This window comes from Pseudomonas sp. HN8-3 (genome assembly GCF_020790195.1).
GTDB classification, from domain to species: Bacteria; Pseudomonadota; Gammaproteobacteria; order Pseudomonadales; family Pseudomonadaceae; genus Aquipseudomonas; species Aquipseudomonas synxantha_A.
In genome coordinates, this window is the sequence record NZ_CP086206.1 from 2,741,817 (window position 1) to 2,799,487 (window position 57,671).

Here is a 57,671-nt window from a genome sequence, read left to right on the forward strand (position 1 = left end):
ACGGCGCGCGCCGGCAAGTCCATGGCCAGCAGTCGGTCTACCGAGTCCATGACGTAATCGCCGTAGGTTTTCAGGCGATTGTCCAGCAGGTTATCGTCAATACGTTGCAGCGCAGCCAGGCGATACGCCTGATGAGGCACGCGCTGGGACAATGACAGATTCTCCAGTAGCGACAGTCGTTTGATCGGATGCGCCAGGCGCTGGGTGAGCGCCTCGCGCAGGGCCGAGACCGACGCAAAAACCTCATGACCACGCCGAGGCGTCCATAGGATCGCCTGGCCCGAATTCTTGGGGTCAAGGCCGCCACGTTCGGTCAGTACAAACAGATTGGCCAGCGGCAGCAGCGCGTCGGACGTACCCTTGTGCAATGCCAGCGCATAAGCATCCGGCAGAAACCCGTTGATCCCATGTCGGGTCAGGCGCGCCAGGCTGTCAGTTCGCAGGACCGCATCAAGAATGGCGTTGCTGCGGTGCGTCAGCGTTTTACCCAGCAGTCGCAGTTCAGCCTCGCTGCGCAAGCCCAACAGCATCGAGTGCGCGTGTTTATCGCGGATATTGTTCAGGAACAGGCGCGGGAGTTCACGCATCTCGTGGCCGGCAAACACCTTCAAGACCCGTTCGATCATGTTGTTGAAGGTTTTGAGGGGCATGTTATTGAGCTTCAGGGCGACACCCTGGTTGCGTTCTGCGTAAAACCCAGTTCTGGAAGACACTGGGAGCGGCTTGCTCTTCTGGCCGAGGCGCTCGATGAAATGTTCAACCATGCTCAGCGAAGACACAGGCGCGCGCTCCTCACGCTGCTCGGCGCGGGACGCGTAAGTGTTGACATAAATCTCGTCGGCCTTGAGGTCCAGTCGTTGGGTTTGCAGTTCTGTGTTCAGGGCCAGGGTGGCCATGCTGCGCAGTGTCGGGTGCTTAAGGCGCTCGATCTGCAATCCTTCTTGGGCAGCGCGCAGGCGTTGCAGGTGCAGCTTGGCGCGCTCGGCTTGCACCGTGGAGGGGCGGCCATTGCCGCTGCTGACGGGATGTATCGTCCAGCGCCCATCGGTGTCCAGGTCGGCCAGGCGACTGTCGAGCATGGTGCGGATGTCCAGGGCGTAATCGAGCAATGCTTCCAGGTCCACCTGGCCGGCGCTGCTGCGATAGAGGCTCAGGGCATGGTTCATATTACTGGTCTGCTTGGCGGCGATGTCTTCGATCATGTCGGTGAACACGTGCCCGGTGACGGGGTGTGCGGCAACGTTGATCTGGTCCAGGCCGATAAAGGTGTTGCGCTCGTCCAGAGAGAGGAAATTGAGCAGTTCATCTTCGTGCCCGGCGGCGGTGAGCATGGTCAATAGCGTGTCTTTGAGATCGTCCAGATCCTTAAGTACCTGCAAGCCACGGGATTGGGTATAAAGGTAGGCATGGCTGTCATGCAGCATCAGGGTACTGGCCAGTTCCACGTAGTGCTGGTAGGGCGCGTAGATGCGCACTTTTTCCACGCTCAGTTTGGCGGCGTAGGTGCTGCGAGCGCCCTGGTCGCTGAGGAGCAGGGCCTGGAGCATATGGCTTTCGTCAGCACTGAGGATGCCGTTCTGGCGCTTGAGCAGCACATCGAGGCGGAACTTGTCAGCCAGGATTTGCGCGAACAGGTCAAGGCGTGAGGTGCCGCTGTCGATGTCTTCGTTCCAGTAGGTCTGTAGCAGGCTCTCGAGCAATTTGGACAGCGTACCGGAGGTTTGTTCGATGAGCGTGTCCCAATACTCGCGATCTTGTTGCAACTGGGGCTGGGTGAAGTGGCTGGTGACGTGCTTGGGGTTGATGAATTCGCGAGTTTGCCCCAAGGGCCAGGCATGTTTGACATAGAACTGCAATAACGCATCACGTAACGACAGGGAGTCGATCCAGCGTCGATCGGCATCCGTCGGGCTTTGGAGAAAGCAGTTCACTTGCGTTTGCCGCTGATCCAGGCCGGGGAAATGAGGGTGCGCCATGATGCCGAGCAATGTGTCGAGCATGGCGGACAAGGTCGGGGTCTTCTGCAAGTGCTCAAGCATTGCTTGCACGTTGGCCTGTTGGCAGGCCTGCAGGGTTTGTTCCTGGTCTTGCATGACCGCACCCAGGACCGGCGAAGTGGTCAGTGTCAGAGCGCTATCCGCCGGCAGACTGTTGCGCTGTGCAATCGACAGAAAACTCAGCAACTCCACGCGCTGTACCGAATCAGCCAACGCCTGACTGACCTCGGCAAGCAGCGAGGCATGGCTGTCAAACACCTGGATACCGCCATAAGGCGTGTACAGCAGAGCCTTGGCACCGTCGGGCGTGGAACTCATCACAAACGCGCCGGCCAGTGGGATCGCAACCTGCCCCGACACATTGATCATTAGCTTTTCTACACGCATGGGCGGGCTTTGCAGGCGGGTATCCTGACGGCTGGCGTCGCTGGCGTAATACACGCCGTGCAGCCATTCCAGATCCTTGACGGTGAACCCCAGGGCGCGTTCGCGCTCGCTCAATGTCGAGCGATTGACGGGTAGCAGGAACTCGTCGAAAAAATAGGGCGGGGTGACACGGGTCATCGCCTGTCTCCAGCGTGAATAGGAAGACACAGGGTAGGCAGGCACCTATGACTGGCGGGGGTAACTATTGAGTCTCGTCGTAAGTTGACAGTGAGCGCTGCAGGTGGTGTTTAATCGACGGCCTGGATGTCCATTCGTTGCCCCTTCCAATCATAAAAATGGAGCTTCAAATGTCTGCGCAGTCTCCGACAGTTGTCACGGCCTTCATCAGCTTCACTGAGTTGGTGGGGGTGCTCCAACAGATTTTCGTCAGGCACGGCACCTCGCCAGAAGTGGCGGCGATCCTTGCGCACAATTGCGCCAGCGCTGAACGTGATGGCGCTCATAGCCACGGTATTTTTCGTATCCCGGGTTACCTCTCGACCCTGGCCAGCGGTTGGGTAAATGGCGCCGCCGTGCCGATCGTGACCGACGTTGCGTCAGGCTTCGTACGGGTCGACGCCGCCAATGGGTTCGCCCAACCCGCTCTGGCGGCCGCGCGTGCGTTGCTGGTGAGCAAGGCCCGCAGCGCCGGCATTGCGTTACTGGCTATCCACAATTCCCATCACTTTGCTGCCTTGTGGCCGGACGTCGAACCTTTCGCCGAAGAAGGGCTGGTTGCACTCAGTGTGGTCAACAGCATGACCTGCGTGGTGCCCCATGGCGCTGATCGCCCGTTGTTCGGCACCAACCCCATCGCGTTTGCTGCGCCGCGGGCCGATGGCGCGCCGATTGTGTTCGACCTGGCCACCAGCGCCATCGCCCATGGCGACGTGCAGATCGCCGCGCGCAAAGGCGAACGGCTCCCACCAGGCATGGGCGTCGATAGCCTGGGCCAGCCGACCCAGGACCCGAAAGCCATTCTGGAGGGGGGCGCGCTGTTGCCATTTGGTGGGCATAAGGGGTCGGCGTTGTCGATGATGGTCGAGTTGCTGGCGGCGGCACTGACAGGCGGCAATTTTTCGTTCGAATTCAATTGGGCCGATCATCCGGGAGCGCGTACGCCCTGGACCGGCCAATTACTGATAGTAATCGATCCGCGCAAAACCGCCGGGCAAAGCTTTGCCGAGCGCAGCCAGGAACTGGTGCGGCAGATGCATGCGGCGGGGTTACGGCGATTACCGGGGGATCGGCGCCATCGCACACGGGCGGAGTCGCAGGAAGCAGGCATAGAGCTTGACGCGCAGGACCTTCGGCAACTGCGAGAACTGGCGGCGGGGTGAAACAGGCTGCGCCATGGGCGCAGCCCGTGCTGATCAGTTACGGCGACCCAGCAGCAGACCCACCACCAGGCCAAAGCCTGCGGAAATGGCCACGGTCTGCCATGGATGACCGCCGATGTAGGTCTCGGTGGCGTCCACGACTGGCTTGCTGCGCTCACGGACGCTGGACACCGAATCCAGGGCTTGCTTGAGTTTGATGGCAACCTGCTCGCGCAGGGTTTCACCTTCCTCGCCTACCAGGGATGCGCTGCTTTTGAGCAGTTTGTCCGATTCTTCGATCAGCGCGGTCAGTTCGCTGAAGGCTTGATCCTTGATTTGTTCTTCGACGGCTTGGGCGGCGGTTTTGCGGGCCATGTGTGACTCCTTGCAAGTGAATGTGACAGTGAACAATGGAGTATCGGGCAGCGGCAAAAGTTGCAGTTATTTTGCGAGCCGTCCATTTGCGGCACAATGGTGATCAGGCCCTTTGGGCCTACAGTGTAAGATGTCAGTCATTTGTGCAGCAGGTAATTCAACATGAGCTTCAATCTCGCCAACAAGACCCTCGCCGAACGCGCCGAGCTGGAAGACGAAAAGTCGCGCCTCTACGACCTTTGGCAAACCAACCTGGGCAAAGCCAAGGGCGAAGCGGCCCGTTTGTTCGGCGAGCGCGCCAAGCGCAAGGGAAAATGGGCCGAGTGGGTGCGCGCCGAACTTGACGGCATGTCGCCGCCGGAGTTTTCCAACATGGTGCGCAGTGAAGTCAACAAGCTGATGGCAGCGGCGAAATAAAGCACGCCACGATCGCCTCGCGAACCTTGAGCAACAGCGGATCAAGCTGGGCCTGGGTACGCCAGCCCAACTCCACCGGGTAGTGCGGCAGCGCCAGCGGGCAGGGCAGCACACGCAAGCCGGTCATCTGCGCAATCGCTTGGGCCGCATGACCGGGGATCGTCGCCACCGCCGCGCTGCCTTTGAGCAGGTACGGCAGCGCCGCAAAGTGGCTGGTGGACGCACATACCTGGCGGCTCAAGCCCTGCGCCGCCAACCCTTCATCGGTAATACCGATAAACCCGCCTGACGACACCAGCACATGGTCGCGTGCGATGAATTCTGCAAGCTCGATACCTTGCTGATCGGGCGCCAGGCTACCTGGGTCAACCAGGCAACGGTAGTCACCTTCGCCCAGCACTTGCCGACTCAGCCTGCGCTCGGCAAACCCGCCGGCGGTAATGGCCAGGTCCAGGTTGCGGTCGAGCAGGGCAGCCGCAACGATCTGGCTGTGGGTCTGGCGAAAGATCACCCGCAGTTTCGGCAGGCGCTCTGCAATGGCGTCCATCAGCTGCCGGCCGTAGGCGATTTCGAAATCGTCTGACAGACCTAACACCACCGATCGCCCCTGATAATGCGGGTTATCCGGGTGGATCATCGCCAGGCTTTGTCGGCAGCGGTCCAATGCCTCGCTGATCACCGGTTTCAACTGATTGGCCCGCAGGGTGGGCGCCAGGCCGCGACCGGTGCGTACGAAAAGTGGGTCGCCATATAGTTCGCGTAAACGCCGCAAACCGGCGCTGATTGCCGATTGCGTAACGCCCAGGCGCAAGGCAGCACGGCTGGCGCTGGACTCGTCGTGCAGGGCTTCGAAGGTTTTCAGCAGGTTCAGGTCAACCTGGGCGATATTCATTTGGCTCATATCATTTAGCACTGAGGTGGGCTTTATTCATGATCGAGTCTGGCCGGAGAATGGGCAACCCTTGTTACCGGAGTGAGCACAATGCCCGTATCGATCGTCGCAGCCCTGCAAATCGGCTCCTTGCCTGGCGGCAAAGCGCAAACCCTGGCGCAGATCCTGGCCTATGAAGATGAAATACAGCGCAGTGGCGCGCAGTTGGTGGTGATGCCTGAGGCGTTGCTGGGGGGATATCCCAAGGGCGAAAGCTTCGGCACGCAATTGGGCTATCGCCTGCCCGAAGGCCGTGAAGCCTTTGCGCGGTACTTTGCCAATGCCATCGACGTGCCGGGCGTGGAGACCAAGGCGCTGGCCGGGTTATCGGCGCGTACCGGTGCGAGCCTGGTGCTCGGCGTGATCGAGCGCAGTGGCAGCACGCTGTATTGCACCGTGCTGTATTTCGAACCGTCGAGCGGTTTGGTCGCCAAGCACCGCAAACTCATGCCGACCGGCACTGAGCGGCTGATCTGGGGCAAGGGCGACGGCTCAACCTTGCCGGTGATTGACGCGGCTGTCGGGCGTATCGGCGGGGCGGTGTGCTGGGAGAACATGATGCCGCTGTTGCGCACGGCGATGTATGCCAAGGGCGTGCAGGTGTGGTGTGCGCCCACAGTGGACGAGCGCGAGATGTGGCAGGTGAGCATGCGCCATATTGCCCATGAAGGCCGTTGCTTTGTGGTCAGCGCCTGCCAGGTGCAGGCATCACCGCAGGCCTTGGGTGTGGAGGTTGCCAACTGGCCGGCGGAGCGCCCGTTGATTGCCGGTGGCAGCGTGATCGTCGGTCCCATGGGCGATATTTTGGCGGGGCCGTTGCTGGGGGAGGCGGGTTTGTTGACGGCGCAGATCGATACAGATGATCTGGTGCGGGCACGCTACGACTACGACGTAGTGGGGCATTACGCTCGGCCGGATATTTTTGAATTGGTGGTGGACGAGCGCGCCAAGTCAGGCGTGCGCTACATCACTGATTGAACCGGGTCAACCCAAGGCTTTTGTAGGCGCGAGCTTGCATTTCGCAGATTTGGATCAGATCACTCGCGCATCACCAGGTGGCGGTATTGGGCAAATCCAGAGTGCCACGCTCTACAAAGCGCATGGTGCCGAACAATCCGCCCGCCAGTTTGCCGCGCAGCACATAGGGCAGGTTATTCAGGCTTTGGGTCTGGCTCAGGCCCAGGGTCTGGCGCAACACCGAGAACGCCGAAACACTCACGGGGACCATCAGCACCGTCTCGGAAAAACGTGGGATGCTGCCGGCCTGGTCACTTACCCCGGACGCCAACGGCCGGCCATTGACTTCCAGATCCAGCGCCACGCCGTTGTAGTCGATTGCCGTTTCATTGGGGTTCTGCACCCGCAGCTTCACGGCAAAGCGCACTTCCAGATCCTGGCTTTGCAGGGGCTCGATGCCCACCACGTTGATATTCACCGGGTCGCGATTGGGGAACAGCGCGCAGGCGCTCAAGCTCAGCAACAACAACGAAAGAACCATGAGCTTGCGCATATAAAAGTGCTCCTACTGTTTCGTGACGTCCGGGTCCTGCATGACCTTGAGGGTAGAGGACTCCGGATCGAATTCATCTTCTTCCAGCTCTATGAACTCTTCGGGCAGGAAAATGTTCAGCAGGATTGCACAGAACGCACCCACAGTGATCGGCGATTCGAAGATGTTGTGCAGCGCCTTGGGCAAATCGCGCAGCACTTCCGGCACTGCGGCGACGCCCAGGCCCATCCCCAGGGAAATCGCCACGATCAGCACATTGCGCCGGTGCAGGCCGGCTTCGGCGAGGATCTTGATCCCGGCCACGGCTACGGTGCCGAACATGATCAGGGTCGCGCCGCCAAGTACTGGTTTGGGCATCAGTTGCAGCACCGCGCCGATCATCGGGAACAACCCCAGCAGCACCAGCAGCCCGGCGATAAAGTACGCCACGTAGCGGCTGGCCACGCCGGTCAGCTGGATCACGCCGTTGTTCTGGGCGAACGTCACCATCGGCAGGCTGTTGAAGGTAGCGGCCATCGCCGAGTTGAGGCCATCGGCCAGCAGGCCGGATTTGATGCGCTTGATATACAGCGGGCCCTTGACCGGTTGCTGGGAGATCATCGAATTGGCTGTCAGGTCTCCAGCCGCTTCCAGAGGCGAAATCAGGAAGATCACCGCCACCGGGATAAATGCCACCCAGTCAAACGAGAAGCCGTACTTGAACGGCACCGGCACGCTGATCAACGGCACCTGGGGCAGGGCGGCCATGTCGACGCGGCCCAGCCACCACGCCACCACAAAGCCCAACGTCAGGCCGATCACGATCGAACCCAGGCGCAGGAACGGGTTGTTGAAACGGTTGAGCACCACGATGGTCAGCAGCACCAGCGCCGCCAGGCCCATATTGCTGGCGGCGCCCAGGTCGCCAGCGCCATAGCCGCCGGCCATGTCGGTGACCGCCACCTTGATCAGTGACAGGCCCATCAAGGTAATGATGGTGCCAGTCACAACCGGGGTGATCAGCTTGCGCAGTTTGCCGATGAACTGGCTCAGCACTACTTCGATAAACGCGGCGAAAAAGCAGATGCCAAAGATCGTCGACAGGATTTCATCGGTGCCGCCGCCCCGGGCCTTAACCATAAAGCCCGCACTGAGAATCACGCTGATAAACGAAAAGCTGGTGCCTTGCAGGCACAACAGGCCCGAACCCACTGGCCCGAACGTGCGTGCCTGCACAAAGGTGCCGAGCCCCGAGACGAACAACGCCATGCTCACCAGGTAGGGCACTTCGCTTTCGAGGCCCAACACGCCGCCGACAATCAGGGTCGGGGTGATGATGCCGACGAAGCTGGCCAAGACGTGCTGCAGGGCGGCAAATATCGCGGCGGTGAAGTGCGGGCGGTCTTCCAGGCCGTAGATCAGGTCGGATTTATAGCGCGGGCGAGGGGCTTGAGCGTCAGACAAAATGATGGCTCGGGTCGGAAAATGGAGGCGAAGAATGCCAGAAACCGTCAGTCGTCAGAAGTGTAAAAAAATATTAATAAAGACCCTGCGCAAAAAACTGTCCCGGCCGATAGTGAATATAGGCCCACATTACAACGACAACAGTGGTGACCAAGGTCTGGCCGGCGCGTTGACGCTGACAGATCGTTTCGCGACAGGGACGTTCGCAAACACTACTTCTGAGAGCAGCCCTATGTCCCTTCGTCACCTGAATATTGCGCCTCGAGCGTTTCTCGGTTTCGCCTTCATTGCAGTGTTAGTGGTCATCCTGGGGGTGTTTGCGGTCAACCGCATGACGCAGATTCGGCAGTCTTCCGTGGACATGAGCGCAACCCAGCTGCCCAGCGTGACGTCCCTGGGCAACATCACTGAAAACGTACTGCGCATGCGCATCCTGTCGTTCCGGGTGTTGGTCAACCGCGAACCGGCTGCCCTGCAGGAAGCCGAAACCCGCATCGGCGTGCTGACCGATAAGGTCAAGGCCGCCCAGGCCCATTACGCCCAGCTATCGATGGGCGAGCAAGAGGCGGTGATGTACAAGACCTTCAGCGTGACGCTGGATAATTACTTGAAGGCCCAGGCCGACATGCTGGTGTTGTCCAAGCAAGGCAAGGTCGATGAAATGCGCGCGCTGATCAACAGCCGCATCAAGGACGGCACCGACCAGATGGGCGAGCAGTTGAACAAGCTGATCGCCCTCAATGCCGCCGATGCTAAAACCGCCGACGCGGCGGCTGGGCAAAGTTATGAGGGCGCAATCACCGGTGTGGTGGCAGTGTCGGTGGTGGCCGCATTGCTCACGGTGCTGTTGGCTTGGCTGCTGACCCGCAGCATCGTTACGCCATTGCGCAAAGCCGTGGAAGTTGCCGAGACCATCGCCGCCGGCAACCTCAGCAAAACCTTCGCGGACGATGGCAAGGATGAACCTGCGCGCTTGCTCAGTGCCTTGTCGAGCATGCAGGCCAACCTGCGCCAGACCATCCAGCATATCGCCGGCTCGGCCACGCAGCTGGCTTCGGCGGCAGAAGAGCTGAGTGCGGTGACCGAGGAAGCCTCTCGTGGCCTGCAGCAACAGAACAATGAAATCGATCAAGCCGCCACGGCGGTCAACGAGATGACCGCAGCGGTAGAGGAAGTGGCGCGTAATGCTGTCTCCACCTCCGAGGCCTCCGGGCAGTCCAACCACGTGGCGCGCGAAGGCCGCGACCGGGTGATGGATACTGTCGGCGCGATCCAGACCATGACCCAGGATGTGCAAAACACCGCCGTGATGATCGAAGGCCTGGCGACTCAAGGACGGGATATCGGCAAGGTCCTCGACGTGATCCGTGCGATTGCCGAGCAGACCAACCTGTTGGCGCTTAACGCCGCGATTGAAGCCGCCCGTGCCGGCGAAGCCGGGCGCGGCTTTGCGGTGGTTGCCGACGAAGTGCGGGCCCTGGCCCATCGCACCGCGCAATCGACCCAGGAAATCGAGAAGATGGTCGCTGGCATCCAAAATGGCACCGGTGAAGCGGTGCAGTCCATGCAGCAAAGCAACCAACGCAGCCAGGCCACCCTGGAAATGGCCCGTGCTGCCGGCGTGGCCCTGGAGCAGATCACCCAGTCCATCAGCCTGATCAACGAACGCAACCTGGTGATTGCCAGCGCCTCGGAAGAACAGGCCCAGGTCTCCCGCGAAGTAGACCGCAACCTCGTCAACATCCGCGACCTGGCTACCCAGTCAGCGGCGGGCGCCAACCAGACCAGCGCGGCCAGCCATGAGCTGTCGAGGTTGGCGGTGGATTTGAATGGGATGGTGGCCAGGTTCGTTATCTAACCGCTCAGCGTGTTCTCATGTGGTTGTCTTCAAGGCCAGGCGCAGGAATGCGCCTTTGGAGTTAGGGCTTACTTGGCCGGAGGTGTTGGTGATGGTGTAATAGATCAGGTGAACACCGTCTGGAAAGGTACGTAGCACATCGCCAGTGATCGGGACAATTGCTGCGGTGGTTGTGCTGGTAATAACGTAAGGAACGATGGGTTCTTCGTCAGGCCCCCCGATCCGCATTCCTATCTTGCTTCCTACGACTTGCGTGGGATAAACGGGAACTGTCACCAGTAGTGTGTCGCCGTTGGCTTGCAGGTAGGCGGGGGTAACGCCATTGGCGACCTCCGCCGGTAACTCAGGTTTGACGGGAACCGGACCTGTGCTGTTTTCAGGCGTCATGACATTACTCTCCTTGAGTTAGTGCCCCTGCCTCAGTTGGGGCGCAAAGTCATTCCAGCGCTTTTCTGAGCACAGGGATACTGTCAAGGTTCACAGCTAGGCACCGCAGTTTTGGCGTGTTAAGAACGCTTCCACACATGTGGATTGACCAGATTCTGTGGCCGCTCGCCTGATAACGCCTGCAGCAGATTATCCACCGCACACTTGGCCATCGCCTCGCGCGTCTCATGAGTCGCCGAGCCGATATGCGGCGTCGCTACCACGTTGTTCAAGCGCAGCAACGGCGAGTCGTGGCTGAGCGGTTCCTTCTCGAACACATCCAACCCAGCCGCCCGGATGGTGCGTTGCTGCAACGCTTCGACCAGCGCAGCCTCGTCCACCACCTTGCCGCGGGAGATATTGATAAAGATCGTCTCCGGCCCCATCAGTGCGAACTCTTCGGCGCCGATCAGCTTCTCGGTTTCGGCGGTCAACGGCAGGGTCAGGCAGACAAAATCCGCCTCTTTGAGCAAGTCCTGGAGGCTTCGGTACTGCGCGCCAAAGCGCGCCTCCACCGCAGGCTTTGGCGAATGGCTGTGGTAGATCACCGGCATGCCGAAGCCAAAATGCCCACGCTGGGCCAAGGCTTCGCCGATGCGGCCCATGCCGATGATACCCAACGTCTTGCCATGCACATCGCTGCCAAAATGCGCCGGGCCGATGTTCTTGTTCCACTGGCCGGCACGCACCATGTCGGCCAACTCGACCACACGCCGGGCGGTCGCCAGGATCAGCGCAAAGCCGGTGTCGGCGGTGGTTTCGGTGAGCACATCCGGGGTGTTGCTGAGCAGAATGCCGCGTTGGGTCAGGTAGTCGATGTCGTAGTTGTCGACCCCGACCGAGACGCTGGCCACGGCTTCCAGCTTGGGTGCCAGGTCGAGCAACCGGGCATCCAGGCGCAGGCTTGCACCCAACAGACCATGGGCGCTGGGCAGCGCATCGCGCAGTTTGGCCAGGCCGGCCTCATCCAGTGCATCGATCAGCGTGACCTCGGCCTGCTCATGCAGGCGGGCCATCAGCGGCGCGGACAGTTTCTTGTACAACACAACGGACTTTTTCATGAGGTTTTTACCTTCAACTCCAGGGTTGGCACCGGCGAGCGGTCACTCGCGCCGGGCTTGAGGAAAATCGTCAGCACCACCGACAGCAGCAACGCGCCGCTCATCAACAGGTACGAAGCGCCAGGCGAGCCGGTGCTGCTGTTGAGGTAACCCACCAGGTACGAGCCACCGAACGAGCCCAGCGCGCCCATGCTGTTGATCAGCGCCATGGCGCCACCGGCGACGTTGGCTGGGAGGATTTCCGGGACGATGGCAAAGAACGGGCCGTAGGGTGCATACATGCATGCACCGGCGATCACCAGCAGGGTGTAGGACCACCAGAAATGTTCGGCACCCAACACGTAGGACGCGTAGAAGGCGATGGACGCAATCAGCAATGGTGGCCACACAAAGCGCTTACGCTTTTGCAGTTTGTCCGAGCCCCAGGACACCACCAGCATCCCGATCACCGCCGCCAGGTACGGCAGCGCCGAGAGCCAGCCGGCTTCGACCATGTCCATCTGCAAGCCGGCCTTGAGGATCGACGGCAGCCACAGCACAAAGCCATACACGCCGATGCTCCAGCAGAAGAATTGCAGGGCGAGGATGATCACCTTGGGCGAACGGAACGCCTCGGCGTAATTCTTCACCGCCTTGATACCCACCTGTTCGGCGGCGAGGGCGGTTTCCAGGTCTTTTTTGTGCTGTTCACTCAGCCACTTGGCGTCGGCGGGTTTTTCATCCGCCAGCTTCCACCAGATGAACGCCCACAGTACGGCCGGCAGGCCCTCGATGATAAACATCCAGCGCCAGCTGAAGTGCTGCACCAGGTAGCCCGAGACCACCGACATCCACAGCATGGTCACCGGGTTGCCGAGGATCAGGAAGGTATTGGCCCGCGAGCGTTCGGCACGGGTGAACCAATGGCACAGGTACACCAGCATGGCTGGCATCACCGCGGCTTCGACCACCCCGAGCATGAAGCGGATGGCGATCAGCATATAGGCGTTGGACACCACGCCGGTCAGAGTCGCCAGGCCGCCCCAGAGGATCAGGCTGACGAAGATCAGTTTTTTGACGCTGCGCTTTTGCGCATAGATTGCTCCCGGTACCTGGAAGAAAAAGTAGCCGAGGAAAAACAGCGCACCGAGCAGCGAAGACATGCCGGGCGTGATCATCAGGTCTTCGGCCATCCCGGAGGCGGCGGCAAAGCCGTAGTTGGCTCGGTCCAGGTAGGCCAGGCTGTAGGTGATAAACACGATAGGCATGATGTACCACCAACGACGGGTGGCGAGTTTCACGGTTTCCATGGGGTTGCTCCTGAGCTTGTTGTAGTTGTGGCAACAGGTAATGGGTTACGCAACGGATCGAGTGGGTAATTCGGCGCGGGTCGGCAAACCCTCCATATCGCCACGGCTCTGCACGGCGCGGCTGCCGATCCAGTTAGCGCGCTGGACGGCCTCGGGGAAGCTTGAGTTTTCCAGCAGGGCACTGATCATGCCCACGGCAAAACCATCGCCGGCGCCGACGGTGTCCACGACTTTTTCCACCTTGACTGCGGCGATAAAGCCCTGGTCCATGTGGGTGCGGTAATAGGCGCCTTCGGGGCCGAGTTTGATCGCCACGGCTTCGGCGCCCTGGTCGAGGTAGAACGCAGCGATATCCGCAGGATCCTCGAAACCGGTGAGCAGGCGGCCTTCACCCAGGCCCGGCAAAATCCAGTCGGCAAGAGCGGCCAAGGCGTTGATTTCGCGGATCATCTGCGCCTGGCTGGCCCAGAGCGAGGGACGCAGGTTCGGGTCGAATGACACGCTGCGCCCGGCGTTACGCATCTGCGTCATCAGTTCGAAGGAGAGTTCACGGGTGGCATCGGACAATGCCGGTGGAATCCCGGTAGCGTGCAGATGGCGGGCTTGCAACAACGCAGGGCTGATATCGGCGATGGACAAATGGCTGGCCGCCGAGCCTTTGCGAAAGTACTCGACCTGGGGATCAGCGCCGGCCTCTTCGCGCGACTTGAGCTGAAACCCGGTGGGATGCAACGGGTCGACGGCCACATGGCGGCAATCAATGCCTTCCTTGCCCAGCGTGTCGACCACAAAGCGCCCGAGGGAGTCGTCACCTACTCGGCTCAGCCATGCCACGTTGAACCCCAGGCGCGACAAGCCAATCGCGACATTGCTGTCGGCGCCGGCAATGCGTTTGTGAAACTGCGCGACCTGGCCCAGATCGCCGGTCTGCTCGGCGACAAACATCGCCATGGTTTCACCAAACGACAGGATATCGATCTCAGACATGCGCATTCTCCACGCGGGGTTGGCCAAGGCAGGCGAGGGTGGCGACCTGTTGTGCAGTGACCTCGACCAGGTCATCGCCCTGCAACGGAAATTCCACCGCCCGCGTAATACCTTGAGTCATGTGTTTGAGCAGTTGTTCCCACAGATGCAGGTCGGTGGCGCCGGGTGGCAAGGCCACCAGCTTGCCGTCCGGGCGACGGGCCACGGCCTTGCAGTGCAGGTAATCCACATGCCGGCCCAGCAGGCGTGCAGCGGTCAGCGCGGACTGGTCTTGCCACTGCCAGTTGCCGATATCGAAGGTCATTTTCACCGGCAAGCCCAGGCGTTCGACTTCGGTGAAAAACCGTTGCATGGGTTCAATGCGCCCACCGTGCAGGGTCTGGTCGTTTTCCACCAGCAGCTTGACCGGGTGGCGGTTGAGCAAGGCGTGCAGGCTTTCCAGGTCGTTTGTGTCGGTGAAGTAACCGAGCGAGACCTTCAGCCAGCCCGAGCCAAAGGCCTGGGCGCGGTCCAGGGTGGCGGCCAGCTCGGCATTGGGCTGCGCACGGCCGGCGACCCACAGCTCCAAGGGCGAGGAAAATACTGATTCCAGGCCTTGTTCTGCAGCGGCCAGGGCCAGCTCGGCCGGTTGCTCGGTGGTGAGCAGTTCTTCACGCCATTCAATGCGCTGGGCACCGGCGGCGCTGAGCAGCGCGACAAAACTCAATTGACCCTGCTGGCGAACCAGGTCGGCGCCGTAGCTGGAAAGGCTGATGGAGACGGGGTATTTATGCATTGTTGTTTACCTCTGAAACCGGTTTCATTTTCATGCGCAGAACAAAAAATGTGGGAGCGGGCTTGCCCGCGAAAGCGGTGTGTCAGTCAGCTTGGAAGTGGCTGACCTATCGCTTTCGCGGGCAAGCCCGCTCCCACAAGGGATTGGGTAGAGCCGCGGATAATAAGCTCCGGTAAAAAATCCAGGGTGCGCGTGGGGGCGGTATCGCCGCGCAGGCGCTTGAGCAAACAGTCAAAAGCGCTGGCGCCAATCGCTTGCGTCGGTTGGGCGAGGGCGGTAATCCCATTACCCACCAGCGGGTACCAGTCCAGGTCATCCAGGGCAATCAGGCCCACGTCGGTGAACAGCTCGCAACCCAATGCCTTGAGCGCACGTGTGCAGGCCAGCGCAGCAACACCGTTGGCGCAAAACAGCGCCTTGGGGCCGGGCTTGGCGAGAAAGGCTTGCAGACGTTTTTCCAGTTCGCCGTTCAGCTCAACCACGGCACCGGTCAACGCCGGGCGTTTGGCAATCTCGGTGGTGAAACTCTCCAGGCGCTCAAGACGCGAGCTGGTGCCGTCGGTGGCTTCGCTTACCAACAGCACGTCGCGATAACCCTGTTGCTCAAGATGCTCTACCGCAATACGCACCGCCGCCGGGTTGTCCAGGCCCACCAAGTCACTGTGCAACGGCTCGACCTTGCGGTCCACTAACACCAGGGGCATTTCCCGTTGCAGTTCCAGCAGTTGGTCGAGGTGATGGCCCAGGGTGTTCACGATCAACCCTTCGATGTTGTACGAGCGCAGCGCTGCCAGGTGCTGGCGCTCCTGCTCGTCATCGCGGTCGGTGTTGCACACCACCAGGCTGTAGCCGTGCTGGCGGCAGGCGGTTTCGACGCCGTGCATCACCGCGATGGAGTAGGGGTTGCGGATATCAGCCACCAGCATGCCGATCAGGCGCGTGCGCCCACGCTTGAGGCCACGGGCCATCTGGTTGGGGCGGTAGCCGAGTTCTGCGATGGCGTGTTCGATACGCAGGGCGATGGCATCGGAGAGCAGGGCGCGGTCATCGCCGATAAAGCGCGACACGCTGGCCTTGGACACGCACGCTCGCTCGGCGACGTCGAGCATGGTCACGCGGCTGCGCTGGGCGGCGGAAAATGGAGTCACGGCAAAGCCTTTCTTATTGGAATGAGTAACGGGATGAAACCGGTTTCAGAAAACACTAGCCCATCGTCTTCGTCAAGAGAATCTTGGTCGTGTGAAGCCACTGGTCAGCGGGGAGATCCGACGAGCGGTGGTCCTACCTGTGAGTTTTGACAGTATCGGCTGGGCCAGAGGAGGTGTTCAATGGCGCCAACAGAACCTCTGGTATTGGCACGCTGAGAGCAGGGGGCGGTTTAGAAAATGCTTGAATGACGGGAGGTTTAAATGACTACTTCCACTACTGGCCAGAGTGCCAATGGGCCTACGGGCTCAGGAGGCATCCTTGTGCTTGAGGCGCCAACAGTCGTCGACGTATTACCAGATGGATTATTACCCGCTCGATTCAATTTCACTGATCTACGCATCTTGCTTGAGACACCTTGGGCGGTTTTGCCCGGCCCCGGAAGGTTTCAGTACGTGATTTTCGAATGGCATGTCCGAGGTGCCAGGTCCGTTGATACCCCGCACTTTGAGCTGCGTGGCCCACTGACGGATGCCGACTTCCCTCTGCCCATGACGATTCCTCAGGCGTTCCTGCTGAGCAGTGCCATCGTTGACCTGCGCTACCGGATTCATAACACCCGGCCAGATAGCCCGAGTGTCGATACCTCGTCGCCCGTGACGATTAGAATCGACCGCGACGCTCCAGGCGTCGGCTCGTTACTGGCGCCTGCCATTTTCCCGATCGATCCGATCACCCAACCCTATCTGGATGCAAATCCCATGGTGCGCATGGAGATCCCCGAGGGCTATCTCGGACGTGAAGTCGGGGACAAGGTGCTGATGTACTTTTCGGATATGAATATGCTGCCAACCGGCCTACCCACTTGGGTTTCGCCACCGCTGACCAGTGATAGCGGCCGCATTTTTGTGGACGTGCCCAATGACGTGTTCCGCGCCTACCCTGGCGCGCTATGGCTTTTCTGTTTTTATCGTTTGGAGGATCGCGCCGGTAATGTGAACCCGACCTTTTCATTGTTGGCGCGGGTCGGGTTGGCAACCGATCTTCCACCCATCCAGTTCACTCGGCCTGAATTTCCTCAGGCTTTGCTTCACCCAAACCGGTATTTGACCTGCAGCACCCAACCGCCAATCTGGTACGGAGTCGAGGTGGCAATCCCGGCAGACCCGAACATCCAGCACGGGGATTTGATCACGCTCAGGTTTCAGGGGTATGGCCAGTATCCGGACGTCGACCCAGATCCGAATGTTGTGGAAACCCTTGAGCATTACTGGGATGCAGTGGCGGATGCATCCGGCTACAACTTCTGGATTCGTGACGTCGAGCGCGTAATCCGGCCATTGAAAATAAATGCCGGTGGAGAGGCTCATTACCTTGTGTCCAGGAATCGAACGCCCATTGGCCGTTCAGCTTCCAGGTTTGTGCAGTTCGATCGTTTGGTGCCTACATCGCCACCACCGCCCAACTCGGTTTACTGCTGGGAAGGCGGCAATGGTCCCGAGCCCTGAGCCAGGGTGCGGGTTTAGTAGAACATTTTGAACTGAATGTAGTTGGTCGAAGAATCATTCGGCTGAAGAGAGTGTGTCCCGGTTTCAGTCTCCTGGCCGTAACTCAAGTGACTGAACGAGCGTTTGCGGCCCGCCAGTGCGCGCGGTGCCTATTCTAAAGCAGCAAGGAGAGACTGAAATGAGTAGAAAACGTGGTTCGACTACGACGCCAGCGCCTTTGGTTCTCAATGCACCCACGATTGACGAGGCGTTGGATGATGCGACTGGCCTTATCTCGGCGGTCGTCGCCCGTGTTGGCATTAACGTTCAGTTACGGACCGGGACAGCATCAAGGGGCACGGACTGGATGGGCGTTGAAATCCGGGATATCACTGTGAGCCCGCCTACCTGGACCACCTTGGTGGCGCCTTATCAAATCAACCAGACGCCCGTTCCTCCGATAATCAGCAGGTTTATTCCCGCGCCGGTACCTGAGTATCGACATGGCTACTACGAGCTCAGGAATACTCAATACCGTAATCAGGCCGGCATACCAGGCCCCTCCCTTGACTCCTCCAACCCGGGTGCTTTTCGGGTTGATACCATTGCACCCTATGCCGTAGCGACTTCACGCGAGCAGCCGCTTGTTCCAGTCTTCGCAAATGTGCCGCCGGGCACGGTCATTAACGATGCCTTCCTGATCGATCAAGGCGGCGTGGAGATTCAGATCCCCCCGAATGACTTTGGTCCACAGACTGGGCGATTCGAAGCGGGGGATATGATTAACGTGTACTTCAGCCCGGTGATGGACCCGCGCCCCGAGTATCTGGTGAGTGGCTCAGGTGTGCCTATGTTGCCATCCCCTGATGTAAGCACTTTTTTCCTGGCCAGGAACCTGATTATCCTGAGCGGGCTATATTATATTTTCTACACCATCACTGACCGGGCAGGTAACGTCAGCCGTCCCTCGTTCAATGATTTTCGAACAGTCTCGTTGTTGGACGATCCGCAGCCTTTGGAGCCGTTCCTGCCCTTGGCGCCGGCACCACGTGCCGGCAGCACGGATGATCTTCTCGATATTCAGGATTATCGTCAGGGGATTGAAGCCCACGTTGAAGATTATCCTGACCACGCCACTGGCCTGGACAAGTTCGAGATGCAATGGGAAGCACAGCCCTTTGGGCCGCAAACCGCTGAGCTGGTTGAATTTCCGGTGGTCTTCAGCAACATGAATGATGCGATTAAAGACGCATATACCGCAACGCTGGGGCCGCAGACGGTGACCCTGCGCTACCGTATCGAACGAAATGGCGTGTTTTTCCCTTCTCCTGATAAAACGGTGCGGCTTGACCTGTCGGTGGAGGGGCCTGTTCTTCCAGGCACTCTTGAACCCGGCGATGTAAACCCAGCGCTGAACCTGGCGCAGGTGTTCGGCGGGGGGCCCACTCCGGAGCTGAACACCCTGCGCATTGGCGATGCGAATCAACCCGTCACCATTGTGATCCCGCTCTGGACCATTGCAGCGCTGCCCCATGCGAATAACGAGTTTGTCCTGTTGTGGGGGGCTACGAAAGAGCGAGTAGGGCCTTTCCCCCTCAGCACGACAGTGCCCGGAGATGACGCGACGTTCACCATTCCTTGGGAGGTCGTTGCCCGCCACGGCAATGAGTTGCAGCCCGTCAGCTATGTGGTCATTGGCCCCGGCACCACGAATGAAAACCCGTCGGGCGTTACCATGGTCGACGTGGTCGATGCAGTGAGGGTCGTACTGCCGCCTGCTGAGTTCTTACACCTTGACGCCAACGACGAGTGGAGTTGCCAATCGCTGCGAACCCGCGCGCCCGGAGCACCACCGACGCTTTACGCCGAGCTCTTCATTCCAGGCGATCCGAGGTTGGAGGTAGGTAATAGCGTGACGGTAACCGTTACGATCTTCAGTGAAGCCTTTGGCTTTCCACCGGGTCCATTCACGCAGACCTTTACCCACCCATCGTTGAGCCAAGGGGATAAGGACAATGGATTTGTCGTTGAAATCCCTTATCGTCCATTCCTGACCCAGTCCGTGCTTGGGCCTTGCGAGGTGACCTACTCAACGATCGTCAACACTGGGGCTACCGGTAACAGTGAATTGGCTGAGGTGTACACGGTATTTTCCAACCCTGAGACATACTGTGATGGGGTAACTATCGTAAGACCTTGAACTCAATGAAAAACGTTAAATACAAAAGGGAAGCACGGCTTCCCTTTTGTGTGTCTGACAGTTATGTATTGCTCCTTGTCGGAAAGACCTTCAGCTTCTTTGTTAAGTATGTTTTTCCAACACTCTAAAATATCAATCGCTACATCCATCTAAGATAAATCCTACAGCCATAGGTATGTTCGCTGCGTAACCTCTGCGCCGCACCGGTAAGGCTTCATTCCGAGGGAACGAGCCAAACCGTTTCGAAGGCTCCACCCAGAGGATGAACTCACATGCGACTGTTAACTGAATTCGAGCTCAAACCTTTGAGCAAGATGATGAAGGTTCCAACTATTACTTTTTTGATGTTTGCGGCTGTGCATTCCACCGCTCAGGCAGACCACCTGATTGGTGAGTCAAAAACCATTGAAAGCAACGAACTCAATAATGACTGGCAGCTGGATTTCAGATCTGAACTGACCGTCAATGGTGCTCGTGCCCAACATATCCTGGTCAACGATTCGGCACTGATTGTCAATGCGGGCAGCCGCATCAATGACATCCGAGCCACCCAAGGCTCTTTAGTGAGCCTGGACGGCGCCACCGTTGATTCAAGCCACGCAGTGTTTGGTGCGGTGCGTCTGGATGACAGCGATGCGCTTATTAACGGCAGCAACATCACCAGCCATACCACCATGGGTCTGCAAGCGTTCCAGAGTCACGACTCTGACAAGGGCGGGGTAGCCGAAGTATTCAATAGCACCATCCGTGGTCACATCGGTGGCGCAGTGGCGACTGGCAACAGCGAGCTGCACTTTAACGACCACACGTTGGTCGAAGGTACCGGCGTCGATAGTTTTGGCGTGTCGCTCGATGGTGCAACGGCAACTGCCAGCCAAAAAAGCAGGATTATCGGTGGCAAGAACGGCGTGGTGTTCACCAATGACCTCAACAGCGCGAATACGGGCAAGTTGGTATTGGATAACTCCAGCGTCGAAGGCCGCAGCGGTGCCGCCATTGCCGTCAATGGTTTTCCCGGCGAGGCCATGGCCGTTGAGATCGATATACGCAACGGCTCGACCTTGATCGGCGGTAACGGCTCATTGCTGGAGGTCAACGGCGGCGCCGTGGCGAGCATGAATGTCGATAACAGCGACCTACGTGGCAACGTTATCGTCGAGGACGGCAGCACGGCGCATTTGAGCTTGCAAAACCGTGCCGGGCTGACGGGCCAACTGCAGAATGTCACCAGTCTAGCTGTCGGTGATCAGTCTTATTGGGCGTTGACAGGCGACAGCCAAGTGGGCGCCTTGAGCCTCGCCGGCGGTACGGTGAAGTTCGGTGATACCGATGCGTTCTACCAGTTGGACGTAGACAGCCTTGAGGGTAATGGCACCTTCGTCATGGGGACCGATTTCGCCCGTGGCATTACGGACTTCTTGAACGTCGAGGGCGAGGCCAAAGGCGACCACAAGCTGTTGCTCGCAGCCAGCGGTGCGGAACCGACCAACCCGCAAGATATCCGCGTCGTTCACACCGGCGGCGGTGATGCACAGTTTTCCCTGGTAGGCGATGTAGTCGATGTCGGCGCTTATTCCTATGGCCTGAAAAAGGAAGGTACCGACTGGTTCCTCGACCCGAACAACCGTGTGATCAGCCCCGGTACCCGCTCGGTATTGGCGCTGTTCAACACCGCACCGACCGTGTGGTACGGCGAGGCGACATCCCTGCGTTCGCGTATGGGCGAGCTGCGTTTCGAGCCTGGACAGGCGGGCGTGTGGATACGCGGTTATGGCAACAAGTACGAAGTGTCCGACAGCACCGGGATTGGCTACAGCCAGAACCAGCGGGGCTTTACCCTCGGTGCAGACACACCCTTGGCCGACAGCCAGTGGCTGGTGGGCGTAATGGCCGGTCACAGCACCTCTGACCTGAACCTCAAGCGCGGTACCTCGGGGAACGTGAAGAGTTACTACCTGGGTGCGTATGCGACCTGGCTGGACGAGGAGAGCGGCCTGTATTTCGATGCGGTGGCCAAGGTTAACCGCTTCCAGAATGAGTCCAAGGTGGGCCTGAGTGACGGCACCTCATCCAAGGGCAAGTACAACAATACCGGTGGCGGCCTGTCGGCTGAGTTCGGTCGTAACATCAAGCTGGACGACGGGTTCTTTATCGAACCTTACGCGCAAATGTCTACGGTGGTGATCCAGGGTGCCAATTACAGCCTGGATAATGGCTTGGAAGCCAAGGGTGAGCGTACGCGGTCGATCATGGCCAAGGCCGGCGCGACCGTCGGGCGGGATATACAGCTCGACTCCGGCAGTGTCGTGCAGCCTTATCTGCGCGCAGCGATGGTGCATGAGTTTGCCAACAACAATAAGGTCTCGGTGAACAACAATGTGTTCAACAACGACCTCTCTGGTTCTCGCGCCGAATTCGGGGCGGGTATGGCGGTGAAGCTCTCGCAGAACCTGCAGCTGCATGCCGACCTTGAGCACAGCAGCGGCGGCCGGGTTGAACAGCCTTGGGGCGCTAACGTAGGGGTGCGTTACACCTGGTAAAGACGTAACACACAACAACGCCCGTATCGAAAGATGCGGGCGCTTTTTTTTGCGAATAACATCAACTGGTCAGGTCGAAGTCGACGTCCAGGACGTGCGCATGCCCGTTAACATCATGATCGGTTGTAGCATGCAGCGTACCTCTGATTTTAATGACGCCGGCCGCGAGTCCCCGAATGATCAAAGTACCCTCAATGGCGCTCACTGTATAATGATCCTGGGGTAACTTTACTGAATACCAGACCTTAACATTCGTGAACTCTTGTTTTGCGAGGTCGATCTCCTGGCCTACCCGAACGTTATCGGGTATCTGAATGAATATTTCTTTTATGGTCACTGAGTTATCGGCGTGTCGGCCATTGATTCTATAGACAGCTTGTTCGAAGTCGTGCACCACGGTGGTGGTTTGAAATTCGATGGGGGATAAATCGACCTTCGCCTCGAAGAGGCCAGTCGCAGTAATTCGTTTGGGACGTAATGCCTTTTGTTGCGCCAAGGTTAACGGTTGCGCTAGTACGGTCATGATCGCTTCTCCATCGCTGATGATTGTGCGAGTAACAGAGGTAGAGGGGGGCTCTGCCTTGTTCATGTAACAGCAGTGCATCGACGCCGTAAACTGTCAAAACTAACAGTATACAAATCTTGCTGCGTGTGGCTCTCTGGCGCCCGGCTTGCTTGGGCGTACGATGTATTAGATGCTTATTGACGGGCGTGTCTACTGTTAAGAATGACAGTCTGGAAATTTAACTCTGTTTAGATCCCCTACCGAAGAATCTCACATGATCGTACTTATCCAGGTTGAACTCATGAGCAACAACGCCATGCATTGATTGAAACGTCGCTGCGCATGGGGTGAAGCCAGCCATCGATTAGAGCCTGCCCCCAAGACTGCCCAGGCGCTGAGGCAAGGCAGCGATATCAAAAAAAATATCAGCGACAAAGACATTACCCGTTTTTGCTGCTCTGCACCGTTGCCGGCAAATACGCTGACCACAGCGAGTGCCATCATCCAGGTCTTGGGGTTTATCAGCTGCAAGCACGCTGAGCCGAACAGGCCGAGTCGCCTGTGCGCAGATTGCTCCCCTATGACATGTGGCGGTGCGCTGAAGATCTGCCAGGCCAGGTAACTTAGCCAGGCCATGCCGACCCACTGCATCGCCGTTTGCACTCTGGGCATCTGCGCCAGCGACTGGCCCACACCGGAACCCACCAGCAGCACAATCCCCGACGCCCCCACACCAGCCCCCAGAATAATGGGCAATGCAGCCTTGAAGCCGTAACGGGCGCTGTTGCTCAGCACCAGGATATTGGTCGGGCCGGGGGTGATGGAGGCGACAAAGGCGAACAGCATGAAAGGCACGAACGTGGACAGCATGACGGGGGACTCCGGCGAGCTCATTTAGAGCGCCCATCTTCACAAGCCCGGGCGTTACCGGTCTGGAAGATTTGTGCAGCGTTTGCGGTACGCGGCCGGTGTCAGCCCATAAGCCCGCATGAACCAGCGGCCCAAATGACTTTGATCGGCGAAACCCAGGGCCATCGCCACGTCTGCCGGTTGATCGCCCTTGGCCAATAGATACCGGGCACGGGCCAGGCGCAGTTGCACCAGATACGCGTGGGGCGGCAGGCCGAAGGCGCTCTTGAACGCGCGGCTCAGGCGAAAGCGGTCGACGCCGCAGGCCAGCCCGAGTTCATCCATGCCGACGTCCTGATGCAGATGGGCGTGCAGGTATTCCCGGGCCTTGTGCGCCACCTGCGGCAAACGTGGGTCATCGCGGTAGCGCATGCGCCAATAGAGCTGGCCGGTGAGGCGTTCCAGCAAGTAGTCCAGCGCGCTCTGCCGCACGATCCGCAGTTCGCCGTGGTGCAAACTCTCAAACGCCTGACTGGTGGCCAGGGCCAGGCGTGGATCGCTGGCCAAGGTGCGGGCGAAACTCAACTGATGATGGGCGGGTGCTTCCTCGAAGACACTGGCGATTTCCCGTTCCAGCCACTGCGGGTCAAGGTAGAGCATGCGGTAAGTGAAGCCGTCGACCGTCGGGGCATTGCCGTCGTGGAGTTCTCCAGGCTCCAGCAGGAATACCTGCCCCGGCACGCTGTCATGGCGCATGCGCCGGCAGTTGAATTGCTGCACGCCTTGTTCGGTGACGCCCACCAGGTAGCTGTCGTGCCAATGGGGGTCATACGCATGGCCTTCGAAATGCGCGCGCAGGGTCTCGATACCGGTGTCGGCGTCCTGGGACAAGTCGATCCAATTGTGCGCAGGCATACAACACCGAGGCGGAAAGTGAAGGGCTATTAGCGGCAACACCGGGGTGGGCGTCTAGAAGGTTTGTGCAGTCTAGCCAAACAACCCGGCGGCGATGTTGATCGAAAAGCCCAGAATAGCAGTGTTGAACAAAAAACCGATCAACGACTGCCCCAGCACCACCTTGCGCAGGCCACGGGTGGCGACGCCCACATCCGAGGTTTGTACCGCTACGCCGATGGTGAAGGAAAAGTACAGGAAGTCCCAATAGTTGGGCGTGAGCAAGCCTTCGGCAAAACGTAGGGCGGGCTCCTTGCCTGGCCAAGTGTAATAGAGCCTGGCGTAGTGCACGCTGAAAATCACCCCGATCAATAGCCACGAGCCGATCACCGTCAGCCCGGTAAAACCGTAGTGCAGCAGGCGCTCGGAAGCAGCCAGGTCCTTGCTGCCCACCAGTTCGAAGGTGATGGTCGCCAGGCTGGCGATGGCGGCAATGCACACCATGAACAGCACCAGGCCGGCGTTCTCGTCTTCGATTTCGGCGATGCGCTTGACGTCTTCGGCCTTGGCGCGAATGGTCAACCACAGCATCAGTATCAGGTAGGTCCAGACCCCGGCGTTCCAGCCGATCAGGATTTTGCTGGCAAGGGTGTCAGCCGGTACCAGAATGCCCACGGCAAGGCCCAGTACGGCGGCGGACGAGAGGCGAGGGTGGGTGCGGGCGAGGAAGGGCATGGTTGGTCACAGCTGGCGATAGTTGAGCAGACTGTACCTGATCCTGTGGGAGGGGGCTTGCTCCCGATTGCGGTGTATCAGTGCCAAATAGGCTGGCTGACACATTGCAATCGGGAGCAAGCCCCCTCCCACATTTTTTATCGCGTGCGGCGGGATTATTGCGCTTTGTGGCGCTTGCGCACCAGCTTCATCACCACCACAAAGAACACCGGCACAAACACCACCGCCAAGGTCGCCGTGATCATCCCGCCAATCACACCGGTACCAATTGCCTGCTGGCTGGCCGAACTGGCCCCGGTGGCAATTGCCAGCGGCACCACGCCGAGGATAAACGCCAGCGAGGTCATGATGATCGGTCGCAGTCGCAACCGCGCCGCCTTCAAGGTGGCGTCGATCAAATTCTCGCCTTGGTCATACAGGTCCTTGGCGAACTCGATGATCAGGATCGCGTTTTTCGCCGACAGGCCGATGATGGTGATCAGGCCGACCTTGAAGAACACGTCGTTGGGCATCCCGCGCAAGGACACCGCCAGCACCGCTCCCAGTACGCCCAGCGGCACCACCAGCAACACCGAGGTCGGGATCGACCAGCTTTCATACAGCGCGGCCAGGCACAGGAACACGATCAGCAATGACAGGCCCAACAGCAACGGTGCCTGGGAGCCGGACAAGCGCTCCTGCAACGACAAGCCCGTCCATTCCTGGCCCAGCCCGGCGGGCAACTGGCTGACCAGGCGCTGGATTTCGTTCATGGCCTCGCCCGTGCTGTGCCCCGGCGCCGCCTCACCGCTGATGGCGATGGCTGGGTAGCCGTTATAGCGGGTCAACTGCGTCGGGCCCTGGGTCCACTTGGCTTCGACAAAGGCCGACAGCGGCACCATCTTGCCCGCGTTGTTGCGCACGTTGATCTTCATCAGGTCGGCCACCTGGCTGCGCTGGTCGCCTTCGGCCTGCACCACCACCCGCTGCATACGGCCCTGATTGGGGAAGTCATTGACATACGCAGAACCGATCGCCGAGGAGAGCACATTGCCGACGTCGGCAAACGACACGCCCAGGGCGTTGGCCTGCTTGCGGTCGACTTCCAGCTGCACTTGCGGTGCTTCGGCCAGGGCGCTTTCACGCACGTTGGCAAGAATCGGGCTTTTTGCCGCAGCGTCCAGGAGTTCGGTACGCGCGGCCATCAACCCGGCATGGCCGACGCCGCCACGGTCCTGCAAGCGGAACTCGAACCCGCTGGAGGTGCCGAGGCCGTCCACCGGCGGTGGCAGAATCGCGTAGGCAATCGCATCCTTGAGGTCGCCAAAGGCCATGTTGGCGCGGTCGGCAATCGACGCTGCCGAATCATTACTGCCGCGCTCCGACCAGTCCTTGAGCGTGGTAAATGCCAGCGCCGCGTTCTGTCCGGAGCCGGAGAAACTGAAGCCCATGATCATGGTGGTGTCACCCACCCCCGGCTCCTCGGCGTTATGCGCCTCGATCTGCTCGGCCACCTGCACCGTACGGTTCTTGCTGGCACCTGGCGGCAGCTGGATATCGGTGATGGTGTAGCCCTGATCTTCCACCGGCAGGAACGAGGAGGGCAGGCGGCTGAACAACAGCCCCATGCCGACCAGCAATACCAGGTAGATCAGCAGGTAGCGGCCGCTGCGCTTGAGGGCATAGGCCACCCAACCTTCATAGCGATTGGTGAGTTGGTCAAAGCGCTTGTTGAACCAGCCGAAGAAACCACCCTTGGCATGGTGCTCGCCCTTGGCAATCGGCTTGAGCAAGGTGGCGCACAGGGCCGGCGTCAAGGTCAGGGCCAGGAACGCCGAGAACAGGATCGAGGTGGCCATCGACAGCGAGAACTGCTGGTAGATCACGCCCACCGAGCCCGGCATGAATGCCATCGGCAAGAACACCGCCACCAGCACCAGGGTAATACCGATGATGGCGCCGGTGATCTGGCCCATGGCTTTTTTCGTCGCGTCCTTGGGTGACAAGCCCTCGGTGGCCATGATGCGTTCGACGTTTTCCACCACCACGATGGCATCGTCCACCAGGATGCCGATGGCCAATACCATGCCGAACATGGTCAGCACGTTGATCGAGAAGCCCAGCAACAGCATGGTGGCAAAGGTGCCCATCAACGCAATTGGCACTACCAGCGTGGGGATCAGGGTGTAGCGCACGTTCTGCAGGAACAGGAACATCACCGCAAACACCAGCGCCATCGCCTCCAGCAAGGTGTAGACCACCTTGGTGATCGAGACCTTGACGAACGGCGAGGTGTCGTACGGAATCTTGTATTCCACGTTGGCTGGGAAGTAGCGCGACAGTTCATCCATCTTCGCCCGCACCAGGGTTGCGGTGCTCAGCGCGTTGGCGCCCGGCGACAGCTGCACGCTGACGGCGGTGGACGGCTTGCCGTTCAGACGGGTGGAGAACTGGTATTCCTGGCTGCCGACTTCCACCCGTGCCACGTCGCCGATGCGCACGGTGGAGCCGTCGGGGTTGGCCTTGAGCACGATGTCGGCGAATTCCGCCGGGGTCGACAATTGCCCCTTGACCAGGATCGCCGCGGTGATTTCCTGGGTGTTGGTGCCCGGCAAGTCACCAATGCTGCCTGCCGAGACCTGGGCGTTCTGCGCACTGATTGCAGCGTTGACGTCCGCCGGCGTGAGGTTGAAACCGATCAGCTTCTGGGGGTCGATCCAGATACGCATCGCCCGCTCGGCGCCATACAACTGGGCCTTGCCGACGCCGTCCAGGCGCTTGAGCTCGTTCATCACGTTGCGCGCCAGGTAGTCGCTGAGCGCAACGTCGTCGAGCTTGCCGTCGTTGGAGGTCAGGGTCACCAGCAGCAGGAAGCCGGCGGAGACCTTTTCCACCTGCAAGCCTTGCTGGGTCACGGCCTGGGGCAGGCGCGGCTCGACGACCTTGAGGCGGTTCTGCACATCCACCTGGGCCATTTCCGGGTCGGTGCCCGGCTGGAAGGTCGCGGTGATCGTCGCCGAGCCCAGGCTGCTCTGGGATTCGAAATACAGCAGGTGATCAGCGCCGTTGAGCTCCTGCTCAATCAGGCTGACCACGCTTTCGTCCAGGGTCTGGGCAGAGGCACCCGGGTACACCGCGTAGATTTCCACCTTCGGTGGCGCGACGTTGGGGTACTGGGCCACCGGCAACTGCGGGATGGCCAGGAAGCCGGCCAGCAGGATAAACAGGGCCACCACCCAGGCGAAAATCGGGCGGTCAATAAAGAACTGCGGCATGACGGGTTATTCCTTTACGAGCGGGCTGTCGTCCACTTCAACTTTTTCGCCGGGGCGTGCATGTTGCAGGCCCTCGACGATAATGCGATCGCCTGGCTTGAGGCCGCTGCTGACAATCCAGCGATCTTCGATCACCGCGCCCAATTCCACCGGCTGCTGGCTGACGGTCTGCTCGGCGTCCAGCAGCAACACCATCGGGATGCCGGCGCTGTCACGGGTGATGGCACGTTGCGGCACGCTGATGCCTTGCTTGTCCACGGCCTGCTCCAGGCGCACCCGTACAAAGCTGCCGGGCAACAGGTCCAGATCCGGGTTGGGGAACTCGCTGCGCAAAATGATCTGCCCGGTGCCCGGGTCAACGCTGATCTCGGCGAACAGCAGTTTGCCCGGCAACGGGTACAGGCTGCCGTCGTCCTGGATCAGGGTGGCCTTGGCCTGGTCCTGGCCGACCTGTTTCAGGCTGCCGGCACGAAAGGCGCGGCGCAGGTCGTTCAACTCGCGGGTGGACTGGGTGAGGTCGGCGTGGATCGGGTCCAGTTGCTGGATGATCGCCAGCGGCGTGGCTTCGTTCTGGCCGACCAGCGCGCCTTCGGTCACCAGGGCACGGCCGATGCGCCCGGAAATCGGCGCGGTCACGGTGGCATAGCCCAGGTTCAGCCTGGCGCGCTCGACGGCAGCCTTTTGCGCAGCAACCTCTGCGTTGGTCTGGCGCAGGGCGGCGCGGGCGTTGTCGTATTCCTGGCCGCTGATGGCGTTGCCTTCAACCAACTGGCTGTAGCGCTGCTCTTGCAGGCGGGCCTGGAACGCATTGGCTTCGGCCTTGCTCAGGTTGGCCTGGGCGCTGTCCAGGTCAGCCTTGAAGGGCGCCGGGTCGATGCGGAACAGCACGTCGCCCTGTTTCACATCGTGACCTTCCTTGAACACACGCTGCATGACCACACCGGCCACTCGGGCACGCACTTCGGCAATGCGCGGCGCGGCGATACGCCCGCTCAGTTCGCTGGTAATGGACAGGGGCTTGGCCTGCAGGGTTTCGATGCGCACTTTGGCCAGGGGCATTTCCGGCGCCTCGTCTGCAGACTGACCACACGCGCTCAGCGCCAGTGTGAGGGCCAACAGGCAAAACGGCGCAAATAGATTCTTCGACATGCTCTTATCCCAATATTGACTGGCGCATCCTAAAGTCACCTGCGCCGTGGTGCTGTGAAGCTGTGTAGGTCGTGTGTGAAGAAGTGTAAGGTACGGCGCGCGTGGCGTCGGGGGCGTATATCCTTGCACAACCTTGCTTACAATGAAGATCAAATGTGGGAGGGAGCAAGCCCCTTCCCACATGGGATTTGTGTACGACTTATCAGTGTATTTTCTGGAAACACCCTATGCCCAACATCCTTCTGGTCGAAGACGACGCCGCACTCTCCGAGCTGATCGCCAGCTACCTGGAACGCAATGGCTATCACGTCAGTGTGCTCAGCCGTGGCGACCACGTACGCGAACGTGCGCGTCTCAACCCGCCGGACCTGGTGATCCTCGACCTGATGTTGCCGGGCCTGGACGGCCTGCAAGTCTGCCGCCTGCTGCGCGCCGACTCGGCGGGCTTGCCGATCCTGATGCTGACCGCCCGCGACGACAGCCACGACCAAGTGCTGGGCCTGGAAATGGGTGCCGACGATTATGTGACCAAACCCTGCGAGCCGCGCGTGCTGCTGGCCCGGGTGCGCACGCTGCTGCGCCGTAGCAGCCTGTCCGAGCCCCAGGTGGCCAACGACCGGATCATCATGGGCAACCTGTGCATCGACCTGTCGGAACGCACCGTCACCTGGCGCGAGCAGGCGGTGGAGCTGTCCAGCGGCGAATACAACCTGCTGGTGGTACTGGCGCGCCACGCCGGTGAAGTGCTCAGCCGCGACCAGATCCTGCAACGCCTTCGCGGCATCGAGTTCAACGGTACCGATCGCTCGGTGGACGTGGCCATTTCCAAGTTGCGGCGCAAGTTCGACGACCACGCCGGCGAGGCGCGCAAGATCAAGACCGTGTGGGGCAAGGGTTATCTGTTCAGCCGCTCCGAGTGGGAATGCTGAACCATGTTCCGTGTGCTGCTACGCCTCTACCTGATCACTATCGTCACCTACAGTGCAGCCATCTTTCTGATTCCCAAGCTGGTGATCCAACTGTTCGAACACCGCTACATGGACTACAACATCGAACAGTCCCGTGGCCTGCAAAAGCTGATGGTCAAGCAATACCAGCGCGCACCGGTGGAGCACTGGTCCCAGGTGACCGACCAGTTGAGTCGCGATTTTGCGCCATTGAAGGTTGAACTGTTGCTGCGCCAGGACGCTCGCTATACGCCGCAGGAAGAACAACTGCTGGAGCAAGGCAAGTCGGTGATCCGCCTGGGCGAGTGGGGCTGGATGGAAGAAATCAGCTCGCCGATCAACCAGCAGTTCGCGGTCAAGCTGACCATTCCGCCGGACCCGCTGGACATGAACCTGCTGTACTGGTCGATGAACGTGCTGATCGGCGCGGCGCTGCTGGCGTGCCTGCTGGTGTGGCTGCGCCCGCACTGGCGTGACCTGGAGCGCCTCAAAAGCACCGCCGCGCTGTTGGGCAAGGGCCACCTTGGAGAGCGCACGCGCCTTCCGCCCAGCTCCAGCATCGGCAGCCTGGCGACGGTGTTCGACACCATGGCCGACGATATCGAGCACCTGCTGAACCAGCAGCGCGACTTGCTCAATGCGGTCTCCCACGAACTGCGCACACCGCTCACCCGCCTGGATTTCGGCCTGGCGCTGGCGCTCTCCGAAGACTTGCCCCAGGCCAGTCGCGAGCGTCTGCAAAGCCTGGTGGCGCATATTCGCGAGCTGGATGAACTGGTGCTGGAATTGCTGTCCTACAGCCGCCTGCAAAATCCTGCGCAATTGCCCGAACGGGTCGAGGTGGCGCTCGATGAGTTTATCGACAGCGTGCTGGGCAGCGTCGACGACGAGCTGGAAAACCCCGAGATTGTCATCGACGTGGCGCTCGACTGCACCGTGGAGCGCTTCAGCCTCGACCCGCGCCTTACCGCCCGCGCCTTGCAGAACCTGCTGCGCAACGCGACGCGCTATTGCGACAAACGCATTCAGGTGGGGGTCAAGGTGTGTCCCAACGGCTGCGAAATCTGGGTGGACGACGACGGCATCGGCATACCGATGGACCAGCGCGAGCGCATCTTCGAACCGTTCTACCGCCTGGACCGCAGCCGCGACCGTGCCACCGGCGGCTTCGGCCTGGGCCTGGCGATCAGCCGACGTGCCCTGGAGGCCCAGGGCGGCACCTTGACAGCCCTGGCCTCGCCTCTGGGCGGAGCGCGGTTTCGGGTGTGGTTGCCTACTCGAGCCGATTAGAAAATCCGCGGGGAAGGGCGCACACTGTGCGACCCGCTCTACCCGAGGAGAGATTGGCAATGACTGGTGTCCACACGTCCGCTCAACAGGGTTTCTCGACCCAGGCCGTCACTTACGCCCAAGGCCGACCGGACTATCCGCGCCAACTGACCGGTTGGCTGGCCGAGGCGCTGCATATCAATTCGCAATCGACGGTGATCGACCTCGGCGCCGGCACTGGCAAGTTCACCCGCTTGCTCAGCAGCCTGGCACCGACCCTGATTGCGGTCGAGCCAGTGGCACAGATGGGCGCGCAGTTGGCCAAACTATTGCCGGATGTACGCCTGCTCGACGGCACCGCCGAGTCCATCCCCTTGGCGTCCGCCAGCGCCGATGCCCTGGTGTGTGCCCAGGCATTCCACTGGTTCTCCACCCGCGCCGCACTGGCGGAAATTCATCGCGTGCTCAAGCCTGGCGGGCGACTGGGGTTGGTGTGGAATGTGCGCGATGAGTCGGTGGACTGGGTGGCGGCAATCACTGAAATCATCACGCCGTATGAGGGGGACACCCCGCGTTTTCATAGCGGGCGTTGGCGGGAAGCTTTCACCGGTGAGTATTTTGGCACCCCACAGATGACCTGCTTTGCCTATCAACATGTGGGCAGCCCGCAAGAAGTGATTATGGATCGTTTTCTCTCGGTGAGCTTTATCGCAGCGTTGCCGCCTGCGGAAAAAGCCAAGGTCACCGCTCAGTTACGCACCTTGATCGCTACCCATCCCAGCCTGCAAAACCGCGATACCGTGGCCTTCCCATATCAAACTCAAGCTTATCTGTGTGAACGTCTAAGCTAAAAGGCATAAAGTCAGATCACATTGGTATAAGTGGTTATAAGAAAAATCGCTATCCTGCGGCCAGAAATTTATAAGGCCGCGGGTAGCTGTAATGGATGTAGGTAATTTTGGTTTCGTGGTTGCCGGCCTGATCGTAGGTTTTATCGTGGGCATGACTGGCGTAGGCGGAGGCTCGTTGATGACCCCGATCCTGTTGTGGTTCGGCATCAATCCGGCGACTGCCGTGGGCACTGACTTGCTGTATGCCGCCATCACCAAATCCGGTGGCGTGCTGGTGCACGGCAAGAACAAGAACATCGACTGGACCATCACCGGCTGGCTCACCCTGGGCAGCGTGCCCGCGGTGTTGTTGACCTTATGGTTCCTTGCCAGCTTGCACACCGATCCCAGCGCGATGAACGCGGTGATCAAGCAGGCACTCGGTGTGGTATTGCTGCTGACGGCCCTGGCGATCCTGTTCAAGAAAAGCCTGTTGGCCTTTGCTCAGCGACATGCCGGTGATGACTACCACATGCGCCCGCGCAACCTGAACGCCCTGACCGTGGTGACCGGCGCGGTCCTTGGCACCATGGTAGCCCTGACGTCCATTGGCGCCGGGGCCCTCGGCACGGTGGCGCTGTTTATCCTCTACCCATTCCTGGCCACGCGGCGTCTGGTCGGCACCGAAATCGCCCATGCCGTGCCCCTGACCCTGGTGGCGGGCCTTGGCCACGCGAGCATGGGCAATATGGACTGGCATCTGCTGGGCTTCTTGCTGATGGGCTCGTTGCCGGGGATCTACTTCGGCAGCCATATGACCGGCAAGATCTCCGACAGCGTGTTACGCCCGTGCCTGGCGGTGATGTTGATGGCGGTGGGGTACAAGCTGGCGTTCTGAGCCGCATGTGCTCCACATGTGGGAGGGGGCTTGCCCCCGATTAGCATAGGTATCTACACATCTTTTGGTACGGCGCTACACCCTGTGGGAGGGGCGGTGCGACGATTCGACTTGCTCCCGATGGCTGCCTCAGGGCCGACCAGGATGTTGGATTAGACCGAGTACATATCCGTTATTTAGGTAACGGCTGATATTGGTTCCGCTTTTACAGCGGCTCACTTTTGAAAAGAGCGCAAAAGTAAGCAAAACGCTCTTGCCCCACCACTCGGCACCTCGCTTTGGCTCGGTGTGCCCGTAATCCGCCATGGATTTGGGGGGCCGCCGCCACGCGCCATCCATGGCGCGGGGCGGCTAAACCGGCATCCCTGCCGGTTTACCCCCCAAATCCCTGTCGAATTCCGGCCAGCGTGGTTTGACGGGGCGCCTAAGATCAAGATCAAGAGCGGCTCGCTTCGCATCGTGGTTACGGTCGGCAGCTACAAAGTTGTGTAGATACCTATGCCCCGATAGCGGTAGTTCAGCCAAGGAATTGGATACTGACCCACCGCTATCGGGAGCAAGCCCCCTCCCACAGTTTGACCCAGATCAACTTCAGGCCTTCGCCGGGCCGTTGCCGATTTGCCACACAAACGGTGGCTCTGTCCCGTTGATCACCCAGTCGCCCACGATCCGCGCCTTGTAGATCACCGGATTGTGCGAAGACACCGTCCGTGCGTTGCGCCAATGCCGGTCCAGCGCCTTGCCTTGGCGCACATCCGAGGCCCCTAAGGCGTTGAACAATTGGCTGGTGGCACGCTGGATCAAATCCGAAACCACCACTTGCGCCGTCGCCGACTCAATCTCAGCCGCCACATTGGCTTCGTGTTCGGCCACGTCATTGCCGCCAAAGCGCGCCAGATAAGCCTGTTGCGCCGGCACTGCGGCCTTCAACGCGCTGGCCTGGGCGGCGTATACCAACGCGGCGACTTCGCCCACCACCTGTTGCACCTGCGCATCCTGGCTGACGTGCGTTGCATTGCCATGGCTGTAGATGCGCTGGCGGTTGCGCACCTGGTGGCCCACGTCGATGAGCGCAGCGCGACCGATACCGGCCAGTGTCGCCAGCAACACCAGTTGGTAGAACGCAGTCTGGTATTTGAAGCGGGTGGCAAAGTCGATCAGGTTTTCAATTTCCACCACCGCGTCGGTAAACCGCGAGGTGCCGCTGCCGGTGGTGCGCTGGCCAAAGCCGTCCCAGTCATCGCGCTGCACTACGCCTGGCTGATGGGTGCGGGTGGCGGCGATCACGGCGCCGCCGGTGTCGCTGCGTTGAGCGTAAACATCGATCCAGTCCGAGAACAGGCTGCCGGTGCTGTAGAACTTTTCGCCGTTGAGTTTCCAGCGGTCGCCGTCAGGGCTGACCTGGGTCACCACCTCACCGATGGCCACCGTGCCGATTTCGGTCCAGGCGCAGCCGACGATATCGCCATCGACAAAACGCTTGAACCACAGATCACGGCTTGCGCCGGGTGGCGCATTCAGGCGGTCTTCGGCAAATGCGAAGTGCCCGCGCAGGGCCTGGGGCACGTTGGAGTCGGCCGCTGCCAGTTCGATCAACAGTTCAAACAACTGCGGCAGTGACGCGCCATCACCGCCGTATTCCACCGGCACCCGCACCGCGCCAAAACCAGCGTCCTTGAGCCATTGAATCGGTTCGTAGGGCAGTGTGCGGCTGTGCTCGCGCTCAACCGCACCCTCGGCGATGCGCTGGAAGATCGGCCGAAAACGTGCGGCCAGCGCAGGGTAATCGGCGCCGGTAGACAGCGGGTTGATGACGTGATGTTCAGTCATGGGTAGGGCTCCTGGCAGTGATCGAATGTGCTGGAGATTGCACAGTTCGTGCCGGGACTTTGCTCCCCTGTTTGCGGTACGAGAGGGTGATTGGGTGTTGCTCCTGCAACAGCAGATCGACAAACCGCTGCGATCGGTGACATTGCCGGCAGGCTGATCAGATATCCGTTTTTTAACGCAGCGCCCATGGCGCGGGCATTTGCGGGTGACTGGCACGCTTGCTGCGTAAGCTACATGACATCCATTTGTGCGAGGTACCGTCCGATGAGTCAGCAAGCCGTGAAATTTGCCTATTGGGTGCCCAACGTCAGCGGTGGGCTGGTGGTCAGCAAGATCGAACAGCGCACTCACTGGGGCATCGACTACAACCGCAAACTGGCGCAGTTGGCCGAAGCCGCAGGCTTTGAATACGGCCTGACCCAGATTCGCTTCACCGCCGGTTATGGCGCCGAAAACCAGCATGAGTCCGTGGCGTTCAGCCATGCTTTGCTGGCGGCGACCACCACGCTCAAAGTGATCGCGGCGATCCTGCCAGGTCCCTGGCAACCGGCGTTGGCGGCCAAGCAATTGGCGACCATCGACCAGCTCACCAATGGCCGTATTGCGGTGAATATCGTCAGTGGCTGGTTCAAGGGCGAGTTCCAGGCCATTGGCGAACCCTGGCTGGAGCACGATGAGCGCTACCGTCGTTCAGAAGAATTCATCCGCGCCCTCAAAGGCATCTGGACCCAGGACGATTTCACCTTCAAGGGCGATTTCTATCGTTTCAACAACTACACCCTCAAGCCCAAGCCATTGGGCCAGCCAGAGGTTTTCCAGGGGGGTAGTTCACGGGCGGCACGGGACATGGCGGCGCGGGTCTCGGACTGGTACTTCACTAACGGCAACACCCCCGAAGGCATCAAGGCCCAGGTCGATGATATCCGCGCCAAGGCCGCTGCCAATCACCATTCGGTTAAGGTCGGCGTGAACGCCTTTGTGATCGCCCGCGACACCGAAGAAGAAGCCCGGGCCGTGCTGGCGGAAATCATCGACCAGGCCGACCCGGAAGCGGTCAACGCCTTTGGTGATGCCGCCAAGCAGGCGGGCAAGGCTTCGCCGGAAGGCGAGGGCAACTGGGCCAAGTCCAGCTTCGAAGACCTGGTGCAGTACAACGATGGCTTCAAGACCAACCTGATTGGCACCCCGCGGCAGATCGCCGAACGCATTGTCGCGCTCAAGGCCGTGGGCGTGGACCTGGTGCTCGCGGGCTTTCTGCATTTTCAGGAAGAGGTGGAGTACTTCGGCAAACGTGTTTTGCCGCTGGTGCGTGAGCTGGAAGCCACGGCCGATGCAGGCGCGAGCGGTTTTTCCAGGCACAAGGCAGCTGTGTGATCTTCGTAGTAGTCGTCGACCCAGGCAAAGCGCCGATAGCCATTGCGCTCATACAGGGAGAGTGCGCCGGGGTTGTCGGTGCGCACTTGCAGACGCAGGTACGCGCAATCGTTGGCCAGGGCGCAGGCTTCGATGTGCTCCAGTAACTGATGGCCCAGACCGATGCCTCGAGCGTGCTCGGCAATGGCGATGGAATACAAGCGCGCCAGCCGGGCGCCACGACGAAACAGCACCAGCCCATAGCCGAGCAGTTCACCGTGCTGTTGCACAAGCCACAACTGGCCATTGGCCCGGCTGATCATCCAGCGCAGACTGCGCGAAGACAGCCGATCACTGCTGAAACACTGCTGCTCCAACGCCACTAATGCAGGCACATCGTCGAGGGTTGCAACGCGAAAGAAAAGAGCCATAAGACCACCGTAAAAGTTGCGTAACGAAACGGGACTTCCCTAAAAGATCGTGCTTAATAGAAAAGGTCGAGTTCTCTAAAGCGGATCAACTATTATGTCGGCGGTACAAGGTCATTGGCGTCAAGTATCCGAGCAAACAGTTGCGGCGACAATAACGTCCAACGGTTATTTTTCCGCGCCACCCCGAAGTTCGAGCCAAGTGGTGATTATTGTCGAGCGCAAGGAAGATTGGGCCTCCTATTTTCCCAGCGAGGATATCGTCACCGCCCAGGAGTACCTGGAGCAGACCCGGGAAAACGAAACAGGCAAGCGCGTACAGGTAATCAACCTGTGCCGCAGCTACAAGTACCTGGGGCACGGCTACTACTGCTCGTTGCTGGCCGAGGCGCGTGGGCACAAGGTGATTCCATCGGTGCGCACCATCAGCGAACTGACCAGGAAAGCCCTGTATGGCCTGTCTCTGGATGATCTGGACAAAAGCCTGGAAAAGGCCCTGAGTCATCATCTCTACAGCAATACCGAAGGCTTTACCCTGACACTGTATTTCGGTCGGACCACGATAGAACCTTTGCAGGAGTTAGCGCGCCAGTTGTTTGAAACCTTTCCCTGTCCGATCTTGTTAGTTGAATTCCGTCAACATAACGGCTGGCATATCGAAGGCGTTAAGTCTGGCGTATTGCACAAGTTACGCGACGATCAGGAAGACCAATTCGCCCACGCCCTCGACAACTTCAGTCGCAAGGTCTGGCGTCAGCCGCGCTCACGTCGGTTGGCCCGTTATGACCTGGCAATTCTTCACGATCCTCAGGAGCAACTGCCTCCGTCCAACCCCCGCGCCCTGGAAAATTTCATACGGGTCGGCAAGGGCCTGGGCATTGATGTGGAGTTGATCGAGCGCAAGGATTACGCGCGCCTGGCCGAGTACGACGCCTTGCTCATCCGTGAGACTACCAGCGTCGATAACCATACCTACCGTTTCGCCAAGAAAGCCGAAAGCGAGGGGCTGGTGGTGATGGATGACCCCGCATCGATCCTGCGCTGCACCAACAAGGTCTATCTCACCGACCTGCTGAACAGCCATCAACTGGGCATGCCGGCCACCGAGATTCTTTACAAGGAGCGGCCGGAAGATTTCGAGCGCGTCGGCGAGCGCCTGGGTTTCCCACTGGTGTTGAAGATCCCCGATGGCTGTTTCTCCCGAGGGGTGATAAAGGTCGAAAGCCAGGCGGCGTTGCTCAAGGCCACGGCCGAGCTGTTCGAGCATTCGGTACTGCTGCTGGCCCAAGAGTTCTTCTACACCGAATACGACTGGCGCATCGGCGTGCTCAACCGTAAACCGATTTTCGCCTGCCAGTACTTCATGTCCAAGGGGCATTGGCAGATCTACAACCACAAGGCCATTGGCCAGGCCGTCAACGGTGAGTGTCGCACCCTGGCGGTCCACGAAGCGCCAAAAGCCGTGGTGGAACTGGCAGTGAAGACTGCCAACCTGATCGGCGACGGCCTCTATGGCGTGGACCTCAAGCAGTCCGGCGACAAAGTGGTGGTGATTGAGGTCAACGACAACCCCAACCTGGATGCGGGCATCGAAGATGCCTACCTGCAGGACGATCTGTATGGCTTGGTGCTGGAGGAGTTTGTGCGCCGCCTGGAGCTTAAACGCCAGGGTCAGGTATGGTAACAATCAAGCAGACCGCTGAAACTCGCGGTTGCCAGGGCAGGAAGGCGAGCAACCTTTACCTGCCGTCGGACGGTTGATTCGATGCCAGTTAAACCGACATCCGGTTATGTTCAGGTTGTCCGCCGGAGTCTATAAATACCGTTCCCAGATGGGAATATAACGACGTTCATGATTCAGGCTCGCAACGTTGGGCCTGAAGCAGTTCCGTTGATGGAGCAGTTCAGCGTCACATTTGTGAGTGCACGTCTCTTTAATGGATTTAAGGAGACACGACATGACTGACTTAATAACTTTTGCCCTGCCTGAAGCTGTAACTGATAGCAAGGCCGATCGCCAATTGGGCCGAGCGCTCATAGATGCTTGGCGCAAAGACGGTATTTTTCAGATCAGCATCCATGACGAACAGGACCAGAAGGTCAAGCGCGCCATGGCAGCCAGCAAGGCTTTTTTCAAACTGCCCCGGGAAGAGAAGTCGCGCTTAGTCAGCAGTCTTACCTATGCAGGGTATGTTGCTTCTGGCGAAGAGGTCACGGCTGGCGAGCAGGATCAATCGGAAATTTTCACCATTTGCAAAGATCTGCCACTGGAGGATCAGCGCGTTGTAGACGGCTGGCCGTGCCACGGTCCCGTGCCATGGCCCAATGACGAATACCGCGACAGCATGAAAGCCTTCCTGGAGGAATTGGGTGACACGGGCGAAAAGTTGTTGAAGCTGGTGGCACTCGGACTGGGATTGGAAATAAATGCTTTGACGCAGCTTAGCGAGGATGGCTGGCACCATATGCGTGTTCTGCGTTTCCCTGCCGAGTCGGCGCAAACCTGCCGAGGTATTGGGGCCCATACCGACTACGGCATGCTGGTGATCGCTACTCAGGATGAGGTGGGAGGTTTGTATATTCGGCCTCCGGTCGACGGCGAACATCGCAAGCGCAACTGGTTGCCTGACGAAAGCACTGCAGGTTTATTCGAAAACGACGAGCCCTGGACGTTCGTGAAACCGGTACCGCGCGTGTTCACAGTGTTTCCGGGTGATATTTTGCAATTCATGACCGATGGACTTCTGCTCTCGACGCCTCACAAGGTCAAGCTAAACTCACGTGAGCGTTTTGCCATGGCCTACTTTCACGAGCCGAGTTTCAGCGTTTCAGCCAAGCCATTATTCAGTCAGAGCTGTACTGAACGTATTCATTACGGCACACATTTCACCAACATGTTTATGCGTTGCTATCCGCAACGGATAACGACCCAGTGCATTCTCAAGGAGAATCGCTTGAGCCACCTGGAAGGTATTAGTCTGGCCCACGCGCACCCTTGAGTTCGTTACGCTCCCGAGCGGGTAGGCCGCTCGGGAGACTTTTCAATGGCCGATCAGCGCCCATTGCTCAAGGTAGTGATTCCACCGGTTCTGCATCAGTTTGTTTTTGCAACGTGAGCACCTCAAACCCGTCCGCCGTCACTGCCACAGTATGTTCCCACTGCGCCGACAGACTGTTGTCCTTGGTCACCACCGTCCAGCCATCCTTGAGACTGCGCGTCTTGGCGCCGCCCTGGTTGAGCATGGGCTCCACGGTAAACACCATACCTTCGCGCAGAACGAGGCCGGTGCCAGGGCGGCCGAAGTGCAGGATCTGTGGCTCTTCATGCATCTGTTTGCCGATGCCATGGCCGCAGTATTCACGCACCACGCTGTAGCCGTTGGCCTGGGCGTGACTCTGAATCGCATGACCGATATCACCCAGGCGAGCGCCGGGCTTGACCTGGCGGATGCCGGCCCACATCGCCTCGAAGGTCATTTCTACCAGGCGTTTGGCCTTGGGCGCCACGTTACCGATCATGTACATCTTGCTGGAGTCGGCAATGAAACCGCCTTTTTCCAGGGTGATGTCGATGTTGATGATGTCGCCGTCCTTGAGGAACTGCGTGGCGCTGGGCATGCCATGGCACACCACTTCGTTGATCGAGGTGTTGATGCAAAAGGGGTAGTCGTACTGACCCAGGCTGGCGGGGCGGGCCTTGAGTTCGTGGCGGATGAAGGCTTCGACGGCGCTGTCCAGCTCAAGAGTGGAGAGGCCGGCGGCGACATAACCGTCGAGCATGTCGAACACCTGGGCCAGCAGGCGCCCCGACTCTCGCATCACGGCCAGTTGGGCGGCTGTCTTGATCATCAGCTGCGCCCCCGGATCAGGTCGGGCTTGTCCAGCAACAACTTGTTGATCAGCTCGTTGTAGGGCAGGTGCGGGTTGAGCTCGGCGAGCAGGCCGATCTTGATCCAGAACTCGGCCTGGGCGTTGATGGAGCGGTCCATGGCGGCGCTGGCCAGGCGAAGCTGTTCGTGCAGTTGGTCGGTGATTTTGACGATGCCCATGAGGTTCACTGTGTAGGTTTGATATACAAAGCGTATACGTTTCGTATGCTTTGCGTAAACCCCTGGTTCAAATGAGGCGCGCGATAGTTGCGACATGTTGCCGAAAAGAGCGTCGACACAGGTTGCTGTTTGAACTGACATGCAGGGTTAAACGTTTAATCGCAGTGGTTCGACGATTATTTAAAGGCTGCAATCGGCTTCATATTAATCGGCAGGTCGCTTATGAAGAAAAGTTACAACAATGCTGAGATTTGCCGAGTAGGCTGGGTGAGTACAGGCGTCTGCCAGGGTTGGCAAGACGGGGCAGGCTAGCGCCTGCCAGCCCATAAAAACTGATTGGCAGTCTCAAAAAAGGAGAGGTTGGCCATGCTTTCGGAACTGGAACTTCGCAGCATTATTGAAGGAAGTTTTCTGCCTAAACGGTGCGAATGCACCAAAGCCGAGGATGCTTCGTTGACGATCAAGGTGTATGACGACCGCGACCGTGACCGGGTGGACTTGGAAGTCAAAGGTATAAACGCCGACAAACTCGACAGCAGTCGAGCCATTTGCAACCTGATCGCCGGTTTGCGTGAAGACCTCAAGCACACCCAGACCCACACCCTGCGTCGAGCAGGAGGGCGCGGTTATTTCTAGTTAAGCCTTGAATTCAAGTTGACCCAGGGCCTGGCATTCGCCAGGCCCATTGTTATGCGCGTCAGCCCAGCTGATGACGGTACGGCAGGTCGGGGCCGGTCTTGGTACAGGTCAACGCGGCAGCCCGAATCGCAAAGCCGAGCATGTTATCAATCTGCACGCGCGTGAGCTGTTGCAGGCCAGTCACTGAGTCAAGCTGATGCTCGGTCAGCCAGGCAATCAACGCGGCCTGGAAGGTGTCGCCGGCGCCCACAGTGTCAGCCATCACCACCTTGACTGCCGGCGCCGACCAGTTGCCGTGCTGACGGCTGAATACGCTGGCGCCATCGCCGCCGCGGGTGAGGAACACCAGTTGGCAGCGGTGTTGCAGCCAACCGTGCAGCACACTTTCGGGTGACTGGTCGGGGTAGAGCAGGTGCAGGTCTTCGTCGCTGACCTTGATCAGGTCGGCATGTGTGACCAGCTCGGCGACGCGATCACGCCATAGTTGGATGTCCGGCTGCGGGTTAAGGCGCACGTTAGGGTCCAGGCTGATCAGGCGCTTGCCGCTTTCGCGCTTGACCAGCGCCAACAGGGTGTCGCCAATCGGTTGCACCACCAGTGAGAACGAGCCGATATGCAGCCCGCGCACCTCTTCGCCGAGTACCGGCAAATGCGCGACTTCCAGCAACCGATCCGCACAGCCTTCGCCACGGAAGTTGTACTGCGGTGAGCCATTGGCGCCCACAGCGACCATCGACAACGTGGTCGGCGCGGCAAATTCCACCAGGAACTGCTCGCTGACCCCTTCATCTTTCAGCACCTGCAACAAGCGCCGGCCGAGGAAGTCGCTGGACAGGCCGCCGAACAACCCGGCTTCAATCCCCAGGCGGCGCAGGCCCACGGCCACATTGAATGGCGAGCCCCCGGCAATCGCCTTGTAATTGACTTTGGCGGCCTGCCCGCTGGCATCCTCCTCGCTGAAAAAATCAAACAGCGCCTCACCACACACCAGATACATAGTCGTTCGCTCTTAAAGGGATGCCACGTGCTGTTGATAACGCTCATACGCCTGTTGATAGGCGCTGACACTCTCGGTTGCCGGCAAGGTGAGGCTGGCCGGGTCGACGCTCACACATTTGTCGCACAGGCTGGCCAAGGGTTCGCCGCTCTGGCACCAGGCGGCCTGGATTGCCGCGCCCAGGGCGGCGGCTTCGCTCTGTTCGGTGCACACCACTTCGGTGTGCATGATATCGGCGACCATCTGCCGCCACACCGGGCTTTTCGAGCCGCCGCCGATCAGGCGGATGCTCTGGCTTTGCAAGCCGGTCTGGCGCAGCAGGTCAAGGCCATAGCGCAGGCCGAAGGTGGTGCCCTCGACCACGGCGCGGCACAGGTTGGCGCGGGTCAGGTTGGTCATGGTCAGACCGTGCAGGCTGCCGGTGGCGTGGGGCAGGGCAGGCACGCGTTCGCCATTGAGAAACGGCAGCATGCTCACCCCGTCGGCGCCAATCGGGGCTTGTTCGACCAAGGCGTTGAACGCCTGCAAGTCGAGTTCGAACAGCTCGCGAATTACCCCGGTGGCGTTGGTCAGGTTCATGGTGCAGATCAGCGGCAGCCAGCCGCCACTGGACGAGCAAAAGGTCGCTACCGACGCCTGCGGGCTGACGTTGGGCTGGTCGGCAAACGCATACACGGTGCCTGATGAGCCCAGGCTCATGGTGATCACGCCGGGAGCGATATTGCCGGTGCCGATGGCGCCCATCATATTGTCGCCGCCGCCGCTGGACACCACGGCGTTGGGGTTGATGCCCAGGTGCTCGGCAATGGCCGGCAGGATCGTGCCCACCGCCTGGTCGGCTTCGATCAACTGCGGCAGCGCTGCCTCCAGGCGGCCGCCGGGGTCGATGTGCCTGAGCAGCGCCACATCCCAGGTGCGGCTGCGCACGTCAAAGTAACCGGTGCCCGAGGCGTCGCCGTACTCGGCGCAGGCGCGACCGGTGAGCCAGTAGTTGAGGTAGTCGTGGGGCAGCAGGATATGGGCGATGCGGGCAAATACGTCCGGGTGCTGTTCACGGGTCCAGAGCAGTTTGGAGACGGTGTAGCCCGGCGCGATGGCTACGCCCAGGCGTTCCAGGGAGCCGCTTTCGCCGCCCAGGTGTGCCAGCAGGCGCTCGTTCTCCGGCGCGGTTTCGGTGTCGCACCATAACTTGGCCGGGCGCAGCACTTCACCTTGTTCGTCCAGCAGCACCAGGCCGTGCTGCTGGCCGGAAACGCCGATGCCAAGGATGTCCTGGCCGTCCACCCCGGCTTGTTGCAGGGCACGGTGGGTGGCTTCGGTGAAGGCGTCCAGCCATTCCTGGGTGTGTTGCTCGCGCCGGCCGTTGGCGCCGCTGATCAAGGTATGCGCGGCGGCGCCCAGGCCCAGCACCTTGCCGCTGGAGGCGTCGAGGACGATGGCCTTGGTGCCTTGAGTGCCGCAGTCGATTCCGAGGAACAGGTTTTGCTGGGTCATGATGGAGTGCTCAGCAGTATTATTTTTGGATTGGTAACCCGGTCAAGTGTGGGAGGGGGCTTGCTCCCGATGAGGGAGTGTCAGTCAAATACCTTTCTCTGACCTACCGCTATCGGGAGCAAGCCCCCTCCCACAGTTTTAATCCGGTTTGTTCAGGAGTTGTTGCAGGGTTTGGGTGACGCCTTTGTCGCGCAGGCTTGCATAGCACCGCTCAAACGCTGCCACAAACTCAGCGGACTTGGGAATAGCCGTGCCAAAAATCTCCTCTACCCCCAGCAACCGCTGGCTGATCAGTGTGTCATCACTCACCAGCCCCTGGCAGTACTCGGCCCTTGGATCGGGGATCTTGTAGCTCACGCCATTCTCATCCACCCCTTTCAAATACAAGGCCCAGGCCGCCACTACCAGCGCTGCACGCTTAGTCTCGCGGCCATCGGCAATCAAGCGATTGATGGTCGGCACGGTGAACTTGGGAAACTTCGACGAACCATCGGAACACACCCGTTCCAACTGGTCGGCAATCGCCTGGTTGGAAAAGCGCTCCACCAGCGTCTGCTTGTACGCCGTCAGGTCGATGCCCGGCACCGGCGCCAGGTTCGGCGTAACGTCCAGGTCCATGTACGCACGCATATACGCCACGAACAGCGGGTCGTTCATGGTCTCGTGGACAAACCGATAACCCTTGAGAAAACCCAGGTAGGTGAGGGCCAGGTGGCTGCCGTTGAGCAAGCCGATCTTCATCTCTTCGTAAGGCGTGACGTCATCGGTGAACTGCACGCCGACCTTCTCCCAGGCCGGGCGACCGTTGACGAACTTGTCTTCCAGTACCCACTGCACAAACGGTTCGCACACCACCGGCCAGGCATCGTCGACGCCATGTTCATCATGCAGTTGCAGGCGGTGGGCGGTGCTGGTCATTGGCGTGATGCGGTCGACCATGGCGTTCGGGAAGCTCACGTTGGTTTTGATCCAGTCATGCAGCTCGGCGTTGTGTAGCGCGGCGAAGGCCAGCAGTGCCTTGCGCGTGACGGCGCCGTTGTGCGGCAGGTTATCGCAGGACATGACGGTAAATGCCGCAGTGCCGGCGGCGCGGCGTTGGGTGAGCGCTGCGCAGATAAAACCGAACACGGTTTTGGGTGTCTTGGGGTGCGCCAGGTCATGCTGGATCTGTGGCAGGTGGGCCATGAATTCGCCGTTGCTGTCATCAATGCAGTAGCCGCCCTCGGTGATGGTCAACGAGACGATGCGGATAGCCGGGTCAGCCAGTTTGTCGATCAACGCCTGGGCGCCGTCTTCGGCCAGCAGCATATTGCTGAGGGCGCCGATGACGCGTACTTCGGTGTCGTCGGTGTCACCTAGCTCATACAGGGTAAACAAGTAATCCTGGCCGGCCAGGTCGTCGCGAGCCTTGCGGTCCTCGGCACGCAGGCCCACGCCACAAATGCCCCAGTCCAGGCCCTCGCCGGTATTCATCAAGGCGTCGGTGTAATACGCCTGGTGTGCGCGGTGAAAGCCACCGACGCCGATATGGGCGATGCCCTGGCGGGTGTCGGCAAGCGCATAAGCCGGGATTTTCACTTGCGGCGCCAACTGCGTGAGATTGTGTTTATTCAGTTTCATCTAAAAATACTCGCGGAGTCAGGCGGCTGCGCGCAGTGGGCGGGCCACCGCTACGCCGTCAGTGTCGAACAGATGGCAGTGCGCCGAGTCCAGGTGCAGGTGCAACGTCTCGCCGTACTGGCTGGCCATGTCGCCGCGAATCCGCATGGTCAGCGGTTCGCCATTGGCGGTGATGACGTGGCAGAAGGTGTCGCTGCCCAGGCGCTCGCCAACGTCAGCGGTGACGGTCAGGGTGGTTTGCCCTGGCGCGGCGATTTCCAGATGCTCGGGACGAATGCCCAGGGTCACCGCGCTGCCGACGCTCAAGGTCGCGCCACTCAACGGCAGGCTGATCAGGGTGCCAGCGTCCAATTGCACGTCGCAGCCATGGCCTTCGACACGCGTGACCTTGCCCTTGAGAAAGCCCATCTTCGGCGTGCCGAGAAAGCCGGCCACAAACAGGTTGGCCGGTTGGTGATACAGCTCCAACGGCGAGCCGACCTGCTCGATACGGCCACTGTTGAGCACCACCACCTTGTCGGCCAGGGTCATGGCTTCGACCTGGTCGTGGGTCACGTAGATCATGGTGGCTTGCAGTTCTTTATGCAGGCGCGCCAGTTCCAGGCGCATCTGCACGCGCAGCGCCGCGTCGAGGTTGGACAGCGGCTCGTCGAACAGGAAGATTTTCGGGTTACGCACAATCGCCCGGCCAATCGCCACGCGCTGGCGCTGGCCGCCGGACAGTTGCTTGGGCTTGCGCTCCAGCAGCGGCCCCAGTTCCAGGATGCGCGCCGCTTCGCTGACCTTGCTCTCGACCAGCTTCTTGTCGACACCGGCCAGGTCCAGGGCAAACGACATGTTCTTGCGCACGCTCATGTGCGGGTACAGCGCGTAGGTCTGGAACACCATGGCCAGGTCGCGCTTGGCCGGGGTCACTTCGGTGATGTCGCGGCCATCCAGTTCGATGGTGCCTTCCGTGACTTCTTCCAGGCCGGCGATCAGGCGTAGCAGGGTGGATTTGCCGCAGCCCGACGGGCCGACGAACACCACGAATTCCTTGTCGTTCACTTCAAGGTCAATGCCCTTGATGATCGAGAAACCTTCGAAGCCTTTTTGCAGATTCTTGATTTTCAGGTTAGCCATGATGGGCCTCCTTTTCGAATTATTATTTGACGGCGCCGAAGGACAAACCGCGCACCAGCTGTTTCTGGCTGATCCAGCCAAAGATCAGGATCGGCGCGCAGGCCAGGGTCGAGACGGCGGACAACTTGGCCCAGAACAAACCTTCGGGGCTGGAGTAGGAGGCGATCAGTGCGGTCAACGGCGCAGCGCTCGACGAGGTCAGGTTCAGCGACCAGAACGCCTCGTTCCAGCACAGGATCAGCGACAGCAACACCGTGGAGGCCAGGCCACCCTTGGCGATCGGCAACAGCACGCGGACCATTTCCTGCCACAGGGTGGCGCCGTCCAGGCGGGCGGCTTCGAGGATGTCCTTGGGGATGTCCTTGAAGTAGGTGTACACCATCCACACCACGATCGGCAGGTTGATCAGGGTGTAGATGATGATCAGCGCGATACGCGTGTCCAACAGGCCAAGGCTCTTGGCCAACAGATAGATCGGCATCAGCACGCCCACCGGTGGCAGCATCTTGGTCGACAGCATCCACAGCAGCGTGCCCTTGGTGCGCTGGGTTTCGTAGAACGCCATGGAGTAGGCGGCCGGCACCGAGATCAGTAGGCACAGGGCAGTGGCGCTGAACGAAATCACCACCGAGTTCCAGGCGTAGGCGAAGTAGTTGCTGCGTTCGTTGATGTGCAGGTAGTTCTCCAGCGTCGGCGTGAAGATGAACTGCGGCGGGGTGGCGAACGCATCGATTTCAGTCTTGAAGCTGGTCAGCACCATCCAGAAGATCGGGAAGAAAATCAGGATCGCGATGGCCCAGGCCAACGTACCGAGTAGCAGGCTTTGCAGGCGGCGGGATTGTTGAAGTGTCATGGCGCGGCCCTCAAGGCTTGTCAGTCAGGTTTTTGCCGATCATCCGCACCAGGATGATCGCCGCGATATTGGCGATGACCACGGCAATCAAGCCACCGGCCGAGGCCATGCCCACGTCGAACTGCACCAGCGCCTGGTTGTAGATCAGGTAGGCGAGGTTGGTCGAGGCGTAACCCGGGCCACCGTTGGTGGTGGTGAAGATTTCGGCGAACACCGAGAGCAGGAAGATGGTTTCGATCATCACCACCACGGCAATCGGGCGGGCCAGATGGGGCAGGGTCAGGTGCCAGAAGATCGCAATGGCGCCGGCACCGTCCAGGCGTGCAGCTTCCTTTTGCTCCTGGTCCAGGGACTGCATGGCGGTCATCAGCAGCAGGATCGCGAAGGGCAGCCACTGCCACGACACAATGATGATGATCGACAGCAGCGGGTAGTGCGCCAGCCAATCCACCGGCTCGGCGCCGAAGAACTTCCACACGGCGGCGAGGATCCCCGACACCGGGTGGAAAATCAGGTTTTTCCAGATCAGCGCGCCGACGGTGGGCATGATGAAGAATGGCGAAATCAACAGCACCCGCACGATGCCACGCCCCAGGAACTCACTGGCCTCCAGCAGCGCGCTGATCAACACGCCGAACACCACACTGATCAGCAACACGCTGCCCACCAGCAACAGGGTATTGGTAGCGCCGGGCAGGAAACCCGAGTCGGTGATGAAGTAGCTGAAGTTTTCCAACCCCACGAATTGGTTTTCGCCGGGGTAGAGCAGGTTGTAGCGGATCAGCGAAAAGTACAGGGTCATGCCCAGAGGCACGATCATCCACAGCAGCAACAAGGCCACCGAGGGGCTGACAAGGAACCAGCCGGGGTTGGCCAGGCGGTTTTTGGCGGGTGTATTCATTAGAATCAAGACCAGTCAGATACGAATCGGAGCGCGGTCAGTGTGGGAGGGGGCTTGCTCCCGATAGCGGTGTATCAGTCACACAATCATCAACTGGTAGATTGCTATCGGGAGCAAGCCCCCTCCCACATTGGACTGTGGTGAGGGCAGGGGTTACTTGGGGTAACCAGCCCGCTTCATTTCACGCTCGGTGGTGGTCTGCGCGGCGGTCAATGCGGCATCCACCGTCTGCTGACCGGTCAACGCACCGGAGAAGAACTTGCCGACCTGGGTACCAATCGCCTGGAACTCAGGAATGGTCACCAACTGGATACCGATATACGGCACCGGCTTCTCGGTCGGCTTGGTCGGGTCCGCCACTTTCAGTGATTCCAGGGTCACCTTGGCGAACGGCGCGGCCTTCATGTACTCGTCGCTGTAGGTGGATTGGCGCGTACCCGGCGGCACATTGGCGATGCCATCGGTCTTGGCCACGAGCTGGCCGTATTCCTTGGAAGTGGCCCAACTGGTGAACACCTTGGCGGCGTCCTTGGCCTTGGAGCTGGTAGGGATCGCCAGGCTCCAGGAGTACAGCCACGAGGTGCCCTTGTCGGTCTTCTCGTGGGGCGCGAACGTGAATCCGACATGCTCGGCGACCTTGCTCTGGCTCTTGTCGGTGACAAACGAACCGGCGACGCTGGCGTCTACCCAGATCGCGCATTTGCCGCTGTTGAACAGCGCCAGGTTCTCGTTGAAACCGTTGCTGGACGCACCCGGCGGGCCGGATTTCTTCATGTTGTCGACGTAGAAGTTCAGCGCGTCCTTCCACTCGGGGCCGTTGAATTGCGGTTGCCATTTCTCATCGAACCAGCGCGCACCGAAGCCGTTGGCCAGGGTGGTGATCAGCGCCATGTTCTCACCCCAACCGGCTTTGCCGCGCAGGCACAGGCCGTATTGCTCTTTGGATTTATCAGTAAGTTTGGCCGCATATTCGCCGATCTGGCTCCAGGTCGGGTGCTCGGGCATGGTCAGCCCGGCGTCCTTGAACAGGTCGGTGCGGTAATAGGTGATCGAGCTTTCGGCGTAGAACGGCAGGGCGTACAGCGAACCCTTGACGGACAAGCCATCACGTACCGAAGGGAACACATCATCAAGGTCGTAGGAGGCCGGCAGGTCCTTCATCGGCTCCAGCCAACCCTTGGCGCCCCACAGTGCGGCTTCGTACATGCCGATGGTCAACACGTCGAACTGCCCGCCCTGGGTAGCAATGTCGGTGGTGAGGCGTTGGCGCAACACGTTTTCTTCGAGCACCACCCAGTTCAACTTGATCTCTGGGTGCTCGGCCTCGAAGGTTTTCGAGAGCTTCTGCATACGGATCATGTCGCTGTTGTTGACGGTGGCAATGGTCAGGGTTTGCGCGCCAAGGCTGACGGCGCTGAGGGTCATGCATGCAGTCATGCAGGAACAGGCAAGCAGAGCTTTTGCTGTGAACTTCATCGCGCACTCCATTTCCGCGCCCAGGGGGCTACAGAAGGACGGTTATTGTTGTTGTGTCTTCCTACAGGTAGCCAGGAAGAGTGTGCGTCGATTACAGCCTTGAAATGGGGTTGTGACAAATCCTTGGGCGCACGCGCACTGATACTTTTTTGCACTCGATGATCGTCCCCGTGGTGCGTGGGGACGATCGATGCCGTATTTAACGCTCGATATCAGCCAGTGCTCGCTCAGCCAGCAAGCGAGATACCTCGATCAACTGGGCAATCCCCAGCGCGCCTTCGCGCCGTGAGCCGTCGAGATCAAAGGCGAAATCGCAGGTGAGGGCGTGGGCAGAGGCGAGGGATTCGCTGAGGTTGACCAGTAGGTCTTGCGTGGAGATGCCGTCTTTTACGGTGAACAGCACGCTGGGTGTTGGATCGATTGGGGGATTTGGGGTGGGCTTGATCATGGTGGAACTCCTGATTTAAGTGGAGCTACCACTGATCGCCGCGACGCGATCGGGTGGTAGCTGTACGCAGGTTCGCGGACCGGAATCAGGAAACCGGCATACCCGAAGGTATCCCGCGCACAGCCACCATAAGGGCGCACAGTAGACGATAAAAAGACGTCAACTGAAAGCGGAAATGGCACTTTGCGTCTGATTAAACCGGGCCGCGACGCCCGACCGCTGCGTGTGCAGCGGTGTACGGAGACTAGAGATTGAGTGTCCTAGGGACAACCTCAAAACCTTGTAAGACGTTTCTGTTTCCTGACGCCTGCCGAACGATCAACCTCAAGCCAAATTCTGCTCAGTCAACCGCTGCACCGCCAATCGCCGGTAGTGGGACGGCGTCATACCCTTAAGCTGCTGAAAACGCCGATTGAAGTTGGAAATATTGTTGAACCCCGACTCAAAACACACATCCGTCACCGCCTTGTCCCCATCGGCCAGCAACTCGCAGGACTTGCTGATGCGCAGCCGATTGACGAATTCAATAAAAGTCCGCCCGGTGGCCTGCTTGAATACACGGGAAAAATACGTCGGTTTCATCCCCAGGTACTCCGCGACTTCCTCCAGCGGCAGCTCGCGCGCGTAGTGGGCAAAGATGTAGTCCACCGCTCGGTTGGTGCGGTCGATGCTGTGTTCATCGGCTTGCTGTGGTGTGGTTACGCCGGACAGCAGCTGGTAGTCCTCACAGGCGCTCAATACCTCCAGCAGGATAAAGAAATGCCCCAGGCGCGCCATGCCGTGGGCGTCTTCAATGTGCTGCATGAGGGTCATGGCGTGGGCAATGGTCTTTTTGCAGCGGAATTCGATGCCGTACTGCGCGCGTTCGAGCAGCGGCGCCAGGCGTTTGAGTTCGGTGAAGATATGGCTGCCGTGTTCGAACAACTCGTCGGTGAAGTTCACCAGCATGTCGCGCTTGGGGACCACTTCGCCTTCTTCCACCTGGCTGATCCAGTTGTGGGGCAGGTTGGGGCCGGTGAGGAACAGGCTTTCCGGGTAGAAGTTGCCGATGTAGTCACCGATAAACACCTTGCCGGAGCTGGCGACGATCAGGTGCAGCTCGTATTCCTTGTGGAAGTGCCAGCGCACCAGCGGGCAGGGGAAGCCGTGCTGGCGATAGATGATGGACAGACCGTTGTGATCGTCCATCAGCTCGTAGGAGGGATCGGTGATGCGCGTTGCTCGGGTCATGCTGCCGTCGCTTTATTGTGGTCGCTGCGTAGGATAATGCCCCGTCGCGCACGACCTCGCCAGCAGCAGTGTTTACAGGTTGCGGTTTTTTGCCTCGATCCACTGGGACATGTACTGGGTACTCTTGTGCGCGTGATGGCGCAGCATACTGCCGGTGAAGTTGTCCCGGCGATGGGCAGCGAGGTTGCGGCGGCATTGCTCCAGGCAGTCCACCAAGGCTGGCCCGTGCAGAGTCTGGTCATAGCGCCGGGCCAGCAGTTGGCGCCCGTGTTCCTGGGCCTGGGTCCAGCGCTCGTGGTCCTGGTAGAGGGCCACAGCAGCGGCGGCCAGGGCCGGGGCGTCGTGTTCGATCACGCCGGGCCAGGGTTGATCATCGCCCATGGCCTCGGCGCCGATCGGGGTGGTGACATTGGGGGTGCCGCAGAGCATGGCGTCGATCAACTTGCCCTTGATGCCCGCGCCAAAGCGCAACGGTGCCAGGCAGATGCGTGCGGCGGTCATGACTTGCAGCGCGTCTTCGGCCCAGTTCATCACATGAAAACCCTGTGCCGGGTTGTGCAGGGCGGTGGCCTTGGGTGGGGTGTAGGCGCCATAGATATGCAGCTGCGCGCCCGGCAACTGTTGGCGAATCAGCGGCCACAGGCTTTGCTTCATCCACAGCACCGCATCCCAGTTGGGCGCGTGGCGGAAGTTGCCGATGCTGAGAAAGTGCGCACGGTCTTCAAACGGCGCAAACGCGGCGGTGGGCGGTTGCAACATCAACGGGCACCAATGGAGCAGAGCGGCGGGCACCTTGAACTGCTCGGTGAGCAGGCGGATTTCCACGTCGGAGATCATCAAGCTGATGTCACAGCGGTAAATCGCGGCGATTTCGCGCTTGGCCAGGTCGGTATCGGCCATGCGCTGGAACTCGTCTTGAAGCGCAGGCGCGAACAGGGCGCTGAAGTCGTCGCTGTCGGGGTTGGCTTTCACCTGCTCCTTGAAACGCTGGTGGCGGGCATCGCGCAGGCTTTGCAGGTCGGAGGTTTCCAGCACGCGCAGGGCGTTGGGGCAGCATTGCTCCACGCGCCAGCCGAATTGCTCCTCCATCATGAAACGGTCGAACAGTACGATATCCGGGGCCAGTTCGCGGATAAAGTCATCGAAACTGCTGTTATTCAGTTCGATGGCGCATTCGGCGATGCCAAGTGCCGGCAAGTCGGCCTTGTGTTCGCCGATGGTCGCAGGGCTGCTGAAGGTAATGTCCCAACCTTGCGTAAGAAAACTCTCAAGGATCTGCATCATATGCCCCCCCGCAGCCGAGGAGCGGGGCTCTGGCCAGACGTAACCAATGACCAGAACTTTGGTGGCAGGCTGATTCATCGACGACGGTTTCCTTGAAGGGCAGGCGAAAAGCGCGCAATTAAACCACAACCTGGCGACATGACAATTTGTGTCTGCGGTAGGTAGCATCGGCACTTTGTGGTTAACTTCGGCCTCTCGAATTCGTTTAACCAAAAACCAGCATAAGGATTCCGTTCATGGCTCAAGTCACCCTCAAAGGCAACACGGTCCAGGTTGAAGGCGAACTGCCGAAAGTCGGCGCCAAAGCCGCAGATTTCACCCTGACCGCCGGCGACCTGTCCGACGCCACCCTGGCCACCTTTGCCGGCAAGCGCAAAGTGCTGAACATCTTCCCAAGCGTTGATACCCCAACCTGCGCCACTTCCGTGCGCAAGTTCAATGCCCAGGCCAACGATGTGGCCAACACCGTGGTGCTGTGCATCTCCACCGACCTGCCATTCGCCCAAGCGCGCTTCTGTGGTTCCGAAGGCCTGGAAAACGTTAAGAACCTGTCGGACTTCCGTGATTCGGATTTCGCCGTTGATTATGGTGTGGCGATTGCCGACGGCCCGCTCAAAGGCCTGACCGCTCGCGCTGTCGTGGTACTGGACGAAAACGACAATGTGCTGCACAGCGAGTTGGTCAAGGAAATCGCTGAAGAGCCAAACTACGATGCGGCCCTGGCTGTATTGAAGTAACTGTTTCTGCGCGTAACTGTCGTTTGGCAGTAACACGTATGATGCATGATTGCGGCCTGGCCTAGTCCAGGCCGTTTTTATTTGAGTGTCAGCGGTTTAGCGAAATAGCTGGCGGACTAAGATCAGACGTTAAAAGTTGTAAGCCCAAGGTAAATAGCCGGTAAAGGTGCTTTTCTAAACGCCCCCCAGTGCTTATCTTTCAGCCTCCCGAAGAAGAAGCTCTCATCCCCAATGGTTGATCACTCCATGCAATCCTCCTCCCGCAACTCCCGCCGCTGGCTGTTTGGCCTGCTTGTGCTGCTGGTTATCGCCGGCCTGTGCTGGAAATTCTGGCCCGGCGGCGCGGCTCACAAGGACGCTCCTGCGGGGCACACCGGCAAGACCGGCATGGCGCGCCCGGGCTTCGGCGGTTCCACCGGCCCGGTGCCGGTGCGCGTGGCGCCGGTGGTGCAGGGGGAGTTTGCGGTGTACTACAAGGCGCTGGGCACGGTCACCGCGCTCAACACCATTAATGTGCGCAGCCGGGTGGGCGGTGAGCTGGTGAAGATCGCCTTTGAAGAAGGCCAGATGGTCAAGGCCGGCGACCTGCTGGCAGAAATCGACCCGCGCAGCTACCAGAACGCCTTGCTCCAGGCCCAGGGCACATTGCTGCAGAACCAGGCGCAGTTGAAAAACGCCCAGGTCGATGTGGAGCGTTATCGCGGCCTGTACGCCCAGGACAGTATCGCCAAGCAGACCCTGGACACCGCCGAAGCGCTGGTCCTGCAATACCAGGGCACGGTCAAGACCAACCAGGGCGCGGTCGACGATGCCAAGCTCAACCTTGAATTCACCAGGATCCGTGCGCCGATCAGCGGCCGCGTTGGCCTGCGCCAGCTCGATGTCGGCAACCTGGTCGCAGCCAATGACACCACCGCCCTGGCGGTCATCACCCAGACCCAGCCGATCAGCGTGGCGTTCACCCTGCCGGAAAATACCCTGGAAACCGTACTGGCCCGTTACCACGCCGGCAACAAACTGCCCGTGGAAGCCTGGGACCGTAGCGACGTGAAAAAACAGGCGGTCGGCGTGTTGCAGAGCCTGGACAACCAGATCGACGTCACCACCGGTACTTTGAAGTTCAAGGCGCGCTTTGATAACAAGGACCAGGCGCTGTTCCCCAACCAGTTCGTCAATGTGCACTTGCTTGCCGACACCTTGCATAACGTGGTGTTGGCGCCGTCGGCGGCGGTCCAGTTCGGCAACACCGGCACCTTTGTCTACAAGCTTGACGGTGACAACAAGGTCAAGGTCCAGCCCCTGGTGCTGGGTGACACCGACGGTGAGAACACCGTGGTCAAGGAGGGCCTGGTCGCAGGCGATCGCGTGGTGCTGGAAGGCACTGACCGTCTCAAGGACGGCAGCGAAATCGAAGTGGTCAACGAAAGCAAGGAAGTGCCGACCACGCCTACCGAACACCTGCAAGGCAAGCCCGCGGCAAAAGGGGAGACCGGCGCTGACGCCGGCAAGGCGCAAAAGGTCGGTTCATGAACCTGTCACGCCTGTTTATCCTGCGCCCGGTCGCCACCACGCTGAGTATGCTGGCGATTGTATTGGCCGGGATCATTTCGTACCGCTTGTTGCCGGTATCGGCCTTGCCCCAGGTGGACTACCCGACGATCCGGGTGATGACCCTGTACCCCGGCGCCAGCCCAGACGTGATGACCAGTGCGGTCACTGCGCCGCTGGAGCGTCAGTTCGGGCAGATGCCCGGGCTGACCCAGATGGCGTCCACCAGCTCGGGCGGTGCGTCGGTGCTGACCCTGCGTTTCAACCTCGACGTCAATATGGATGTCGCCGAGCAACAGGTGCAGGCCGCAATCAACGCCGCCACCAACCTGTTGCCCAAGGATTTGCCGGCGCCGCCGGTGTACAACAAGGTCAACCCTGCCGACACCCCGGTGCTGACCCTGGCGATTACTTCCAAGACCATGCTGCTGCCCAAGCTCAATGACCTGGTCGATACGCGCATGGCGCAGAAAATCGCCCAGATCAGCGGCGTCGGCATGGTCAGTATTGCCGGTGGCCAGCGCCAGGCCGTGCGTATCAAGGTCAACCCCGAGGCCCTGGCGGCCAATGGCTTGAACCTGTCGGATGTGCGTGCGCTGATCGCCGCCTCCAACGTCAACCAGCCCAAGGGTAACTTCGACGGCCCCACCCGCGTGTCGATGCTCGATGCCAACGACCAGTTGGTCTCACCCCAGCAATATGCCGAGCTGATCCTGGCCTACAACAATGGCGCACCGTTGCGCCTCAAGGATGTAGCGCAAATCGTCGACGGCGCCGAAAACGAGCGCCTCGCGGCCTGGGCCAACGAGAACCAGGCGGTACTGCTCAACATCCAGCGCCAGCCGGGCGCCAACGTGATCGAGGTAGTCGACCGTATCAAGGCGCTGCTGCCGAGCATCACCGACAACCTGCCGGCCGGCCTGGACGTGACGGTGCTTACCGACCGTACCCAGACCATCCGCGCCTCGGTGAAAGACGTACAACACGAGCTTCTGATTGCCATCGCCCTGGTGGTGATGGTGACGTTCCTGTTCCTGCGTCGGGTCAGCGCCACGATCATTCCGTCCATCGCCGTGCCGCTGTCTCTGGTGGGTACCTTTGGCGTGATGTACCTGGCGGGGTTCTCCATCAATAACCTGACGCTGATGGCCCTGACCATCGCCACGGGGTTTGTGGTGGATGACGCCATCGTTATGCTGGAGAACATTTCTCGCTATATCGAGGAGGGCGAGACGCCGATGGCGGCGGCGCTCAAGGGCGCCAAGCAGATCGGCTTCACCCTGATTTCCCTGACCTTGTCGCTGATTGCGGTACTGATCCCACTGCTGTTCATGGCTGACGTGGTCGGGCGGCTGTTCCGCGAGTTCGCCATCACCCTGGCGGTGGCGATCCTGATTTCGCTGGTTGTGTCCCTGACCCTTACGCCGATGATGTGCGCGCGCTTGCTCAAGCGCGAACCGAAGGAAGAAGAGCAGGGACGTTTCTACAAGGCCAGCGGCGCCTGGATCGATTGGCTGATCCAGGCCTATGGCCGCAAGTTGCAGTGGGTGCTCAAGCACCAGCCGCTGACCCTGCTGGTGGCCATTGCTACCCTGGGGCTTACGGTGGTGCTGTACCTGGTGGTGCCCAAGGGCTTTTTTCCGGTGCAGGACACCGGGGTGATCCAGGGTATTTCCGAAGCGCCGCAGTCGATTTCCTTTGCGGCGATGAGCCAGCGTCAGCAGGAGCTGGCGAAGATCATCCTTGCTGATCCCGCGGTCCAGAGCCTGTCGTCCTACATCGGTGTGGACGGCGATAACGCCACCCTCAATAGTGGCCGCTTGTTGATCAACCTCAAGGCCCACGGCCAGCGCGACTTGAGCGCAGCCGAGGTGATCACCCGCTTGCAACCGCAAATCGACAAGCTGGTGGGCATCCGCCTGTTCATGCAGCCGGTGCAGGACCTCACCATCGAGGACCGCGTCAGCCGTACCCAGTACCAGTTCAGCATGTCGTCGCCGGACGCCGAGTTGCTGGCACTGTGGAGTGGCAAGCTGGTGCACGCCCTCAGTCAACAGCCGGAACTCACCGACGTTGCCAGCGACTTGCAGGACAAAGGCTTGCAGGTGTACCTGGTGATCGACCGCGACGCGGCCTCGCGCCTGG

The 57,671-nt window shown here is 60.0% G+C and carries 48 protein-coding genes and 1 pseudogene (2 of these 49 cut by a window edge); 18 read left to right on the forward strand and 31 right to left on the reverse strand.

The window, feature by feature from the left end:
• Positions 1-2,561, reverse strand: the 5' portion of a protein-coding gene (locus LJX92_RS12070; protein WP_228309808.1) for a dermonecrotic toxin domain-containing protein. 2,578 nt of this gene lie to the left of the window's left edge; the window shows 2,561 of its 5,139 coding nt (coding positions 1-2,561); the start codon lies at positions 2,559-2,561; its stop codon lies off the left edge, out of view.
• Positions 2,562-2,731: 170 nt separating this feature from the next.
• Between LJX92_RS12070 and LJX92_RS12075 the strand changes: the two genes are divergently transcribed.
• Entirely contained in the window at positions 2,732-3,763 is a 1,032-nt protein-coding gene (locus LJX92_RS12075; protein ID WP_078821494.1) for an Ldh family oxidoreductase, read from the forward strand.
• A 33-nt stretch (positions 3,764-3,796) separates the two neighbouring features.
• Here the strand turns inward: LJX92_RS12075 and LJX92_RS12080 are convergent, their stop codons facing one another.
• Positions 3,797-4,117, reverse strand: coding sequence for a DUF883 family protein (locus LJX92_RS12080; RefSeq protein ID WP_032875861.1), 321 nt, complete (start codon positions 4,115-4,117; stop codon positions 3,797-3,799).
• Between the two features lie 162 nt (positions 4,118-4,279).
• On the opposite strand from LJX92_RS12080, the gene LJX92_RS12085 reads away from it, so the two are divergent.
• Positions 4,280-4,534, forward strand: coding sequence for a hypothetical protein (locus LJX92_RS12085; RefSeq protein ID WP_003190904.1), 255 nt, complete (start codon positions 4,280-4,282; stop codon positions 4,532-4,534).
• On the opposite strand, the gene LJX92_RS12090 is transcribed toward LJX92_RS12085, so the two are convergent.
• Positions 4,506-5,426, reverse strand: coding sequence for a LysR family transcriptional regulator (locus LJX92_RS12090; protein WP_032875858.1), 921 nt, complete (start codon positions 5,424-5,426; stop codon positions 4,506-4,508). The genes LJX92_RS12085 and LJX92_RS12090 overlap by 29 nt on opposite strands.
• Before the next feature lie 90 nt (positions 5,427-5,516).
• On the opposite strand from LJX92_RS12090, the gene LJX92_RS12095 reads away from it, so the two are divergent.
• Positions 5,517-6,443: a carbon-nitrogen hydrolase family protein gene (locus LJX92_RS12095; protein WP_078821493.1), complete on the forward strand. Its 927-nt coding sequence runs from the start codon at positions 5,517-5,519 to the stop codon at positions 6,441-6,443.
• A gap of 70 nt (positions 6,444-6,513) precedes the next feature.
• Here LJX92_RS12095 and LJX92_RS12100 read toward each other — a convergent pair whose 3' ends face one another.
• Both LJX92_RS12100 and LJX92_RS12105 read right to left on the reverse strand, forming a co-directional pair.
• The gene (locus tag LJX92_RS12100) at positions 6,514-6,975 is read right to left on the reverse strand and encodes an LEA type 2 family protein (RefSeq protein ID WP_005788636.1); all 462 of its coding nucleotides are present in this window, start codon (positions 6,973-6,975) and stop codon (positions 6,514-6,516) included.
• A 12-nt stretch (positions 6,976-6,987) separates the two neighbouring features.
• Positions 6,988-8,418 carry a nucleobase:cation symporter-2 family protein gene (locus tag LJX92_RS12105; RefSeq protein ID WP_103734314.1) on the reverse strand — a complete coding sequence of 477 codons (1,431 nt, stop codon included), beginning with the start codon at positions 8,416-8,418 and terminating at the stop codon, positions 6,988-6,990.
• A 232-nt stretch (positions 8,419-8,650) separates the two neighbouring features.
• On the opposite strand from LJX92_RS12105, the gene LJX92_RS12110 reads away from it, so the two are divergent.
• On the forward strand, positions 8,651-10,276 hold the full coding sequence (locus LJX92_RS12110; protein ID WP_103734313.1) for a methyl-accepting chemotaxis protein: 1,626 nt from the start codon (positions 8,651-8,653) through the stop codon (positions 10,274-10,276).
• A gap of 15 nt (positions 10,277-10,291) precedes the next feature.
• Here the strand turns inward: LJX92_RS12110 and LJX92_RS12115 are convergent, their stop codons facing one another.
• From LJX92_RS12115 to LJX92_RS12140, 6 genes are all read right to left on the reverse strand, one after another.
• Positions 10,292-10,663, reverse strand: coding sequence for a hypothetical protein (locus tag LJX92_RS12115; protein ID WP_078821490.1), 372 nt, complete (start codon positions 10,661-10,663; stop codon positions 10,292-10,294).
• Between the two features lie 119 nt (positions 10,664-10,782).
• Positions 10,783-11,763: an NAD(P)-dependent oxidoreductase gene (locus tag LJX92_RS12120; RefSeq protein WP_032875844.1), complete on the reverse strand. Its 981-nt coding sequence runs from the start codon at positions 11,761-11,763 to the stop codon at positions 10,783-10,785.
• The gene (locus tag LJX92_RS12125) at positions 11,760-13,052 is read right to left on the reverse strand and encodes an MFS transporter (RefSeq protein WP_032875841.1); all 1,293 of its coding nucleotides are present in this window, start codon (positions 13,050-13,052) and stop codon (positions 11,760-11,762) included. Before LJX92_RS12125 ends, LJX92_RS12120 begins: the two co-directional genes overlap by 4 nt.
• 45 nt (positions 13,053-13,097) lie before the next feature.
• Positions 13,098-14,039 (reverse strand): sugar kinase, encoded by a 942-nt coding sequence (locus LJX92_RS12130; RefSeq protein WP_103734312.1) that lies wholly within the window; start codon positions 14,037-14,039, stop codon positions 13,098-13,100.
• Positions 14,032-14,814, reverse strand: coding sequence for a sugar phosphate isomerase/epimerase family protein (locus LJX92_RS12135; protein WP_228309809.1), 783 nt, complete (start codon positions 14,812-14,814; stop codon positions 14,032-14,034). The genes LJX92_RS12130 and LJX92_RS12135 overlap by 8 nt, the downstream gene beginning before the upstream one ends.
• An 86-nt stretch (positions 14,815-14,900) precedes the next feature.
• Positions 14,901-15,962, reverse strand: a complete 1,062-nt coding sequence (locus LJX92_RS12140) for a LacI family DNA-binding transcriptional regulator (RefSeq protein WP_323134841.1) — start codon at positions 15,960-15,962, stop codon at positions 14,901-14,903.
• A gap of 261 nt (positions 15,963-16,223) precedes the next feature.
• Here LJX92_RS12140 and LJX92_RS12145 point away from each other — a divergent pair, with 261 nt between their 5' ends.
• The 3 genes from LJX92_RS12145 (at position 16,224) to LJX92_RS12155 (ending at position 22,187) form a co-directional block, all read left to right on the forward strand.
• Positions 16,224-17,468: a hypothetical protein gene (locus LJX92_RS12145; RefSeq protein ID WP_228309810.1), complete on the forward strand. Its 1,245-nt coding sequence runs from the start codon at positions 16,224-16,226 to the stop codon at positions 17,466-17,468.
• Between the two features lie 178 nt (positions 17,469-17,646).
• Positions 17,647-19,647, forward strand: a complete 2,001-nt coding sequence (locus tag LJX92_RS12150; protein ID WP_228309811.1) for a hypothetical protein — start codon at positions 17,647-17,649, stop codon at positions 19,645-19,647.
• Positions 19,648-19,919: 272 nt separating this feature from the next.
• Positions 19,920-22,187, forward strand: a complete 2,268-nt coding sequence (locus tag LJX92_RS12155) for an autotransporter outer membrane beta-barrel domain-containing protein (RefSeq protein WP_078821483.1) — start codon at positions 19,920-19,922, stop codon at positions 22,185-22,187.
• 61 nt (positions 22,188-22,248) lie between these two features.
• Here the strand turns inward: LJX92_RS12155 and LJX92_RS12160 are convergent, their stop codons facing one another.
• From LJX92_RS12160 to LJX92_RS12185, 6 genes are all read right to left on the reverse strand, one after another.
• Positions 22,249-22,710: a hypothetical protein gene (locus LJX92_RS12160; RefSeq protein WP_032875821.1), complete on the reverse strand. Its 462-nt coding sequence runs from the start codon at positions 22,708-22,710 to the stop codon at positions 22,249-22,251.
• 252 nt (positions 22,711-22,962) lie between these two features.
• Positions 22,963-23,562: a LysE family translocator gene (locus tag LJX92_RS12165; RefSeq protein WP_148853729.1), complete on the reverse strand. Its 600-nt coding sequence runs from the start codon at positions 23,560-23,562 to the stop codon at positions 22,963-22,965.
• 54 nt (positions 23,563-23,616) lie between these two features.
• A complete protein-coding gene (locus LJX92_RS12170) occupies positions 23,617-24,456 on the reverse strand; it encodes an AraC family transcriptional regulator (protein WP_032875816.1) in 840 nt (279 codons plus the stop codon).
• 72 nt (positions 24,457-24,528) lie between these two features.
• Positions 24,529-25,170: a DUF1345 domain-containing protein gene (locus tag LJX92_RS12175; RefSeq protein ID WP_032875813.1), complete on the reverse strand. Its 642-nt coding sequence runs from the start codon at positions 25,168-25,170 to the stop codon at positions 24,529-24,531.
• 155 nt (positions 25,171-25,325) lie between these two features.
• Positions 25,326-28,424 (reverse strand): efflux RND transporter permease subunit, encoded by a 3,099-nt coding sequence (locus LJX92_RS12180; protein ID WP_228309812.1) that lies wholly within the window; start codon positions 28,422-28,424, stop codon positions 25,326-25,328.
• Positions 28,425-28,430: 6 nt separating this feature from the next.
• Positions 28,431-29,573: an efflux RND transporter periplasmic adaptor subunit gene (locus tag LJX92_RS12185; RefSeq protein ID WP_103734304.1), complete on the reverse strand. Its 1,143-nt coding sequence runs from the start codon at positions 29,571-29,573 to the stop codon at positions 28,431-28,433.
• Positions 29,574-29,800: 227 nt separating this feature from the next.
• On the opposite strand from LJX92_RS12185, the gene LJX92_RS12190 reads away from it, so the two are divergent.
• The 4 genes from LJX92_RS12190 (at position 29,801) to LJX92_RS12205 (ending at position 33,517) form a co-directional block, all read left to right on the forward strand.
• Positions 29,801-30,502, forward strand: a complete 702-nt coding sequence (locus tag LJX92_RS12190) for a response regulator transcription factor (protein WP_005788610.1) — start codon at positions 29,801-29,803, stop codon at positions 30,500-30,502.
• A gap of 3 nt (positions 30,503-30,505) precedes the next feature.
• Positions 30,506-31,810 carry an ATP-binding protein gene (locus LJX92_RS12195; RefSeq protein WP_032875804.1) on the forward strand — a complete coding sequence of 435 codons (1,305 nt, stop codon included), beginning with the start codon at positions 30,506-30,508 and terminating at the stop codon, positions 31,808-31,810.
• A 59-nt stretch (positions 31,811-31,869) separates the two neighbouring features.
• Positions 31,870-32,640 (forward strand): class I SAM-dependent methyltransferase, encoded by a 771-nt coding sequence (locus tag LJX92_RS12200; protein ID WP_148854495.1) that lies wholly within the window; start codon positions 31,870-31,872, stop codon positions 32,638-32,640.
• A 91-nt stretch (positions 32,641-32,731) separates the two neighbouring features.
• Positions 32,732-33,517, forward strand: coding sequence for a sulfite exporter TauE/SafE family protein (locus LJX92_RS12205; protein WP_032875800.1), 786 nt, complete (start codon positions 32,732-32,734; stop codon positions 33,515-33,517).
• Positions 33,518-34,108: 591 nt separating this feature from the next.
• On the opposite strand, the gene LJX92_RS12210 is transcribed toward LJX92_RS12205, so the two are convergent.
• Positions 34,109-35,347, reverse strand: a complete 1,239-nt coding sequence (locus LJX92_RS12210) for an acyl-CoA dehydrogenase family protein (RefSeq protein ID WP_228309813.1) — start codon at positions 35,345-35,347, stop codon at positions 34,109-34,111.
• A 264-nt stretch (positions 35,348-35,611) separates the two neighbouring features.
• On the opposite strand from LJX92_RS12210, the gene sfnG reads away from it, so the two are divergent.
• The gene (gene sfnG, locus LJX92_RS12215; protein WP_032875795.1) at positions 35,612-36,721 is read left to right on the forward strand and encodes a dimethylsulfone monooxygenase SfnG; all 1,110 of its coding nucleotides are present in this window, start codon (positions 35,612-35,614) and stop codon (positions 36,719-36,721) included.
• On the opposite strand, the pseudogene LJX92_RS12220 reads toward sfnG, so the two are convergent.
• Positions 36,694-37,131, reverse strand: a pseudogene (locus LJX92_RS12220) (GNAT family N-acetyltransferase); the annotation flags it as partial. The gene sfnG and the pseudogene LJX92_RS12220 overlap by 28 nt on opposite strands.
• 94 nt (positions 37,132-37,225) lie before the next feature.
• On the opposite strand from LJX92_RS12220, the gene LJX92_RS12225 reads away from it, so the two are divergent.
• Together LJX92_RS12225 and LJX92_RS12230 are read left to right on the forward strand one after the other, a co-directional pair.
• Positions 37,226-38,812 carry a RimK family protein gene (locus LJX92_RS12225; protein ID WP_078821472.1) on the forward strand — a complete coding sequence of 529 codons (1,587 nt, stop codon included), beginning with the start codon at positions 37,226-37,228 and terminating at the stop codon, positions 38,810-38,812.
• A gap of 274 nt (positions 38,813-39,086) precedes the next feature.
• Positions 39,087-40,127: a 2-oxoglutarate and iron-dependent oxygenase domain-containing protein gene (locus LJX92_RS12230; protein ID WP_078821471.1), complete on the forward strand. Its 1,041-nt coding sequence runs from the start codon at positions 39,087-39,089 to the stop codon at positions 40,125-40,127.
• 67 nt (positions 40,128-40,194) lie between these two features.
• Here LJX92_RS12230 and map read toward each other — a convergent pair whose 3' ends face one another.
• Both map and LJX92_RS12240 read right to left on the reverse strand, forming a co-directional pair.
• Positions 40,195-40,977 carry a type I methionyl aminopeptidase gene (map, locus tag LJX92_RS12235; RefSeq protein WP_032875785.1) on the reverse strand — a complete coding sequence of 261 codons (783 nt, stop codon included), beginning with the start codon at positions 40,975-40,977 and terminating at the stop codon, positions 40,195-40,197.
• Positions 40,977-41,177, reverse strand: coding sequence for a ParD-like family protein (locus tag LJX92_RS12240; RefSeq protein WP_003190946.1), 201 nt, complete (start codon positions 41,175-41,177; stop codon positions 40,977-40,979). Before LJX92_RS12240 ends, map begins: the two co-directional genes overlap by 1 nt.
• Before the next feature lie 366 nt (positions 41,178-41,543).
• Here LJX92_RS12240 and LJX92_RS12245 point away from each other — a divergent pair, with 366 nt between their 5' ends.
• A complete protein-coding gene (locus LJX92_RS12245; protein ID WP_032875782.1) occupies positions 41,544-41,813 on the forward strand; it encodes a DUF1652 domain-containing protein in 270 nt (89 codons plus the stop codon).
• 61 nt (positions 41,814-41,874) lie between these two features.
• Here LJX92_RS12245 and LJX92_RS12250 read toward each other — a convergent pair whose 3' ends face one another.
• The 10 genes from LJX92_RS12250 to LJX92_RS12295 form a co-directional block, all read right to left on the reverse strand.
• Entirely contained in the window at positions 41,875-42,813 is a 939-nt protein-coding gene (locus LJX92_RS12250; RefSeq protein ID WP_078821470.1) for a carbohydrate kinase family protein, read from the reverse strand.
• Between the two features lie 12 nt (positions 42,814-42,825).
• Positions 42,826-44,307: a xylulokinase gene (xylB, locus tag LJX92_RS12255; protein ID WP_228309814.1), complete on the reverse strand. Its 1,482-nt coding sequence runs from the start codon at positions 44,305-44,307 to the stop codon at positions 42,826-42,828.
• A gap of 138 nt (positions 44,308-44,445) precedes the next feature.
• Positions 44,446-45,927 (reverse strand): mannitol dehydrogenase family protein, encoded by a 1,482-nt coding sequence (locus tag LJX92_RS12260; RefSeq protein WP_228309815.1) that lies wholly within the window; start codon positions 45,925-45,927, stop codon positions 44,446-44,448.
• Between the two features lie 18 nt (positions 45,928-45,945).
• Positions 45,946-47,049, reverse strand: a complete 1,104-nt coding sequence (locus tag LJX92_RS12265; protein WP_228309816.1) for an ABC transporter ATP-binding protein — start codon at positions 47,047-47,049, stop codon at positions 45,946-45,948.
• Between the two features lie 22 nt (positions 47,050-47,071).
• Complete coding sequence (locus tag LJX92_RS12270; protein ID WP_032875774.1) at positions 47,072-47,902, reverse strand: carbohydrate ABC transporter permease; 831 nt, start codon at positions 47,900-47,902, stop codon at positions 47,072-47,074.
• Between the two features lie 10 nt (positions 47,903-47,912).
• Positions 47,913-48,803, reverse strand: coding sequence for a carbohydrate ABC transporter permease (locus LJX92_RS12275; RefSeq protein WP_005788581.1), 891 nt, complete (start codon positions 48,801-48,803; stop codon positions 47,913-47,915).
• Between the two features lie 153 nt (positions 48,804-48,956).
• A complete protein-coding gene (locus LJX92_RS12280) occupies positions 48,957-50,279 on the reverse strand; it encodes an ABC transporter substrate-binding protein (RefSeq protein ID WP_005788580.1) in 1,323 nt (440 codons plus the stop codon).
• Positions 50,280-50,478: 199 nt separating this feature from the next.
• The gene (locus tag LJX92_RS12285) at positions 50,479-50,727 is read right to left on the reverse strand and encodes a DUF6124 family protein (RefSeq protein WP_032875771.1); all 249 of its coding nucleotides are present in this window, start codon (positions 50,725-50,727) and stop codon (positions 50,479-50,481) included.
• 324 nt (positions 50,728-51,051) lie between these two features.
• Positions 51,052-51,957, reverse strand: a complete 906-nt coding sequence (locus LJX92_RS12290) for an AraC family transcriptional regulator (RefSeq protein WP_103734287.1) — start codon at positions 51,955-51,957, stop codon at positions 51,052-51,054.
• Positions 51,958-52,029: 72 nt separating this feature from the next.
• The gene (locus tag LJX92_RS12295; RefSeq protein ID WP_032875765.1) at positions 52,030-53,319 is read right to left on the reverse strand and encodes a glycosyltransferase; all 1,290 of its coding nucleotides are present in this window, start codon (positions 53,317-53,319) and stop codon (positions 52,030-52,032) included.
• Positions 53,320-53,477: 158 nt separating this feature from the next.
• On the opposite strand from LJX92_RS12295, the gene tpx reads away from it, so the two are divergent.
• The 3 genes from tpx to LJX92_RS12310 form a co-directional block, all read left to right on the forward strand.
• Positions 53,478-53,978: a thiol peroxidase gene (gene tpx, locus LJX92_RS12300; RefSeq protein WP_032875762.1), complete on the forward strand. Its 501-nt coding sequence runs from the start codon at positions 53,478-53,480 to the stop codon at positions 53,976-53,978.
• 231 nt (positions 53,979-54,209) lie between these two features.
• On the forward strand, positions 54,210-55,508 hold the full coding sequence (locus LJX92_RS12305) for an MdtA/MuxA family multidrug efflux RND transporter periplasmic adaptor subunit (protein WP_078821464.1): 1,299 nt from the start codon (positions 54,210-54,212) through the stop codon (positions 55,506-55,508).
• A protein-coding gene (locus tag LJX92_RS12310; protein WP_032875755.1) for an MdtB/MuxB family multidrug efflux RND transporter permease subunit crosses the window boundary here: on the forward strand, positions 55,505-57,671 show its 5' portion. The gene runs 935 nt beyond the window's last position; only the first 2,167 of its 3,102 coding nucleotides appear in the window; it begins with the start codon at positions 55,505-55,507; its stop codon lies off the right edge, out of view. Before LJX92_RS12305 ends, LJX92_RS12310 begins: the two co-directional genes overlap by 4 nt.

Excerpts from the sequence above, each read along its gene's own strand:
- LJX92_RS12155 (WP_078821483.1), top strand. The coding sequence starts at position 19,920 with ATGCGACTGTTAACTGAATTCGAGCTCAAACCTTTGAGCAAGATGATG.
- LJX92_RS12160 (WP_032875821.1), bottom strand. The coding sequence starts at position 22,710 with ATGACCGTACTAGCGCAACCGTTAACCTTGGCGCAACAAAAGGCATTA.
- LJX92_RS12080 (WP_032875861.1), bottom strand. The coding sequence starts at position 4,117 with ATGGCCCGCAAAACCGCCGCCCAAGCCGTCGAAGAACAAATCAAGGAT.
- LJX92_RS12180 (WP_228309812.1), bottom strand. The coding sequence starts at position 28,424 with ATGCCGCAGTTCTTTATTGACCGCCCGATTTTCGCCTGGGTGGTGGCC.
- LJX92_RS12110 (WP_103734313.1), top strand. The coding sequence starts at position 8,651 with ATGTCCCTTCGTCACCTGAATATTGCGCCTCGAGCGTTTCTCGGTTTC.
- LJX92_RS12090 (WP_032875858.1), bottom strand. The coding sequence starts at position 5,426 with ATGAATATCGCCCAGGTTGACCTGAACCTGCTGAAAACCTTCGAAGCC.
- map (WP_032875785.1), bottom strand. The coding sequence starts at position 40,977 with ATGATCAAGACAGCCGCCCAACTGGCCGTGATGCGAGAGTCGGGGCGC.
- LJX92_RS12210 (WP_228309813.1), bottom strand. The coding sequence starts at position 35,347 with ATGACTGAACATCACGTCATCAACCCGCTGTCTACCGGCGCCGATTAC.
- LJX92_RS12250 (WP_078821470.1), bottom strand. The coding sequence starts at position 42,813 with ATGTATCTGGTGTGTGGTGAGGCGCTGTTTGATTTTTTCAGCGAGGAG.
- LJX92_RS12290 (WP_103734287.1), bottom strand. The coding sequence starts at position 51,957 with ATGACCCGAGCAACGCGCATCACCGATCCCTCCTACGAGCTGATGGAC.
- LJX92_RS12260 (WP_228309815.1), bottom strand. The coding sequence starts at position 45,927 with ATGAAACTGAATAAACACAATCTCACGCAGTTGGCGCCGCAAGTGAAA.
- LJX92_RS12095 (WP_078821493.1), top strand. The coding sequence starts at position 5,517 with ATGCCCGTATCGATCGTCGCAGCCCTGCAAATCGGCTCCTTGCCTGGC.
- sfnG (WP_032875795.1), top strand. The coding sequence starts at position 35,612 with ATGAGTCAGCAAGCCGTGAAATTTGCCTATTGGGTGCCCAACGTCAGC.
- LJX92_RS12270 (WP_032875774.1), bottom strand. The coding sequence starts at position 47,902 with ATGACACTTCAACAATCCCGCCGCCTGCAAAGCCTGCTACTCGGTACG.
- LJX92_RS12275 (WP_005788581.1), bottom strand. The coding sequence starts at position 48,803 with ATGAATACACCCGCCAAAAACCGCCTGGCCAACCCCGGCTGGTTCCTT.
- LJX92_RS12175 (WP_032875813.1), bottom strand. The coding sequence starts at position 25,170 with ATGCCCTTCCTCGCCCGCACCCACCCTCGCCTCTCGTCCGCCGCCGTA.
- LJX92_RS12230 (WP_078821471.1), top strand. The coding sequence starts at position 39,087 with ATGACTGACTTAATAACTTTTGCCCTGCCTGAAGCTGTAACTGATAGC.
- LJX92_RS12150 (WP_228309811.1), top strand. The coding sequence starts at position 17,647 with ATGAGTAGAAAACGTGGTTCGACTACGACGCCAGCGCCTTTGGTTCTC.
- LJX92_RS12125 (WP_032875841.1), bottom strand. The coding sequence starts at position 13,052 with ATGGAAACCGTGAAACTCGCCACCCGTCGTTGGTGGTACATCATGCCT.
- LJX92_RS12130 (WP_103734312.1), bottom strand. The coding sequence starts at position 14,039 with ATGTCTGAGATCGATATCCTGTCGTTTGGTGAAACCATGGCGATGTTT.
- LJX92_RS12265 (WP_228309816.1), bottom strand. The coding sequence starts at position 47,049 with ATGGCTAACCTGAAAATCAAGAATCTGCAAAAAGGCTTCGAAGGTTTC.
- LJX92_RS12240 (WP_003190946.1), bottom strand. The coding sequence starts at position 41,177 with ATGGGCATCGTCAAAATCACCGACCAACTGCACGAACAGCTTCGCCTG.
- LJX92_RS12285 (WP_032875771.1), bottom strand. The coding sequence starts at position 50,727 with ATGATCAAGCCCACCCCAAATCCCCCAATCGATCCAACACCCAGCGTG.
- LJX92_RS12225 (WP_078821472.1), top strand. The coding sequence starts at position 37,226 with ATGTCGGCGGTACAAGGTCATTGGCGTCAAGTATCCGAGCAAACAGTT.
- LJX92_RS12205 (WP_032875800.1), top strand. The coding sequence starts at position 32,732 with ATGGATGTAGGTAATTTTGGTTTCGTGGTTGCCGGCCTGATCGTAGGT.
- LJX92_RS12115 (WP_078821490.1), bottom strand. The coding sequence starts at position 10,663 with ATGACGCCTGAAAACAGCACAGGTCCGGTTCCCGTCAAACCTGAGTTA.
- LJX92_RS12305 (WP_078821464.1), top strand. The coding sequence starts at position 54,210 with ATGGTTGATCACTCCATGCAATCCTCCTCCCGCAACTCCCGCCGCTGG.
- LJX92_RS12200 (WP_148854495.1), top strand. The coding sequence starts at position 31,870 with ATGACTGGTGTCCACACGTCCGCTCAACAGGGTTTCTCGACCCAGGCC.
- LJX92_RS12135 (WP_228309809.1), bottom strand. The coding sequence starts at position 14,814 with ATGCATAAATACCCCGTCTCCATCAGCCTTTCCAGCTACGGCGCCGAC.
- LJX92_RS12195 (WP_032875804.1), top strand. The coding sequence starts at position 30,506 with ATGTTCCGTGTGCTGCTACGCCTCTACCTGATCACTATCGTCACCTAC.
- LJX92_RS12245 (WP_032875782.1), top strand. The coding sequence starts at position 41,544 with ATGCTTTCGGAACTGGAACTTCGCAGCATTATTGAAGGAAGTTTTCTG.
- LJX92_RS12280 (WP_005788580.1), bottom strand. The coding sequence starts at position 50,279 with ATGAAGTTCACAGCAAAAGCTCTGCTTGCCTGTTCCTGCATGACTGCA.
- LJX92_RS12075 (WP_078821494.1), top strand. The coding sequence starts at position 2,732 with ATGTCTGCGCAGTCTCCGACAGTTGTCACGGCCTTCATCAGCTTCACT.
- LJX92_RS12185 (WP_103734304.1), bottom strand. The coding sequence starts at position 29,573 with ATGTCGAAGAATCTATTTGCGCCGTTTTGCCTGTTGGCCCTCACACTG.
- LJX92_RS12120 (WP_032875844.1), bottom strand. The coding sequence starts at position 11,763 with ATGAAAAAGTCCGTTGTGTTGTACAAGAAACTGTCCGCGCCGCTGATG.
- LJX92_RS12100 (WP_005788636.1), bottom strand. The coding sequence starts at position 6,975 with ATGCGCAAGCTCATGGTTCTTTCGTTGTTGTTGCTGAGCTTGAGCGCC.
- LJX92_RS12295 (WP_032875765.1), bottom strand. The coding sequence starts at position 53,319 with ATGAATCAGCCTGCCACCAAAGTTCTGGTCATTGGTTACGTCTGGCCA.
- LJX92_RS12085 (WP_003190904.1), top strand. The coding sequence starts at position 4,280 with ATGAGCTTCAATCTCGCCAACAAGACCCTCGCCGAACGCGCCGAGCTG.
- LJX92_RS12145 (WP_228309810.1), top strand. The coding sequence starts at position 16,224 with ATGACTACTTCCACTACTGGCCAGAGTGCCAATGGGCCTACGGGCTCA.
- LJX92_RS12170 (WP_032875816.1), bottom strand. The coding sequence starts at position 24,456 with ATGCCTGCGCACAATTGGATCGACTTGTCCCAGGACGCCGACACCGGT.
- xylB (WP_228309814.1), bottom strand. The coding sequence starts at position 44,307 with ATGACCCAGCAAAACCTGTTCCTCGGAATCGACTGCGGCACTCAAGGC.
- LJX92_RS12165 (WP_148853729.1), bottom strand. The coding sequence starts at position 23,562 with ATGCTGTCCACGTTCGTGCCTTTCATGCTGTTCGCCTTTGTCGCCTCC.
- tpx (WP_032875762.1), top strand. The coding sequence starts at position 53,478 with ATGGCTCAAGTCACCCTCAAAGGCAACACGGTCCAGGTTGAAGGCGAA.
- LJX92_RS12190 (WP_005788610.1), top strand. The coding sequence starts at position 29,801 with ATGCCCAACATCCTTCTGGTCGAAGACGACGCCGCACTCTCCGAGCTG.